Origin of the sequence: Absiella sp. AM29-15 (genome assembly GCF_003434225.1) — a bacterium.
Lineage (GTDB): Bacteria > Bacillota_I > Bacilli_A > Erysipelotrichales > Erysipelotrichaceae > Hoskinsella > Hoskinsella hominis.
This window is the reverse complement of sequence record NZ_QVFL01000005.1, coordinates 173015-227018: the sequence shown is the minus strand read 5'-3', so window position 1 is coordinate 227018 and position 54004 is coordinate 173015. Positions and strand designations below refer to the sequence as shown.

Annotated in this window: 62 protein-coding genes (1 of these 62 only partly in view); 26 read left to right on the top strand and 36 right to left on the bottom strand. The window is 34.4% G+C overall.

Annotated features, from left to right (window positions below):
* Positions 1-41 precede the first annotated feature (41 nt).
* Both DW761_RS07450 and DW761_RS07445 read right to left on the bottom strand, forming a co-directional pair.
* The gene (locus tag DW761_RS07450) at positions 42-1319 is read right to left on the bottom strand and encodes an EAL domain-containing protein (protein WP_117517231.1); all 1278 of its coding nucleotides are present in this window, start codon (positions 1317-1319) and stop codon (positions 42-44) included.
* 46 nt (positions 1320-1365) lie between these two features.
* A complete protein-coding gene (locus DW761_RS07445; RefSeq protein WP_117517229.1) occupies positions 1366-2244 on the bottom strand; it encodes an ROK family protein in 879 nt (292 codons plus the stop codon).
* A 411-nt stretch (positions 2245-2655) separates the two neighbouring features.
* Here DW761_RS07445 and DW761_RS07440 point away from each other — a divergent pair, with 411 nt between their 5' ends.
* From DW761_RS07440 to DW761_RS07430, 3 genes are all read left to right on the top strand, one after another.
* Entirely contained in the window at positions 2656-3942 is a 1287-nt protein-coding gene (locus DW761_RS07440) for an FtsX-like permease family protein (protein ID WP_117517227.1), read from the top strand.
* Entirely contained in the window at positions 3939-4700 is a 762-nt protein-coding gene (locus DW761_RS07435) for an ABC transporter ATP-binding protein (RefSeq protein ID WP_117517225.1), read from the top strand. Before DW761_RS07440 ends, DW761_RS07435 begins: the two co-directional genes overlap by 4 nt.
* A 155-nt stretch (positions 4701-4855) precedes the next feature.
* Positions 4856-5392 (top strand): DUF5662 family protein, encoded by a 537-nt coding sequence (locus tag DW761_RS07430; RefSeq protein ID WP_117517223.1) that lies wholly within the window; start codon positions 4856-4858, stop codon positions 5390-5392.
* 50 nt (positions 5393-5442) lie between these two features.
* On the opposite strand, the gene DW761_RS07425 is transcribed toward DW761_RS07430, so the two are convergent.
* From DW761_RS07425 to rsmG, 4 genes are read right to left on the bottom strand one after another with little or no spacing between them, the layout of a single operon-like run.
* Positions 5443-6330, bottom strand: coding sequence for a ParB/RepB/Spo0J family partition protein (locus DW761_RS07425; protein WP_117455785.1), 888 nt, complete (start codon positions 6328-6330; stop codon positions 5443-5445).
* A gap of 11 nt (positions 6331-6341) precedes the next feature.
* Complete coding sequence (locus DW761_RS07420) at positions 6342-7118, bottom strand: ParA family protein (protein WP_117455782.1); 777 nt, start codon at positions 7116-7118, stop codon at positions 6342-6344.
* A gap of 13 nt (positions 7119-7131) precedes the next feature.
* Complete coding sequence (locus DW761_RS07415) at positions 7132-7896, bottom strand: ParB/RepB/Spo0J family partition protein (protein WP_117517221.1); 765 nt, start codon at positions 7894-7896, stop codon at positions 7132-7134.
* Between the two features lie 11 nt (positions 7897-7907).
* Positions 7908-8618, bottom strand: coding sequence for a 16S rRNA (guanine(527)-N(7))-methyltransferase RsmG (gene rsmG / locus DW761_RS07410; protein WP_117517219.1), 711 nt, complete (start codon positions 8616-8618; stop codon positions 7908-7910).
* 1301 nt (positions 8619-9919) lie between these two features.
* Between rsmG and DW761_RS07405 the strand changes: the two genes are divergently transcribed.
* Positions 9920-10660: an ankyrin repeat domain-containing protein gene (locus DW761_RS07405; protein ID WP_117517216.1), complete on the top strand. Its 741-nt coding sequence runs from the start codon at positions 9920-9922 to the stop codon at positions 10658-10660.
* Positions 10661-10711: 51 nt separating this feature from the next.
* Here the strand turns inward: DW761_RS07405 and DW761_RS07400 are convergent, their stop codons facing one another.
* Positions 10712-11395 (bottom strand): LytR/AlgR family response regulator transcription factor, encoded by a 684-nt coding sequence (locus tag DW761_RS07400; RefSeq protein WP_117455772.1) that lies wholly within the window; start codon positions 11393-11395, stop codon positions 10712-10714.
* A 13-nt stretch (positions 11396-11408) separates the two neighbouring features.
* Positions 11409-12131: a chitin disaccharide deacetylase gene (chbG, locus tag DW761_RS07395; protein WP_117517214.1), complete on the bottom strand. Its 723-nt coding sequence runs from the start codon at positions 12129-12131 to the stop codon at positions 11409-11411.
* A 136-nt stretch (positions 12132-12267) separates the two neighbouring features.
* Between chbG and DW761_RS07390 the strand changes: the two genes are divergently transcribed.
* Positions 12268-12579 carry a hypothetical protein gene (locus DW761_RS07390; protein WP_117455768.1) on the top strand — a complete coding sequence of 104 codons (312 nt, stop codon included), beginning with the start codon at positions 12268-12270 and terminating at the stop codon, positions 12577-12579.
* Positions 12580-12603: 24 nt separating this feature from the next.
* On the opposite strand, the gene DW761_RS07385 is transcribed toward DW761_RS07390, so the two are convergent.
* The 6 genes from DW761_RS07385 to DW761_RS07360 form a co-directional block, all read right to left on the bottom strand.
* Positions 12604-13236, bottom strand: a complete 633-nt coding sequence (locus tag DW761_RS07385; RefSeq protein WP_117455766.1) for an AAA family ATPase — start codon at positions 13234-13236, stop codon at positions 12604-12606.
* Positions 13237-13238: 2 nt separating this feature from the next.
* Complete coding sequence (locus tag DW761_RS07380) at positions 13239-14645, bottom strand: glycoside hydrolase family 1 protein (protein ID WP_117517213.1); 1407 nt, start codon at positions 14643-14645, stop codon at positions 13239-13241.
* Between the two features lie 14 nt (positions 14646-14659).
* Positions 14660-16510, bottom strand: coding sequence for a beta-glucoside-specific PTS transporter subunit IIABC (locus tag DW761_RS07375; protein WP_117517211.1), 1851 nt, complete (start codon positions 16508-16510; stop codon positions 14660-14662).
* A gap of 160 nt (positions 16511-16670) precedes the next feature.
* The gene (locus DW761_RS07370; RefSeq protein ID WP_117517209.1) at positions 16671-17558 is read right to left on the bottom strand and encodes a MurR/RpiR family transcriptional regulator; all 888 of its coding nucleotides are present in this window, start codon (positions 17556-17558) and stop codon (positions 16671-16673) included.
* A 73-nt stretch (positions 17559-17631) separates the two neighbouring features.
* Entirely contained in the window at positions 17632-18867 is a 1236-nt protein-coding gene (locus tag DW761_RS07365; RefSeq protein WP_117517207.1) for a hypothetical protein, read from the bottom strand.
* Entirely contained in the window at positions 18864-19688 is an 825-nt protein-coding gene (locus DW761_RS07360) for a hypothetical protein (protein ID WP_117517205.1), read from the bottom strand. Before DW761_RS07360 ends, DW761_RS07365 begins: the two co-directional genes overlap by 4 nt.
* A gap of 389 nt (positions 19689-20077) precedes the next feature.
* Here DW761_RS07360 and DW761_RS07355 point away from each other — a divergent pair, with 389 nt between their 5' ends.
* The 7 genes from DW761_RS07355 to DW761_RS07325 all read left to right on the top strand — a co-directional run bounded on the left by DW761_RS07355 (position 20078) and on the right by DW761_RS07325 (position 23070).
* Positions 20078-20356: an FtsX-like permease family protein gene (locus DW761_RS07355; protein WP_233513049.1), complete on the top strand. Its 279-nt coding sequence runs from the start codon at positions 20078-20080 to the stop codon at positions 20354-20356.
* Between the two features lie 46 nt (positions 20357-20402).
* A complete protein-coding gene (locus DW761_RS07350; RefSeq protein ID WP_117455756.1) occupies positions 20403-20630 on the top strand; it encodes a hypothetical protein in 228 nt (75 codons plus the stop codon).
* Between the two features lie 5 nt (positions 20631-20635).
* On the top strand, positions 20636-21583 hold the full coding sequence (locus DW761_RS07345; RefSeq protein ID WP_117517201.1) for a HipA domain-containing protein: 948 nt from the start codon (positions 20636-20638) through the stop codon (positions 21581-21583).
* Between the two features lie 143 nt (positions 21584-21726).
* Entirely contained in the window at positions 21727-22059 is a 333-nt protein-coding gene (locus tag DW761_RS07340) for a DUF6442 family protein (RefSeq protein WP_117517199.1), read from the top strand.
* A gap of 10 nt (positions 22060-22069) precedes the next feature.
* A complete protein-coding gene (locus DW761_RS07335) occupies positions 22070-22372 on the top strand; it encodes a DUF6442 family protein (protein ID WP_117517197.1) in 303 nt (100 codons plus the stop codon).
* A gap of 1 nt (position 22373) precedes the next feature.
* Positions 22374-22583, top strand: a complete 210-nt coding sequence (locus tag DW761_RS07330) for a helix-turn-helix transcriptional regulator (protein WP_117455748.1) — start codon at positions 22374-22376, stop codon at positions 22581-22583.
* A gap of 112 nt (positions 22584-22695) precedes the next feature.
* On the top strand, positions 22696-23070 hold the full coding sequence (locus DW761_RS07325; RefSeq protein ID WP_199485608.1) for a GNAT family N-acetyltransferase: 375 nt from the start codon (positions 22696-22698) through the stop codon (positions 23068-23070).
* Between the two features lie 405 nt (positions 23071-23475).
* Here the strand turns inward: DW761_RS07325 and DW761_RS07320 are convergent, their stop codons facing one another.
* Complete coding sequence (locus tag DW761_RS07320; RefSeq protein ID WP_117455746.1) at positions 23476-24510, bottom strand: FUSC family protein; 1035 nt, start codon at positions 24508-24510, stop codon at positions 23476-23478.
* 163 nt (positions 24511-24673) lie between these two features.
* Between DW761_RS07320 and DW761_RS07315 the strand changes: the two genes are divergently transcribed.
* From DW761_RS07315 to DW761_RS21635, 11 genes are all read left to right on the top strand, one after another.
* On the top strand, positions 24674-25111 hold the full coding sequence (locus tag DW761_RS07315; protein WP_117517195.1) for a MarR family winged helix-turn-helix transcriptional regulator: 438 nt from the start codon (positions 24674-24676) through the stop codon (positions 25109-25111).
* A gap of 93 nt (positions 25112-25204) precedes the next feature.
* Positions 25205-25528 (top strand): helix-turn-helix domain-containing protein, encoded by a 324-nt coding sequence (locus DW761_RS07310; protein WP_117517193.1) that lies wholly within the window; start codon positions 25205-25207, stop codon positions 25526-25528.
* A gap of 12 nt (positions 25529-25540) precedes the next feature.
* Positions 25541-25738, top strand: a complete 198-nt coding sequence (locus DW761_RS07305) for a hypothetical protein (protein ID WP_117455268.1) — start codon at positions 25541-25543, stop codon at positions 25736-25738.
* A 275-nt stretch (positions 25739-26013) separates the two neighbouring features.
* Positions 26014-27018 carry a 3-dehydroquinate synthase gene (aroB, locus tag DW761_RS07300; protein WP_117517192.1) on the top strand — a complete coding sequence of 335 codons (1005 nt, stop codon included), beginning with the start codon at positions 26014-26016 and terminating at the stop codon, positions 27016-27018.
* Between the two features lie 4 nt (positions 27019-27022).
* On the top strand, positions 27023-28141 hold the full coding sequence (gene aroC, locus DW761_RS07295) for a chorismate synthase (RefSeq protein WP_117517190.1): 1119 nt from the start codon (positions 27023-27025) through the stop codon (positions 28139-28141).
* Between the two features lie 13 nt (positions 28142-28154).
* Entirely contained in the window at positions 28155-29171 is a 1017-nt protein-coding gene (aroF, locus tag DW761_RS07290) for a 3-deoxy-7-phosphoheptulonate synthase (RefSeq protein ID WP_117517188.1), read from the top strand.
* Entirely contained in the window at positions 29171-30433 is a 1263-nt protein-coding gene (aroA, locus tag DW761_RS07285) for a 3-phosphoshikimate 1-carboxyvinyltransferase (protein ID WP_117517186.1), read from the top strand. The genes aroF and aroA overlap by 1 nt, the downstream gene beginning before the upstream one ends.
* On the top strand, positions 30430-31278 hold the full coding sequence (locus DW761_RS07280) for a prephenate dehydrogenase (protein WP_117517184.1): 849 nt from the start codon (positions 30430-30432) through the stop codon (positions 31276-31278). The genes aroA and DW761_RS07280 overlap by 4 nt, the downstream gene beginning before the upstream one ends.
* 120 nt (positions 31279-31398) lie before the next feature.
* Positions 31399-31836, top strand: a complete 438-nt coding sequence (locus DW761_RS07275) for a LytTR family DNA-binding domain-containing protein (protein WP_117517182.1) — start codon at positions 31399-31401, stop codon at positions 31834-31836.
* 13 nt (positions 31837-31849) lie between these two features.
* Complete coding sequence (locus DW761_RS07270) at positions 31850-32263, top strand: hypothetical protein (RefSeq protein WP_117517180.1); 414 nt, start codon at positions 31850-31852, stop codon at positions 32261-32263.
* 79 nt (positions 32264-32342) lie between these two features.
* Complete coding sequence (locus DW761_RS21635) at positions 32343-32477, top strand: hypothetical protein (protein WP_255411930.1); 135 nt, start codon at positions 32343-32345, stop codon at positions 32475-32477.
* Positions 32478-32621: 144 nt separating this feature from the next.
* Here the strand turns inward: DW761_RS21635 and DW761_RS07265 are convergent, their stop codons facing one another.
* Entirely contained in the window at positions 32622-34175 is a 1554-nt protein-coding gene (locus DW761_RS07265) for an AAA family ATPase (protein ID WP_158553765.1), read from the bottom strand.
* A 100-nt stretch (positions 34176-34275) separates the two neighbouring features.
* Complete coding sequence (locus DW761_RS07260; protein WP_158553764.1) at positions 34276-35832, bottom strand: AAA family ATPase; 1557 nt, start codon at positions 35830-35832, stop codon at positions 34276-34278.
* A 262-nt stretch (positions 35833-36094) separates the two neighbouring features.
* Here DW761_RS07260 and DW761_RS07255 point away from each other — a divergent pair, with 262 nt between their 5' ends.
* The gene (locus tag DW761_RS07255; RefSeq protein ID WP_117517174.1) at positions 36095-36985 is read left to right on the top strand and encodes a CPBP family intramembrane glutamic endopeptidase; all 891 of its coding nucleotides are present in this window, start codon (positions 36095-36097) and stop codon (positions 36983-36985) included.
* A 68-nt stretch (positions 36986-37053) separates the two neighbouring features.
* Positions 37054-37797, top strand: a complete 744-nt coding sequence (locus DW761_RS07250; protein WP_117517172.1) for a YwaF family protein — start codon at positions 37054-37056, stop codon at positions 37795-37797.
* A 15-nt stretch (positions 37798-37812) separates the two neighbouring features.
* On the opposite strand, the gene DW761_RS07245 is transcribed toward DW761_RS07250, so the two are convergent.
* The 10 genes from DW761_RS07245 to DW761_RS07200 are packed head-to-tail and all read right to left on the bottom strand — an operon-like array spanning position 37813 to position 47836.
* Positions 37813-38730, bottom strand: a complete 918-nt coding sequence (locus DW761_RS07245; protein WP_117517170.1) for an ROK family protein — start codon at positions 38728-38730, stop codon at positions 37813-37815.
* Positions 38711-39193, bottom strand: coding sequence for a YhcH/YjgK/YiaL family protein (locus tag DW761_RS07240; protein WP_117517168.1), 483 nt, complete (start codon positions 39191-39193; stop codon positions 38711-38713). The genes DW761_RS07245 and DW761_RS07240 overlap by 20 nt, the downstream gene beginning before the upstream one ends.
* Before the next feature lie 42 nt (positions 39194-39235).
* Positions 39236-40165 (bottom strand): dihydrodipicolinate synthase family protein, encoded by a 930-nt coding sequence (locus tag DW761_RS07235; RefSeq protein WP_117455239.1) that lies wholly within the window; start codon positions 40163-40165, stop codon positions 39236-39238.
* A gap of 11 nt (positions 40166-40176) precedes the next feature.
* Positions 40177-41601 carry a hypothetical protein gene (locus DW761_RS07230; protein WP_117517166.1) on the bottom strand — a complete coding sequence of 475 codons (1425 nt, stop codon included), beginning with the start codon at positions 41599-41601 and terminating at the stop codon, positions 40177-40179.
* A complete protein-coding gene (locus DW761_RS07225; protein ID WP_117455235.1) occupies positions 41594-42604 on the bottom strand; it encodes an ABC transporter ATP-binding protein in 1011 nt (336 codons plus the stop codon). Before DW761_RS07225 ends, DW761_RS07230 begins: the two co-directional genes overlap by 8 nt.
* A 2-nt stretch (positions 42605-42606) precedes the next feature.
* Positions 42607-43614: an ABC transporter ATP-binding protein gene (locus DW761_RS07220; protein WP_117455233.1), complete on the bottom strand. Its 1008-nt coding sequence runs from the start codon at positions 43612-43614 to the stop codon at positions 42607-42609.
* A gap of 12 nt (positions 43615-43626) precedes the next feature.
* The gene (locus tag DW761_RS07215) at positions 43627-44493 is read right to left on the bottom strand and encodes an ABC transporter permease (RefSeq protein ID WP_117455231.1); all 867 of its coding nucleotides are present in this window, start codon (positions 44491-44493) and stop codon (positions 43627-43629) included.
* A 15-nt stretch (positions 44494-44508) separates the two neighbouring features.
* Positions 44509-45465 (bottom strand): ABC transporter permease, encoded by a 957-nt coding sequence (locus tag DW761_RS07210; protein WP_117455229.1) that lies wholly within the window; start codon positions 45463-45465, stop codon positions 44509-44511.
* Positions 45466-45524: 59 nt separating this feature from the next.
* The gene (locus DW761_RS07205) at positions 45525-47135 is read right to left on the bottom strand and encodes an ABC transporter substrate-binding protein (protein ID WP_117517164.1); all 1611 of its coding nucleotides are present in this window, start codon (positions 47133-47135) and stop codon (positions 45525-45527) included.
* Complete coding sequence (locus DW761_RS07200) at positions 47132-47836, bottom strand: N-acetylmannosamine-6-phosphate 2-epimerase (protein WP_117517162.1); 705 nt, start codon at positions 47834-47836, stop codon at positions 47132-47134. The genes DW761_RS07205 and DW761_RS07200 overlap by 4 nt, the downstream gene beginning before the upstream one ends.
* Positions 47837-48071: 235 nt before the next feature.
* Here DW761_RS07200 and DW761_RS07195 point away from each other — a divergent pair, with 235 nt between their 5' ends.
* Positions 48072-48926: an AraC family transcriptional regulator gene (locus DW761_RS07195; protein ID WP_117455223.1), complete on the top strand. Its 855-nt coding sequence runs from the start codon at positions 48072-48074 to the stop codon at positions 48924-48926.
* 24 nt (positions 48927-48950) lie between these two features.
* Here DW761_RS07195 and DW761_RS07190 read toward each other — a convergent pair whose 3' ends face one another.
* The 9 genes from DW761_RS07190 to DW761_RS07150 form a co-directional block, all read right to left on the bottom strand.
* Positions 48951-49763 (bottom strand): MurR/RpiR family transcriptional regulator, encoded by an 813-nt coding sequence (locus DW761_RS07190; RefSeq protein WP_117517160.1) that lies wholly within the window; start codon positions 49761-49763, stop codon positions 48951-48953.
* Positions 49764-49853: 90 nt separating this feature from the next.
* Complete coding sequence (locus DW761_RS07185; protein WP_117455219.1) at positions 49854-50270, bottom strand: DUF2871 domain-containing protein; 417 nt, start codon at positions 50268-50270, stop codon at positions 49854-49856.
* The gene (locus tag DW761_RS07180; protein ID WP_117455217.1) at positions 50270-50848 is read right to left on the bottom strand and encodes a TetR/AcrR family transcriptional regulator; all 579 of its coding nucleotides are present in this window, start codon (positions 50846-50848) and stop codon (positions 50270-50272) included. The genes DW761_RS07185 and DW761_RS07180 overlap by 1 nt, the downstream gene beginning before the upstream one ends.
* Positions 50849-50947: 99 nt before the next feature.
* A complete protein-coding gene (locus tag DW761_RS21165) occupies positions 50948-51547 on the bottom strand; it encodes a hypothetical protein (protein ID WP_199485607.1) in 600 nt (199 codons plus the stop codon).
* Between the two features lie 91 nt (positions 51548-51638).
* On the bottom strand, positions 51639-51875 hold the full coding sequence (locus DW761_RS07170) for a DUF4926 domain-containing protein (protein WP_158553763.1): 237 nt from the start codon (positions 51873-51875) through the stop codon (positions 51639-51641).
* A 23-nt stretch (positions 51876-51898) separates the two neighbouring features.
* Positions 51899-52123 (bottom strand): hypothetical protein, encoded by a 225-nt coding sequence (locus DW761_RS07165; RefSeq protein WP_117517156.1) that lies wholly within the window; start codon positions 52121-52123, stop codon positions 51899-51901.
* Positions 52104-52697 carry an SMI1/KNR4 family protein gene (locus DW761_RS07160; protein WP_158553762.1) on the bottom strand — a complete coding sequence of 198 codons (594 nt, stop codon included), beginning with the start codon at positions 52695-52697 and terminating at the stop codon, positions 52104-52106. Before DW761_RS07160 ends, DW761_RS07165 begins: the two co-directional genes overlap by 20 nt.
* 21 nt (positions 52698-52718) lie before the next feature.
* Positions 52719-53120, bottom strand: coding sequence for a DUF4279 domain-containing protein (locus DW761_RS07155; RefSeq protein ID WP_158553761.1), 402 nt, complete (start codon positions 53118-53120; stop codon positions 52719-52721).
* 25 nt (positions 53121-53145) lie between these two features.
* Positions 53146-54004: the 3' portion of an ADP-ribosylglycohydrolase family protein gene (locus DW761_RS07150; RefSeq protein ID WP_199485606.1), read on the bottom strand. Its footprint extends 176 nt past the window's final position; the window shows 859 of its 1035 coding nt (coding positions 177-1035); its start codon lies beyond the right edge, outside the window; it ends in the stop codon at positions 53146-53148.

Genomic DNA, 54004 nt, shown 5'->3' with positions numbered 1-54004 from the left:
TTCACTAGATATCACTTTTCATTGTTGTCAATACCCTTAACTTATTGGCATTGGATATTACTATATGATTTATTTTCATCTTCTTTATCTAACAAGGCAAAGAAATCTTCCATTGGCATTGGCCGATAATAATAAAATCCCTGTATTTCATCAACGCCTAGAGATTGTACAAGCTCTACATCTTCTTTTTCCTCCACGCCTTCTGCGACAATATGCATACCAAGTATCTTTAACATTTCCACAATTGCTGTTAAGATCTGAACCTTGTTGCCTCGTGGTGATTCTTCAAAGAAACAACGATCAATTTTCACTATATCAATATCTGCATATCGTAATACATTAAAGGAAGAACATCCATTTCCAAAATCATCCAGTGCACACTGGAAACCTTCTTCATGGAACTCTTTAATCAACTCGTTCATCTTTTTTTCATCAATAGATATACTTTCTAAAAATTCACACGTAATCATATTTCTTGGTACGTCATAACGTTCAGAGATATTTTTATAATCTGAAAATATTTCTGAATCATGGAAATGTGAATTAGATATATTAAAGCTCATATTTACGATTTTTTTATGCTCTTTTAATCTTTGATCCATGCGTTTTAAAACCTTTTCATATTCCCATAAATCCATCATACGAATGTAGCCATTCTCATTTAAAATCGGCAGGAATTCCTGAATTGGCACCATGTTTCCATCTTCATTAAACAAACGAAGCAGTGCTTCTCCACCGATGATTTCATTTGTTTTTGCGCTGACTTTAGGCTGGATATATACCTGATACATATCTTTTTCACGACCTAATCCTGTCCATTCTTCAATTTGACGAGAACGCATATATTTTTCAAAAAATTCTTGTTTATATACTTCATAGCTAAATACACGATAAGAAATCGTATCCGTATACTTTCTACATAATTCAGCCATATCATTCGCTTTTTCAAAACTACAAGTTTTATCATCTACATAATAAATGCCAAAAGATGTATAAAGATTATGAAAAAGGATTGGATTTGTACAATCAAACAGTACATCGACACAGGGTCTTAACCATTCAGCAACAAGTTGTTCATTTGAAGCACAATGTTTCAATATAATATAATTATCCGCATATTCGCGAATCATTGCATCATTTTCAGATAATGTGGTAGCCAACACGTTAAAAACATCCATCAATATTTGATTGCCTGCCGCTTGACCATGGCGTTCATTATAATAACGGAAATTCTTTATATTCATTCTAATTAAAGCAAAAGATTCGTTTTTTTCTATAAATTCTTTATACTTCTCAATTAACGATTCTTTATCATCCATATTCCCACTCCCTACCACGAAAGTATAACATATTTATAACCTTTTTTTATTTTTTATGCAAAAAATTATATAAAGACCCCAATAAATTCGAATCATTATGAAACTTACATGGCATAATTTCCGGTTTTGGTACATTTACAGGGATTCTAGCCCAGAATTCATCCATCGCTTTTTTCAATTCTGATATAAATAATGGCTGTAAAGAAATGCCTCCACCAATACAGATACGTTGAGGATCAAACATACATTGCATATTGTAGAATTGTTTTGCCAGTTCTCCACAATATTCTTTAAATATACGCCAAGCGTTTTCATCCTGATTTTCCAACATGGCAAATAATGCTTTTCCATCAATATCTTCCTTCAGCTGTTTTGCGTCTTTGACTTTTTTCAATAAGAATGGTACGCCGGCATCATGATGAAAGCTTGCGCCCCATCCCAATGTATCTATATCTTTTGTGATTAAACAGGATATCTCTCCTGAAAAGTTATGTGCACCTTTAAATACTTCTCCATTGATAGTCAAAGAACTGCCAATTCCTGTACCAAATACCACAACCATACCAATTGCGATATCTTTCAAATTACCCTGCCATACTTCCGCAAGTGCTGCACAACGTGCATCATTCTCTAAGGAACAAGGAATTCCATAACGTTTTTGCATTTCCTCAACAAATGCAAACTGTTTCATATATCGTAAAGAACCACCTTCGATGACAATACCACGTTGCGCATCTACAGGCCCTGGAAAAGATACCGCAATCCCTTCATGTTCCTTTTTTATTAACTGGTCCATCACACTCCAGAACTCATCAAATGATGTTAGTGGCGTCTTGATTTTATCTTGCGAAAGAATCTTTCCATCCACATCCATATCTGCATATTTGATAAATGTTCCACCAATATCCATTACACAATAGCTCATAAAAACACCCTCTCTTATATCTCTTTAAGTATAACACGAATGTTGCTTTTTTTACCTGTTTTTCCCTAAAATTAAGTCTTTCATCTGACATAATAAAAGGCTCTCTTGAGGGATTGAGAGCCTGGCATGAAGGTAGGTAATGGAAGCTTATGTTGTGTAAACATGATAGTTATTTTAGGGATGGGGAAACTATCTTCCATTACCAGTTTGATTCAAACAAGCAGGATTTCTGCCTGCGTATATACTATAGCGCATGAATGTGAAATGTGTGTGAACATTTTATGAAAAAATTTATTTTTTATCAAAACCGCCTACTACCGTTGATGTACAAAATAACACCTCTTATGAAAATTCTCTCCTGCTTTAAATGGTTTTACGTATAATGAAAGAGGTTTAAAGGAGGAGATGTTTATGAATATTGGTAATTTGGCCGTTACCTCTATGAAAAACGAGAAAAAGAAATATTCTTTTCTGATTGTGAATTTAACCTTCGCAGTCGCTGTTTCAATTATTTTTTCACACTTTGTATGTAATCCAACCCTTGGATTCTCGGGTGCATTTGCACAGGAAATGGTAGCGGATGGAACCCTGCCAATCGTTTATCTGTTTTTGATGGGTACATGTATTATCGTGGTAGCGGTTGCCCTTGTATTTTATGCAAATGAATCCTATCTTCAAAATCAAAAGAAAACCCTTAGTATTATGGCAATGTCAGGCGCAAACCTGGTATCAATCACCAAATACTTTGCGCTACAGCACCTCATCTGTATGTTGTTTGCGATGATCGCAGGTATACTTATTTCATTTATAGGATTGCCCATCGTCAATTTTATATTATCAACTGCGACATCTTTGATCATTCCTATCTTTGCTTATGATATTTCAGCATATGGAATAGGACTTTTGATCATTATGGTGATGTTATTCTTTTTATGGCTGTGTGATATAGGGTATGTATATCGCACTGATAAATTTGAACTGACCAAACCTGTGGCCACAAAACAGCCTGATGTAATGCCTGGCAAGAAAATATTTTCTTTATTAGGATATGGTATTCCTTTAATGATGATTATCATGATTCCACCTGTTTTACAACTATATCTTGTGTATATGATCATTGGCATGTTTGGCATCAGTGGTATTTTTCATAATATCCTGCCAGTCATATTTGAAAAACTACAGAAAAAGTATGTGTATAATGCTACAAAATCTATTTTATATTCTAATCTGATAGAAGCTGTAAAATCCAATGGATTCTTAACACGTATGATATCTATCTCCATGATGATTTTAAGTGTTTTATTATGCAGTAATGCACAACAGTCTTTGACGATTACATTTATCGCGATTTCCTTTGTGATTATGATCAGTATGATGCTCTTGTGTATCTACAATAATATGACAACTCTAGCCGCAAAACGTACGATACAATACAGCAACCTTGTTTTATTGGGATATGATGAAAAAATGATCAAATCAATCATCAAGAAGGAACAATACTGGTACTTCGCGTTATTATTCTTATTACCATTTGTCTATGTGATAATCAGTATCGTGAAGTTTATGATATATCAGGATATATCAATTATATTTACCATCAGTGTACTAGCTGTATTCATTGTTTTAATTATTCTATGTGAAAAATTATGTGAACTGCCACATGCTGCAGTATTAAGAAACAGGAGGTTTTCATCATGAGCGTATTAGAAGCAAAAGAAGTATCAAAAATATATTGTAAAGGTAAAGAAAATGAAGTTACCGCATTAAATCAAGTATCGTTAGCTGTAGAATCAGGTGAATTTATCAGTATTATGGGACCCAGTGGTTCTGGTAAATCAACATTACTACATGTATTAAGTGGTTTAGATACCATCTCTTTGGGTACTGTGGAGATTAATGACACTGATATTAGTAAGATGGGGGAAGCAGAAATGAGTCAATTCCGCCGAGGACATATCGGTTATGTTTTTCAGAATTTCAATCTGATTGATTCACTTTCTGTACATGACAATATCGCTTTGCCACTGGCTTTACAAAAGGGTGACAAACAGGCAATAGAATCAAAGATTCAAGAATATCTAACATCTTTGAACATTGCATCGGTAAAAGATAAACTGCCAAATGATTGTAGTGGCGGGCAGTGCCAGCGTACTGCGATAGCCAGAGCACTTGTACATGGTCCAAGTATTCTGTTTGCGGATGAACCAACTGGAAATCTTGACTCCGCAAATGCCCATGATGTATTAGAAATTCTTAAGAAGTTAAATTCAGAAAAAAATGTAACCATTATGATGGTAACGCATGATTCTATGGTAGCCAGTTATTCACAAAAGGTTTTATTCTTACGTGATGGCGTAATTGAACATGTCATAGAAAAAGGAGATAAACCACAGACAAAGTATTATGAAGAAATTGCTTCTTTCAATCTAAAAGATCGTATTCATATGATTAAGTAAGCACATAAAGACCAGATAACATATTTGGTCTTTTTTTCATAGATGAGCGCTTTATCTAAATCTTAATTCATATAATTTTGTATCTACAGGCAATTATACGTTGCACATTTTATGAACAGTGATAAAATATAGTAGACTTGGAAAGGACGAGGACTATGCATAATTTTTGGGGACATTTAAGTACCATCACAATTCATAAATGGCGTGTTATGAAACTTTGTTTTCGCTGTGGATTATATAAACAAGGATTAAAACATGATCTTTCTAAATATTCTCCTGTTGAATTTATTCCGGGTGTCCGCTATTTTCAAGGGAACCGCAGTCCGATTAATCGTGAAAAAGAATTACATGGTTACTCTATGGGCTGGCTGCATCACAAAGGCAGAAATCCTCATCATTGGGAATACTGGTTAGATAATGGTGATGAAGCACAGCATGGTGTAAAACCTGTGCATATGCCTGTAAACTATGTTGTGGAAATGTTTTGTGATCGTATTGCCGCAAGCCGGACATATATGAAGGAGAAGTATCATGATGCGAGTGCTTATGAATATTTTATGAATGGCTATGATCGTGTTATGATGCATCCAGAAACAAAAGATTTATTACAATCTTTACTGGAATATCATCGAGATCATGGATTAGATGAAACGATTGCTTATATTCGCAAGGATATTTTAAAAAACAAATAAAACAAAAGCAGAATCATGATCAGAGCACATGCATTCTGCTTTTCTATACCTTAAATTTCTTCTTCAATACCGCCAAGTAATTCCAGTAATCGATTTAAATCATCATTGCCTTCATATTTGATCACAATCTGTTTTTCATCTACTTTAACTTTTGTCTGGAATTTTGATTGTAATCTTGCCTCTACCTGACCTAAATGAATATCTTTTGGTTTTGGCTGAGGTTTTTCTTTTGGCTCGTTTAATTCTTTCACAAGTGCTTCTACAGCACGTACACTCATATGAGAGCTGATTGCCTTATGTGCTACATCATCCATAAGAGATGTATCTTTTAATCCAAGCAAAGCACGAACATGCCCCATGCTTAACTCTCCATCAACAACATAGTTCTGCACCTTTTTAGGAAGTTTTAACAATCGAAGCATATTGGCAACATGTTCTCTGGATTTTCCAATACGTTTCGCCAATTCTTCTTGGGTATAGCCAAGTTTCTTGATTAACTTTTCATACCCCTGTGCTTCTTCAATGGCATTTAAATCTTCACGCTGAATATTTTCCAACAATGCGATTTCCATCATCTGTTGATCATCCAACTCCATTAAAATGGCAGGGATTGTTTCAAGACCAGCTAATTTACTTGCACGTAAACGGCGTTCACCGGTAACTAATTCATAGCCTCTTACCGCTTTTTTTACGATGATAGGTGTGAATACCCCATGTTGTTTGATAGATTCACTTAATTCCTGTATCTTTTCATCATCGAATTTCTTACGTGGCTGATATGGATTTGGTTTTACCTCATCAACAGCGACCTCAAAGCGATCAGCTACATGCTCATCCAGATTTCCCTGTTGAATATTTTCCAGGACATCATCGACCTCTTCACCAAAAATGGCCGCAAGTCCTTTTCCCAGTCTTGGACTGCTCTCTTTTTTCGCCATGGTAAAACCTCCTACTTTTTCTTCTTGTTCATTTTTGAAACTTCATTTGCAAGTCCTGCATAAGCTTTTGCGCCTTCACAACGTACATCATATTCAAAGATAGACATACCTCTAGATGGTGCTTCACTTAGTTTTACATTTCTTGGTATGTAGTTTTTATACACACGATCTTTAAAGTGCTGACGTACTTCCTGTTGTACTTCTACACTCAGTTTTGTACGTGCATCATACATCGTTAAGACAACACCTTCAATTTTTAAATTCTTATTGAATAACTGCTGTACCAAACGAATCGTTAACAACAACTGCGTAACACCCTCCAATGCATAATATTCACATTGTACAGGGATAATCACAGAATCCGCAGCAGTTAATGCGTTGGTATTCAATAATCCTAAGCTAGGTGGACAATCAATGATAATATAATCATAATCATCTTTTACCTTAATTAATTTATTACGAAGCAGTTCTTCTTTTCCTACTTCAAATTTTACCATTTGTAAATCAGCACCGGCTAATGATATATTGGCTGGTACGATATCGATTGGTGGTGAGCTTAATTTTTCTCTTACATCTGATACTTCATAATCTTCCATAATCAGATTGTATACAGATGGTTTATCTTCACCAACCTGTGCGCCAACACCCTGTGTTGCATTGCCCTGCGGGTCAAAGTCAACCAGCAGAACTTTATGTCCTAAATATCCCAAACCAGCCGCAAGGTTGATAGACGTAGTGGTTTTCCCTACGCCGCCTTTCTGGTTGGAAACAGCTATGATTTTTCCCATAGTTTCCACCTTTCTACTTCGGCAGACGGATTGTGATGATGACATCATCTTCCGTTTCCTGTTCCTGTATTTCTGCAGTATTTCCTGCACGTTCTACCATTTTTACAGCCTGATGAATCGTATTAATTGCGATTTTCAGGTTTTTAGAGATACCTTTCAGCATCACTTTGCGTTTTTCTTCTTTTGGCAGAGCATCCTGTTTCAACATTTTTTCAGTCTGCGCTACCGTTAAACTTTTCTTAACAATTTTCTTTAATGCTTTTTTCTGTTTATCCTCATCCAGACCAAGCAATGCTCTGGCATGACGTTCTGTGATTTCTTTTGCGCTGACTGCATTTTGAACCTCTTCATTCAGATTCAATAAACGAATTTTGTTTGCGATACTGGACTGACTTTTTCCAACCCGCAAAGCAAGCTGTGACTGATTTAATCCAGCATACTTCATGATTTCTACGTAAGATTTCGCTTCTTCAATCGCACTCAGATTTTCTCTTTGAATGTTTTCCACCAATGCCATTTCAGCCATTTGTATTTCATTAGCATCCATCACAATGGCAGGTACTTCTACTGCGCCATTCAGTTTCATTGCACGAAAGCGACGTTCTCCCGCAACAATCTGATACTTGCCATCTACTTCTCTGACTGTTAATGGCTGTATCAGTCCATTTTCTCGAATTGACTGTGCCAAATCCATCAATGCATCATCATTAAATTCTAAACGTGGCTGATATGGATTTGGTTCCACAAGATCAATCGATATCATCTTTGATTCTTTCATTCTATTCCTCCTCATAAAGGATTCTTCTTGATTTTCGCAAATGCTCTGGGATATTTATTAGGTGTCGGTTTTACCTTCTGATAAACAAAGTTCACCCGCTTAGAACCATCACTCAGCGTTTTGAAGTTTCTCTGTACTTCTTTACAGCCCAGTGTTGTAATCGCTTTTTGCGCAAGGGAGGCTTCTTCTTCTCCATTCGCACCTTTCATAGCGATAAAATATCCATTCATTTTCACAAGAGGAATACACAATTCACTTAACACAGGCAAATTTGCCACTGCCCTTGCACTGACAAAATCAAAACTTTCCCTATGTTGTTTTGCATAATCTTCTGCACGTGCATGAACACAAGCTACATCATCCAGCTTCAACGCTTCACACAACGCCTTTAAAAAAGTAACACGTTTCCCCAGTGTTTCCACGATTGTAATCTTTAACTCTGGATATACAATCTTTAAGGGGATACTTGGGAATCCAGCTCCTGCACCTACATCACAGAAACTTCCCTTTATATTGATATCAAAAGAAGGCAGGATCGAATCAAGAAAATGTTTCTCATAGATTTCATCTTCATCAACAATCGCAGTCAGATTCATTTTCTGGTTCCATTCAACGAGCATATCCTTATATATAGAAAACTGTTGTTTCTGCCATTCACTTAGCGTGATACCCTGCTCTTGCATCACATGAAAAAAATCATCTTTATGAAATATTTCAGACATAAGATCCCTCCAGCACCTTCTATTATAACAAAATTCATGTACTAACAAAACTGTAACTTTGTGAAATTTCTATAATCGACAAATAACTACCTTATTTCCTGGGAAATGTATGGGCAATCATACAAAAAAGCCTTCGATATTAAGAATACCCAAGGCTTTTTATTATTCAATTTTCAATTACGAACTTCCATCTTTGTATTGGATATGAATCTTTTTCTTTCCTAATTCCTCCACTTACAATATGTTATTTCATTTTTTTAATGTACCTGAATTTAAATCTTGAACATAGCATCTATCTTTATTCGCCAATTTAATTGTTACAGGTTGCGATTTTACACGCTTAGATCCTGCGTCTTATAAATATCTATGTCCGTCGCTTTTATCATTTATCTGAGCATCACTTCCTTGATCTTTCGCTGAATGTTTCTTAATACTAAATTATTCAGTTAATATCACCTCCATGATATCAGATGCTATAACACCCAATATGTCATAATAGATTCTGTTTTTTTATGGCAACAATATACATTGTACCAGCTATGACAGTTTCTATTATTTGATACTGCTTTGAATTTTATAGGAATACCATTGGTATGATCTTTCATTATGATCTGTCATACTCTATTATTCTTATAAACATCCAAATGTTAACAGCTATATGGAAAGGATTTATATACACCATCTCTCGTTATAACCAAGCATTGTATGGATGATGTTCCTATAATTCCTTACCTGCTAAATTCATTTATACATGGAGTTTCCTGTTTTCACAGATGATAGAATTACTTCTATCTTTTCCTGATACCTTGTCTGCTGTCACCAGTTCTTCTTCAGGCTTTAACTTCCGATGATCCACACCGTATGTCCTATAATGTTAAATGATTATGATATTTAAATTAACTTTCTATCTGATGGAATCCCTATACAAAAGAAACTTTCACGCATCAGTTTTGACAAGTTCCTTAATCATTTAACCAGCTATCGTTCCCATTTTCTCACCGCTCTCTTTCTTTTCTTATTTCTTTTTACACCTTTATTATATGCGAGTTAGAAGAATTGTAAAGCGTTCTGGAATAATCGGTAAAATTTTGGAAAAATTGGTAAAATATCTTTAAAAGTATATTAAGCACATGGATAATTCATATTTTATTATATTTTAAATATCGTTATTATATAAATTTATTATTAATTTAAATTATATTAAGTATCATTTACTTTATGCATCATCTGTTTTCCACCCAATGAAAATCATGATAAAATATAATTCATAAAATAATAGAATATTTGAAAGGATGATTTGAATGAAAAAGCTGTTTAAAGATATAAGAAATAATAATATAGAAGCCATTCAAGCGGCCATTGCTAAAAATCCTGCCATCGTAAATGAATATTTCGATGGGAAAGCACCTAAAAAAGACATAGGACAATCCCCGCTTCAGGTAGCGATTAAATGTCGGCGTTTTGAGATCATTGACCTTTTGATTGCTCATGGGGCGGATATAAATTTCATGGAGGATCCTGCCACCGTACCACCACACAGCACTTGTATGCCCGTTCTTCATGATGTTATCATTGGTGTCATGGATTCTTTACTATATCATGAATATGAAGATTCTTTAAAGTATATGAAGCTATTAGAAACGATGCTTAGGATGGGTGCTGATCCCAACAAAGAAACATTTTGTTCAGATTCGCCATACCCTGCTTCAGCGATTGGCACATTGGTTGTACATGCGGAAAATAATTTAAATGAATATGTGGACTGTGATCCTAACGCATATAATATCTCAAAAAAATGCTTCTTTGATATCCTTGATCTGTTGAAAAAATATGGCGCAGATTTTGATCAATGGCTTGATCGTGATAACGGTGGAGATGAAAGCAATCGTGCCACATACCTTGATGAATTTATCCCAAAAGAAGATCAGCCTTATGAAATGAAATATCGTGGCAAAATCATGAAAGGTGTTCACAAAGGTGATATTGATCAAACCAAAGTGATCCGTGCAGCCCTGAGAGAATACTTTAAATTATCATCATAAAACAAAAGGCGGGAAAACTTTAAAAAGTTCCCGCCTCATTCATATATCTTTTTACTTTCCTACAAAGGCATGCATCTTATCAATCACAGATGCTTTCTTTGATCTTGAAATAGGTAGTTCTATATGATCCAGATAGACATGCTCCTGTTGAATCTTTGCGATATATTGCATGTTCACAAGATAACTCACATGTATCCAGAGGAAATCATAACCTTCAAAGAAAGCTGCTGCTTCTTTCATACTTTTACGTTCACGAAATTCTCCTCTGCGTGTATGATAAATCAAATACTTATCTTCTTTTTCGATGTAGAATATATCGTTGATACGTAGTGGAATCGATACGTTATTGTAGTGAAATAAGTATTCTTCTTCCTTCTTCAACATGCGATCAATCAAAGGACAGACTGCCTGCATTTCTTCTTTAAGCTTTGTCCGGTCAAGATATAGAATACGCTGAAATGGATATCGTTCTTTCATTTCATCCTTTAGGTGAGCGACAGTATATAACATAATCCGTCTTGGTTTAGATAAAACAAAAGCCTGTGTAATTCTTGGAATATCAAATTTTTCATGAAATAACACGATTTGAAAATCCTGTTTTTCATCACTTTTCGCAAAATCTGTAATTCTGGTGAAATATGAAAATGACCATTCCCGATCTTTTAAATTTCGCATTAATTCAAATAATACTTCTTTCGCAACTTCTTCTGTTTCTAAAATAGCCAGACGAATCATCCCCATCACTCTCCTATTGTATATCAGCGTAACTTACAAGTTTCACCTTTTCTTTCTCTAATAATGCTTTACATTCTTTATTACATATAATATCCAGTTCTTCAATACGTTTCATATAATAGGAAGTCATAGATGTTAAAACCTTATCAATATAAGCAGGATGACACATTAAGTCATATGTTTTATCATCTTCCATTCCTTTTATAATGTTTTCAAAGCTTTCCAAGGAAACACCTTCGTTATAAAACGCCATGATCAGCTCTGATTTTTTTACATCACTTTCATAAACAAATCCTCCACGGATTGGATATGGATATTTTTCCAGTAATCTTTTGATAACTGGTCTTAGTTTTTCTGTTGTATGAATATGGTGATGAGAATCTAAATGATCAATTTTGATACCAGCAGCCAGAACTTTTTCAATCTGCGCCTCCAGTTCTTGAGACATTTCTTCTTCATCGTACACATTAATGTCCAGTTGATTTCTGAAATAGCCAGTTTCAGTAATCAATGTCTTGTGTGTTTGTAAGAGTGGCTTGTAGCAAGTCAGATTCAGATGCACACCAATGTGCATTTCTGGATGCTGTTTTGCCATTTCTACAGCGTGATCAAATCCAGGCATATTTGCCATGATCGTTGTAGAAGTCAGGATGCCATCCTGAAATCCTTTCAGAATCCCGTAATTCACGGCCTCACTTAAGCCGAAATCATCAGCATTCATAATTAATTTCTTCATTTTTTCTTTTTCCTCCTTGTCAAGATGTTTCTTCTATATTATACTCTTAATTAAGCTCATATGAAAGCGGTTCAACCAATCGCATCATAATTTTTAAAAAATTGTAAATCCTAATATGTAAAAGGAGATGTATCACATGGAGAGCTTATGGATCGTTTACTGGATTGGTATTTTCGCTTCTTTCGTTTTCGCCTGTTACAACATCATAAAAAAAAGATTAGTTTCCGGCACGTTACATGCATTGATTACCATTGCTTTCACAGCTTTATCCGTTATCATTGGTATTAATAGTGGTTATACTGGCAAGGGACAGGATGAGTTCACTTATTTCGTGAATCGTCTGTTTTCTCTAAAGTTTGATTCTGTATTATTAGTGGTATTGTTTGTATTGATGCTTGGCTTTAATATTTATCATATCGCAGTATTCTATGAACAGTCAAATGTGTAAAAAACCTCTGAAAATTCAGAGGTTTTAAAATACTTTCGCAATTATTTTTTTACAAGTTTCCATATCTAATGAAACATCCTTTAGTGCTTCAATCAATATCTCTGCACATTTTTCTCTACTCAGCTTATCACTATCTAAACAGATATCATATGTTTTCTTATCGCCCCATCTGCTTGTGCAAACTGCATTATGATAATTTTTCCGTATTTCATCTTCTTGGTATAAAATCTTTAATTTATCTTCTTTTGTTGCATTGCTTACATCATATAAAGGATCCACATTAATTCTAGGTAGTTTATGTTCAATATTTGTATTATAAAGTAAAACATTTAAAAATTCTGTTTTATTTTTCACAACTTCTGCTGCAGCGCGTTCATGGATAATACATGGTCCTTGTTCAATGGCTATTAATATAGCTTTTGAAATAGCTTGATATACGCGTTGGAATTCTTCATCATCTTTCAATTCATCAGGATTTCTTCCAATTAAACTTAAATCAAAATTTCTTAGATATTCTTCAGTAAGCCATTCTTCATCCGCAAATTGTATGAGGTGCTTTGCTTCATAAAATTTCATATCCAGTGCATCTGCCACAATAGCAGAAATCCAACGCCCCATACTGCAGTATTCACTATCCATAAATAAACTTTTTTTCATATTTAACCCTCCTCGTGTATATATTCACCATTTGTTTGAATTACTTTTTGATACCAATAGAATGAATCCTTTTTATATCGTTGATATGTTCCATTTCCATAATCATCTACATCTACATAAATAAAGCCATATCTTTTCTTCATTTCACCTGTAGATGCCGCTATTAAATCTATTGGCCCCCACATGGTATATCCCATTACATCAACACCATCTAACATAATTGCTTTTTCAAGTTCTTTTAAATGAGCTTTTAAATATGATATACGATAGTCGTCATGAACTTCTCCTTTTTCCAATTGATCAATAGCCCCTAAACCGTTTTCTACAATCATAACTGGCAGCTGATAACGATCATATAATAGATTTAATGAATAACGTAAGCCTTGAGGGTCAATTGTCCATCCCCAGTCGCTTTTTGGTAGGAACTGATTTTTATATCCTGTATCTAATCCATTCATTCCTTTCATAATGCCTTTGGTTTTTTCACCTGTGACATGTGTACAATAATAACTGTAAGAAACAAAATCTACTGTGCCATTTTTTAAATCATCTAAATCCCCTTGCATAATAGGTAATTTTATATTTAATCTTTGCAATTCTTGCTTTTTATAAGCAGGATAATATCCTCTACATTGTACATCACAATAAAACAGCATTTTATGCATAAAGTCCATTGTTGCAATTACATCATTAGGATTACAACTATTGGGATATGCGAAATGTCCAGCATACATCATTCCTACTTTATTTTCTGAATCTATATGATGAGCCATTATAACTGCTTTGGCACTTGCCAATAATTGATGATATGCTGCTGTCATTCTAATTGATTCATCATCACTTTCAATCCCACCAGACACCCAAGGTTGGGTAGACATACAATTTATTTCATTAAAAGTCAGCCAATAATGAACCCTTCCTTTATAACGTTTAAATAGTATTTCTGCAAAGCGAAGATAATGTTTTACAACAATTCTATTTGCCCATGAACCATATTTTTGCAATGCCAATGGCGTTTCAAAATGTGAAATTGTAATCAATGGTTCTATATGATATTTTTCCAACTCATCTATAATGCGATCATAAAACGCTAAACCTTTTTCATTAGGCTGTTCCTCATCTCCGTTTGGAAATATTCTTGTCCAGTTGATTGACATTCGATAAACTCGAAATCCCATTTCCGCAAATAAAGCGATATCCTCTTTATAATGATGGTAAAAATCGATTGCTTTATGACTAGGATAATATTCGTTTTCTTCAATTTGCTTTGTTATCTTTCTTTTTACCCCATGTGCACCAAGACACATTACATCTGCGGTACTCAAACCTTTTCCATCTTCTTGATATGCACCTTCACACTGGTTTGCTGCTGTAGCACCACCCCACAAAAAATCTTTTGGAAATCCCATATATTTACCTCTTTCTAAATGGTCAATATCATTAACTCTTTATTTTTATCTGCTTCGTCAATTTTGACTGGCTGTACACTTGTGTATTGCTGACTATTGGTCACTATAATCATAGTAGTACAATCATAGCCTTCTTCTTTCATTTTGTTTAAATCAAATTCTAACAGAAGCTCACCTTTTTTCACTTGTTCATTTTGTTTTACTTTAGGATAAAAGTATTTACCCTTTAAATTAACTGTATCAATTCCGACATGTATCAAGATTTCAGCGCCATGCTTTGATGTCACACCAATAGCGTGACCTGTCTCAAAAAATGCAGAGATCGTACCATCTGCTGGAGCATAAATTTTACCTTCTGATGGAATAATTGCCATACCCTTTCCTAAAGAACCACTTGAGAATACTGAATCATTTACTTTATCTAAAGATATGACCTGCCCTTTCAATGGAGCAAAGATTTCTTCATCATCTAATTTAATTTCTTTTTGTTCATTAAGTTTTACATCTTCTTTGGGTTCATCAATCCCTAAGATAAAACTTATAATAAAGGAAACTATGAATGCAATTGCACAGCCTATAATTGCGTAAATAAGATTAGAAATACCTTTTTCGCCTAAAAAACTAGGCAACGCAAATAATCCCGGAGATACTTGTGCGTAACGCCCAACCCCCATAATACCTATAAATAAACCAGCTGCACCTCCTCCAATCATAGCAGCTATTAATGGTTTTTTAAAACGTAAACTAATACCGTACATTGCAGGCTCAGTAATACCACAGACTGCACTGATACCAGCAGAGGCTGCTAAAGATTTAATTTCTGTATTTTTACAACGGAAAGCAACAGCAAGGGAAGCTCCTCCCTGTGCAATATTAGAAACCATCATACCTGGACCAGCTACTGTATCAAATCCAGTGGTTGCTAATAAATTAATACCAATTGGAATCAATCCATAATGCATACCTGTCATAACCATCAATGGTGTAAATGTACCAACCAATAGAGGAACCAGCCAGCTTACATAATGATTTAACATACCAATTGCATCACCTAATAATTGACCACAAATGTTACCTAATGGTCCTATTGCTACTAAAGTCGCAATACCAACCACTAACATAGTGATTAATGGTGTCATAAATATTCTTATAGATTTTGGCATGTAGCGATCTGTAATTGGTTCCACATAAGACATAAACCATATCGCTAAAATAATCGGTATAACTGAAGATGAATAGCTTACCAGTGAAACTGGTAGTCCAAAAATTCCCAAACCAGTCTGTGATTCTTTTGCGACTGCAATCATATTCATAAAGGTCGGGTGCATTAGAATTGCACCTATTCCCATTGCCACAAATTGATTTACATGAAACTTTTTAGATGCACTTGCTGCAATAATGATTGGCATAAAATAAAATACCGAATCACCCATAAAATTTAAAAACTGATAAGTTTGTGAATCCGGCGCTACAACCTTTAACATTGTCAGCAACGCTAACAAAGCTTTTAACATACCTGCTCCAGCCAATGCAGGTACAATAGGTATAAAAATTCCAGAAATTGTATCTAAAATCTTATTCACAATTCCTTTTTTCTCGTCACTTATTTCATTATTTTGAAAATCACCTAATTTGATGAACTCTTTATATACATCTTTTACAGTATTTCCTATCACAATCTGATACTGCCCCCCTTTATCTACAACGCTAATAATACCTTGTATATTCAAAATTTTTTGTGTATCAGCTTGAGATGAATCTTTTAAATTGAATCTTAATCTTGTCATACAATGTTCTACTGCTACTATATTTTGTTTTCCTCCTACCAACATTAATAATGTTGAAGCAAGTTCTTTTTCAGTCATACTTTGACCTCCTCTTTTTTGTTAAAACAATCGATATCTTTTGTTTACACTTCACATTATAAGTAAAAAAAATAGACTTTCAATATTTTGAAAGCCTTTTCAAACACTGTTGCAACATTTATTTTTATCTAATATATTTTTTCGCAACACTGTTGCTAAATCATTTATCTGAATCCTTTAAAATAGGATTCTGTGTATTACGATTTATTTGAAATTCATGTGATATGATAACTTTATTTTCAAAATTTTGTTTATAATTCTCATTAAATACAGTAGCATACAGAATATCTAAAATATATAATACCGAGAGATTCATCCCAAAGTCACCAAGATTTTCATTAAGTTTTTCTCTGGTACAAACATAGACTGTTTCATTTGCCAATTTATGAAGGGTACTATCCCCGTAGGACGTCAATGCAATAAAAGGAATTTTACGCTCTTTCAATTTATGTGCAACACGCAACAATACTTCAGTTTCTCCAGAATACGAAATCATAAGAAATACGTTTTCATTGGAACTAAAAGAAGCCAAGTAATATGCCTGATCCATCTTTGATTCTACAATAACATTTTTTCCTATTCTTAACATCTTATCCTTAAAGGTTTTGGCTATATCAGCCTGTACTCCAGAAGAACATATATAGATATTTTTCGCAGCATTTAAAATTTTTGTTATTTTAGCGATGACATCTTTATCTAACAAAGTAGCAACATCTCCAAGTACATCATTATATAAATGTTTTATCTTATAAGCTATTTCTTTTCCCTGATCATGATAATTAAATGGATAATTAGGATTGACTTCATTAAAATGTGATTGAAGATAAGCTGTTTCCTCTAAATATGCTTTTTTAAAATCATTAAATCCTTGATATCCTATTTTTTGACATAAACGCACAACTGTTGATGGTGCTGTATATACTTGAGATGCGATAAATCTTGCACTTTGCTCTGCGATATTCTCTTTATTATCTAATAAATAATCTGCAATCAATATTTCAACATCAGAAAAGTCCTGTTTTTCCTTTAGTTTTTCTTGAATCAGCATGATAAAACCTCCTGTATTTATTAATTTGATTTTATCATATTTTTCATAACTTTACTTCATCATCTTATATGATTTATTCCCAATTTGTTCCATCTTTGCTTTTCGCAACTTTACCATTCTTTAATGGAATACAATAAGTGCCATCTTCATCATATGGAATTAATTGATAATTGATTTGTTGTGCAATGATTGGATTGATTTCTTTTAAACTGGTATATGTTTTGCCATGATCTTTACTGATTAAACAATCATCAAAACTGGTAACTAAAATCGTACCATCCTTCATCAATGCCATGGAATACATGGTAGAAGCTTTTTCTATATCATTTCCGGATGGTTTATCAAAAGTCCAATTGATGCCATCTGTACTTGTACCTGTAAACATCAAATAATCTCCTGACATCATCGCAATACGATACGTATGGTTTTTATCTTTTGCGATTGAAATTTGTGATATTCCCGCAGATTCGCAATCTATTCGTATATCCTTCCATGTCTTTCCCTGATCTTTTGACATAATGATGTGTGGCTGTTGATATTTTTCACAATAAGCAATCATAATCATATCCGCATCAATATAATAACTTTGATTTCCCATTCGATAGAAGGTCAGCCAATAATCCTGAAGGCGGCTGCCGTTTACTGGTACATTTCCCCAGTGTCCACCACCATCTAAAGTAACCATTACCTTGCCTGCCTCTATTTTCATATCATACAAGGCACCATCATCACCATGATTTACCTGAGCATTTTGTTCTTCTGTAATTGGTGCCTGTGGTTTGGCTGGTGTGCTAGCATATCCATTTTCAATATCACTATCCTTTGTAATGTCTTTTACCAATGCAATCGTTGGTGCTGGCATTTTTTCTATCTTTTTCATAGCTTCTTCTTTTGCTTTTTTCTCTTGCTCCTTCTGTAATTTCATCGTTTCTTCATATGAGATCAGAGGATCATTTTCACCATTACGGATTTCAATTTTATTACCATTAAACGTTACTGTAACATCATATAAATCCTGGTTTTTTCCAATAATCTTTACCCGTGCGCTCTGTGCATTTTTCCATTCAATATCGGCAGATAATTTCTTTTCATCAAAAATTGTAAAATCACGTTCTTTGGTTGTTTCTTTATTTTTTGCGGTAATTGTCACGGTTTCTTCATTTGATTTTGTTAAAACGATTGTATTTTCACCTTTTGATTCACTCGCTAGAATATTACTGTTTTTCTGTTTTGGCATCCATATAAATAAAGCCCCTAACAACAGCGCTTCCACCAAAAATACCACAAGGAAATGTTTTAATATTTTCATAATGACAGCCCTTCTTTATCTTCCAATGCTCTTAATTTTAGCTGAATCTTTTCAGCCATATAGGTTTTTCTGCCTAGAGCAATCACCTGATTTACCTCATCTCTGGCAAATCCTAATTGTTCCTGATCCATATATAATATCGCCAAACGATAATGCTGCTGGAGTTTTCCACGATTGGTTTTCTCTTGTTTCAGCATCTTTTTGAGATATACTTCATATTCTTTATCGGAAATTGCATGGTCTTTATATGCATAATACATTTCTAGCATTTTTAATCTGTTCTTCATTTTGAAAACACTACCCGCATATATTTTCTTTTTTTCTAACTTTTGCAGTTCTTCTTTTGCTGATGCCAGCTCTTGTTTACTCATGTCGATATCATCCTCAGCTTCATAAAATGCCGCAAGATTGATATGGAACATTGCTCGCTGGGCTGGCTTTTTTTCTGTCGCAAGGATATCCTGTATCATCATTTTGGCACTTGTCTGATCCCCAGCTAAATGATAATAAACAGCACAATTTGCTCTTGCCTCTGTAAATATCTGAAGCTTTTCATCCTTTTGATATTTTTCAATCAGCTTCTTAGGATCTACTTCATCATCCAAAATTGTATCCCATTCTTCATGATAATGATGAATAACCTCTTTGATTGCTTTCATCAAAATTGAACTGACCACTGCTATTTGTAATACAAATAATAAACATAATGTTAATGCATTTACGTTCATATAAATGGCATATACAAGCGCACACGCTGATGTAATCAATACAGCAATTGCGACTTTATATAATGTATGCTTTCTTATGTAATACTCTATCATAGAAATTTCCTCCTATTTACGTTATGTTAAACAGGTACATTATACTATATAGGAAGAAATCATAACGAAAAAAATTATGAAGAAATCATAAGGAATCATTATGATGATGATAAATTTTATCTTCAAAACGATTTTCGATACCATGATACAAACGATTCCACAAAAACCATGCAGTTTTTTGATACAAACATCCATACCATTACGCTTCAGATTCCCTATATTCACAATGATCAGTTTTTATATGATAATTTAAAACTGCCCATCACACCAGCAAATGATACATCACAGTTTCATGTGATTGATATATATCAAAATAATGCCATCTTTTGCCCTGAAATATATCTTTCTTTTCATAAGATGCAGGAAATTAGACGATCAATCAAATGCTCATGCGAAGAAAAGATAATGCCCTTATGTTATCCATTGGTATGGAAACTCGCCAAATTTATCGAATGTTATTTTATGAAAATATTTCTATGATTCTTCGTACCTACTTAATATCCATTGCCTTATCTTCTCTTTTTTATATCAACTTTTTAGATGCTTCTATATCATTTTCCTATTCTGTATCCATTATTATTTATACATTTATACTTTTACTCATCATGATGCTTATGATCTTATATATGGGATACCGCATCATGAAACAAAAAACTATAGATGTTTAAAATTGTAACGTGTTATAATACTATCAGTAAAAGGATGTGATCATATATGAAAAAAACGTATCACTGGGTAAATGACGATGTCAAAATAGATTTCAAATTACCGAATATGATTCAGGATCTTGTTGATGAGCTGGAGGAAATGGATCAAAATGAAGATTGGTCATATTTTGATCGATGTGACTTCATAGAAAATATCACTAAAGAATTTGTGATTAATAAAGAAATGACAAGCAAACAAAGAGATATACTTTGTGAGCGATATCGAGGAGGATAATGTTTATGTTCTTAATAGATTTTAATGAATGTATAGATAATAATAAAGCCTATGGCGGTATGGCAGGCAGTAAACTTGGTATCATCTATCAAAATGAAGATTGGATATTAAAGTTTCCAAAAACTACTAAGGGAATGCGCGAAACCGAAATTTCTTATACAACTTCTCCACTTTCTGAATATATAGGCAGCCATGTATATGAAATCCTTGGCTATCCTGTTCATGAAACAAGATTAGGCGTTAAGGATCATAAGCTTGTTGTGGCATGTAAAGATTTCACAAATGCAAATGAGAAGTTACAGGAATTTAGAGAAGTCAAAAACTATTATAATAAAGATCTTGAAGCATTCTTAGAAGAAACAATATCAGAAAGTAATAGTGTTGGTAGTACCAGTTTACATGCAGTAAAAGCACACCTAAAATATAACAAACTATTAAATATCGTTGAAGGGATGTCAAAACGTTTCTGGGATTGTGTAATCATAGATGGATTCATTAATAATAATGATCGTAATAGTGGTAATTGGGGCATTTTGCGTTATTTGGATGGTTCCGTATCATTAGCACCAATTTTCGATAATGGAGCTTCTTTTTCCACCAAAATATCCGATAATAGAATAAAGAGCCTGTTGGAAGATGAAACAAAATTAATGAATAGTGCTTTAAATACTGTAACTGGATATAATATTGATGGAAAAGTTCTTCAATTTCGTAAGCTTTTAAAGATGGAAGATGAGGATATAAAAAAAGCAATAAAGCGCGTTGTCCCCATAATACAAGAACAAATGGATCAAATAGCAAATATGATTTATGCAATACCAGAATCAGAAAATGGCATAGAAATCATCAGTAAGGCAAGAAAAGAATTTTATGTGAAAGGAATGGAAATACGTTTACAAGAATTATTAATTCCAGCATGGAAACATATACAAGAAATAAATAAAAAATCTTAATAAATTTATAAGAACAGGCTAATGAGTCTGTTTTTTTCATGGATACAAAATTATACTTATAGAATAAATGCACATAAAACTTGGCAATGCTATAGTATAGATGCCAATAAAACTTGGCACAAGATACAAAGGAGAAAATTGTTATGAATAAAGAAGAAATTTTAAACAAAAGTAGATTAGAAAATAAAAATGGAGATGAAAGAGAAAAAGCGTTAGAACAACGTGCCAGTCAGAATGCTTATATCGCAATTATGTTTGTCTTTTTAGGACTTGCCATTATATCCTTTATACAAGAGGCAATCACAGGAGCATCTTTTATTGATTATCAAATCTGTTCCCTAGCTTTTCTTGTTGGTTTTGCGGGTCGTCACATTACGTTTTATATCAATACGAAAGATAAACTAAATCTTTATATTTTTGTGGGTTCTGTTATTATATCCATAATGATTTTGACAAGATTAATACTAAAAGCATAGGAGGCCTATAATGAATAAAGAAGAAATTTTGATAAGAGCACAAAATGAACAAGATGAAATGGTTGTCCAGACACATGATAAAGCAATGAAATATACTTATATTGCCTTGGTGATCAGTGCCGCAATCTTTGCGTTCATCAGAGCGCAAAAAAATCAACCTATCATGGATTTATGTGCAACTGTATGTTTCTCTGTCTTTGCCGGTCGCATATATTGTTATGTGAAAACAAAAGATTCTACTAATCTGATAATGGCGCTTATTACTTTGCTTGTCGCACTATTTGCAACCATCAGATTCTTCATGGGGCACTAACATGAATGATACATTGATTTTAAAAAACCGCCTAAAAGAGGCAAGAACAGAAAAAGGATTATCACAATCCGCATTAGCTGAAATGGTTGGGGTATCAAGAAATACCATCAGTTCCATTGAAACTGGTCAGTTTAATCCTACAGCGAAGCTTGCTTTGATTCTCTGCATTGCTTTAGACAAGAAATTTGAAGATTTGTTCTACTTCGATTAAGGGGATTATGATGATGAGAAAAGTAAATGAAACAGATGATCTAAATAAGATTAGCTAAATCTATGAAGAAAGCTGGAAATCTGCCTATAAAGGAATCATTCCACAAGATTATTTGGATCATCTTCCAAAAGGTGAATGGGCTAAGAATTTATCATCTGAAGGAAGGCGTTCCCTTGTGATGATAGAAGATAATCAAATGATAGGTACCTCTAGTTATTGTTCATCAAGATTATCCAGATTACATGAATATGGTGAAATTATCTCTATTTATATGCTTCCAGACTATATGGGTAAAGGTTATGGCAAACAACTTCTTCATGAAACAATCATGTGTTTAAAAGAAGAAGGATATCATGATTTGTATCTTTGGGTGTTAAAGGAAAATCATCATGCCAGAAAGTTTTATAAAAACGCTGGTTTTATACAAAGTGACGATGTTCTATTTAACTCTTTTGGTAAAATGTCAAATCGATTTAAATTCACTTAACTCTTCTTTATTTTAGCTGATAGAGTTAAATCTACTTAAATCTTTTCATAACACATTCGTCATAGATAACCATATAATTTGTTCACGATATTGTTATTTTTGTAAGCCCTTGTATACCATTAATAAACTTTACAAAAACTTTACCATTTTCCGTTGACTTTCATTTTGTATGCGGTATAATTCCACTAAATAAAGCATAACTATACAATAGCTAAGCTCAGGAGGTACGCGAATGAACGCAACACAGGAAGAAGTAGAAGATGTGATTGAAGAAGATGATTTTGTAAGTTATTTAGCTCAAGAAATAGCTGATATCAAATCTGGCAAATCTACCTGCTATGATTAAGTTTTATTTATTTGTATAGAAGTTGCATACGAAAAGGATGAAAATACGTTACATATTTTTCATCCTTTTTTTGAGGTTGTATAAGGGAAATCATCAGCCAAAACATAATGCTGAATATCCTGTTGAAGCTTTTTTAATTTTTTCATCACAAAAGTCAACGCATAAATCACGATAACAATGACGATTCCTGCAACTAAACAAGCGATACGCTGTTCAATCGCTGTGACGCCATCTAGTAAGACAAGAGATGCATTTAATGCACTGACAGCATTAATTATCTGTTTATATTTATAATCCGGCAGGAAGAACCCGATATAGCCAAAGAACATGACTACATACATGGCGTATTGTTGCGGTATCAAAATCTGAAATAACAGAAAGAACAAAACCACACCTATCATGGTTCCGATAAACCGATATTTTATACGTTCCATGGTTTCTGAAAATTCTAATTGCGTCAATGACATTACCACAATACTAATCCATAATGGTTTTTGAAGGTGCAGCAGCATACCAGTTGTCATCGCAAAGGCAATACCGAAGGACATACGGAAAATATAACTGCGATTTTTAGCACACAGCTGTATCTGTTGTCGCATCGTTCTTCCATTTTTGCCATATCCATAACGATACCAGTTAATGAGTGTACCTACGCCAACAATCAAACCACCAAAGAAAACTGCATTCATCCTAGATGCCAGCAGATCAAATGGAAGTGGAGTCGCCTGTGAAAATACAAAACATAATAAAAACGAAATATTAGGCTTATATGCAACTGGCTCATTACTCAATAAAATAATCAATACTGTAAAAAGAAAGTACAAAGGAAATGCTAGTACAGGAGAAACAAGTGCTAATTCTCCTGCCAATCCTCCACCTGTATAAAGGAGCATGATGATGAAAAACATTGTCCATGGCCGAATAGGCAAATCCATCATTGGCAGCATCGTAAAACCTACGCCAATGGCGACACCAGGCAGGATATTTTCCACTCCAAATATAATCTGAAAGATAAACACAAAGCCTACATTGATCACAAAACGAAAAGCATTGTGCAGGATTAATCCCAAATATGACTTACTTTCTGTCTTCATCGATATCCCTCCATTTTCTATATAATAAACAACAAATAACCTTGCTTTTCTATTCATTTTACGCTATCCTTAATTTGATACAGTTTTGTGAATAGTAAAGTGTTATGTACTATATTGTATGCTTCTGCTTTTGTTATGTCAAGCAGAAAGAAAGGAACTAGTTATGAATGATCGTGATATTATAGACAACTTTATCAAATTATTGCCATTATGGCATTATAAAGTAGAACGCCCTATCAAACGTACCCAAAAGCATTCTCAAATCAGTTATGAAACACATTATTGTCTGATTGCCCTTGCGAAAAAAGGTCCAATGACAATGAGTGAATTATCTTCCTCTTTAAAATTATCCAAACAGCAGGCAACCCAAATTATTGATAAACTTTATCAACATCACTTAATCCAACGTTTTCATGATGAAAAAGATCGAAGAATGATTCGTATTGCCATTAGTGAAGAAGGTACACAGTTTCTAAAAGAGAATGTGATTGATCTTGCATCAGTAGAAGCATCGATGCCACTTACACTTGATGAAAAAGAAAAAGAAGAGCTAAGAAATGCCACAGACACGCTGATCAGATTACTAACAAAATTAGATTAATCCCTCCATGTTAAATATCTTTGACACTTTTCCAAAGGTATTTGATAGAATGATTTTATAAATTTTCGTACAATAAAATAGAAAGGAGAACATATGAATTTAGGAGATCATATACAACAAGCCAGAAAGAAAGCTCAATTATCACAAGAAAAGCTGGGAGATATGGTTGGTGTCACCAGACAAACCATCAGCAACTGGGAACTCAATATTACCACCCCTGATGCCAATCAGTTATTAGCACTGTCAAAGGCATTACAAGTCAGCATGGATGCCCTGATGGAAAATGATATCCAGCATCTTATAGAACAGAAAGTAAATGTTGTTGAAACACAGGTCAGTAAAAACAATACGCTGCTGCTTTGTATATTGATTGCCCTCATGGTTCTTTTTATATTGATGTTCATCATGAACGCTTAGAGGAGGAAATTTATGAATCAAACAAAGTCAAAAATGCATACTTTATATTTTCTGATTGCCCTTTACATTTCGATATATATTGGGAATATTGTTTTAGATATTACAGATAATTTCATACAGAATATATGGATACCAAGAATCCTTGGAACCATTACATGTGCAATCATGGGACTATTATTTCAGAAGTACTGGTTAAGCAAATATGCTTAATGCTTGTCATCATAACAGCATCATATTTTACATTTTGTTTCACGATTTGAAATTTTTTACATATTTTTGATGATTTTTCTTGTAATTCTCGTCAAAGTATCGTATCATATAGGCAAATGGGAGTGAGTGCTATGCATAACAAAGGATATTATTATTATCGATAGTTCGTTATAAAGCCATAACATATGCATGGTTCTTTTTCTCTTTATAACGATTACACAAAAGCATCTGTCGAATGATTGATGCTTTTTTTTCTTAATCAGGAGGATAAACAAATGAAAATTCATGTGGATTTAAAAGAAAATGGTTATGACATCATTATGGAACATGGTGTATTAGCCAATGTAAAAGATTATGTAGACCTCAATCGTAAAGTCATGGTCATCACGGATGAAGGCGTTCCTTTAGAATATGCGACCAGTGTAGTTGCACAATGTGCAGAAGGATATCTGCATGTTGTTCCACAAGGCGAAGATTCTAAAAGCCTGAGCGTATTTAAAGAAATCTGTGAAGATCTATTAGAACAGCAGTTCTCCAGAAAAGACTGTATTATCGCAATAGGCGGTGGTGTTGTCGGAGATTTAAGTGGATATGTAGCCGCTAGCTATATGCGTGGTATTGATTTTATTCAAATCCCTACCACAACCCTTTCTCAGATTGATTCCAGTATTGGTGGAAAAGTTGCGATTAATCTAGATGAAGTTAAAAACATCATTGGTGCTTTCTATCAGCCAAAGATAGTGATTATTGATCCAGATACGTTACAGACTTTACCAAAACGCCATTATATCAATGGGTTGATTGAAGCATTAAAAGAAGGCTTGATTTATGATGAAAGCCTGTTTAATTTATTTGAAGCTGGTGATATCTATAAAGATTTAGACCAGATTATTGAAAAGGCATTATATGTGAAAAAAGATGTTGTGGAAAAAGATGAAAAGGAACAGCATTTAAGAAAAATCTTAAACTTTGGACATACGATTGGACATGCGATTGAAAGTTATTATCACTTAAGTGAATATCTGCATGGAGAATGTGTTGCGTTTGGCATGTTGTATTTTATTGAAAATGAAGATATTAAAAAACGTGTTCTTGCGATTTATGATAAACTGGGCATCAAGGCATCTGCGCCTTATGATCCTGATACAGTATATGGCTTATTATGCAATGATAAAAAAGCAGCACATGGAAGTGTCAGTATCGTCAAGGTGAAAGAAATTGGCAAGGCAGAAATTCAGGATATGAAGCTTGAAGAAGTCAGAGCATTATTGAAAGGATAAGAATATGAAAAACAGTTTTGGAAATCATTTAAATGTTACATTGTTTGGGGAAAGTCATGGTGAAGAAATTGGTGTTGTGATGGATGGATTAGCACCCGGCATTCATCTGGATATGGACTTTATCAACGCAATGATGGATAAGCGTAAAGCAAAAGGAAGAATCAGTACACAACGGAAAGAAGGCGATGAAATTCATATCGTCAGTGGTTATTTTAATGGATATACCACAGGGACACCCCTTACCATATTGATTCATAATACCAATACAAGAAGTGGTGATTATGAAAAGACAAAAAACCGTTTACGCCCTTCTCACGCAGATTATACCGCAGAAGCAAAATATCTTGGCTATCAGGATTATCGTGGCGGTGGACATTTCAGCGGTCGTTTAACTGCACCTATCGTTGCGGCTGGGGCGATTGCCATGCAAGTATTGAATGAAAAGAAAGGCATTTTGATTGGTTCTCATATTGCGGAATGTCATGGTATCAAAGATACCTTATTCTCAAGTAATGAATCCACACTTGTAAGTGAAATTGAAAAAATGAATGCCAGTGATTTTGCGGTACTGGATAAAGATATCGCAGAACAAATGCATCGCCATATTGAAGAAGCCGCAAATATGGGCGATAGCGTTGGTGGTATTCTGGAAAGTGTCATCTTGCATATGCCAGTGGGTGTCGGCGAACCATTCTTTGATTCGATAGAAAGCAGATTAAGTCATTTATTATTTAGTGTACCTGCTGTAAAAGGTGTGGAATTTGGTTTAGGCTTTGATTTTGCGAATCATTATGGCAGTGAAGTCAATGATGCGATTATTTATGATCAAAAGGAACACAGAGTAAAAACCGCTACCAATCATAATGGAGGCATCAATGGAGGCATCAGTAATGGTATGCCGATTTGTATTCGTACAGTAATTAAACCAACCCCTTCTATATATAAGGAACAGGATACGATAGATAAGGAAACACATGAAGCCGTAAAGCTTCAGATTGAAGGAAGACATGATCCAGCAATTATTCATCGCGCAAGAATCGTGGTAGATGCTGTATTAGCACTTGGTATTTTAGATTTATTGATGGAACGTGACGCAACACTTTCCATGTTTAACAGAACGTAGGAGGAAATTGATTATGATTATCACAATGAAGAAAGATGCGACAAAACAAGATATTGAAAATGTCATGCGACAGTTGAAAAACAAAGGACTACAGATTCATGAAAGTATTGGAGAAAACTACAATGTCTTTGGGGTAGTTGGGGATACTTCTCAAATCGACCCAAAACGTATTGAGGCAAATCCACATGTGGAAAGCGTTGTACGTGTATCTAGTCCTTATAAGAAAGCGAGCCGTATGTTTCATCCAGAAGATACCATCATTAACGTAAATGGTATTAAAATCGGTGGAAAAGAAAAAATCGTTGTCATTGGCGGACCATGTTCTGTGGAAGGAAAAGACATGATTTGTCATTTGGCACAGGAAGTAAAAAACAGTGGCGGTGTCATGCTGAGAGGTGGCGCATATAAGCCAAGAACCAGTCCATACGCTTTCCAGGGTATGGGTACAGAAGGTATTTTGGCAATGGTGGAAGCTCGTAAAAAAACCGGCTTGCCAATTGTCACAGAATTAATGAGTGCAGATAAATTGGATGAATTTATTGAATATGTGGATGTTATCCAGATTGGCGCAAGAAATATGCAAAACTTTGATTTATTGAAGGCTGTTGGAAAAACCAACAAACCAGTTCTTTTAAAACGAGGACTTGCCAATACAATTGAAGAATGGATCATGAGTGCAGAATATATTATGTCAGAAGGCAACGAAAATGTTATGCTGTGTGAACGTGGTATCCGTACATTTGAACCATATACAAGAAACACTTTAGATTTAAGCGTTGTACCAATTATCAAAAAGAAAACACACCTTCCTATCATTATTGATCCAAGTCATGCGACTGGAGATTGGGAGCTTGTGGAAAGTGCTTCGTTAGCTGCCATTGCCGCAGGTGCGGATGGATTGATCATTGAAGTACATGACTGTCCAGAATGCGCTTGGAGTGATGGTGTACAATCATTAAAACCACAGCGTTTTGCGGAAGTCATTCGTAAAGGTAAAAAGATCGCCGAGGTTATCGGGAGGGATATGTAATGCAGGCAACGATTACCCCTTCCAAGGTATCCGGTGCTATCTGTATACCCCCAAGTAAAAGCATGGCACATCGTGCTATCATCTGTGCATCCTTGGCAAAAGGCCGCAGTATCATTGAACATGTGGAATATTCAAAAGATATTTTAGCAACCATGGAAGGTATGCGAAATCTTGGCGCAGTAATTACACAGGAAAATGATCGACTAATCATTGATGGAATAGAAAACTTCCATTGTGAAAAAGAAGAAGTATTCTGTAACGAATCCGGTTCTACCTTGCGGTTTTTTATCCCAATCTTCTCATTATGTCATCAAATCTTAACCTTTACCGGTGCTGGTCGTTTACTACAGCGCCCACAAAAGGTATATGAAGATATCTTCCATGAACAGGGATTATACTTTTCTCAAAACGACAAAGGAATCACCATCAAAGAATCATTAAAACCCGGTGAATATCATATCAAAGGAGATATCTCCTCTCAGTTTATCAGTGGCCTGTTATTCACATTGCCCCTGTTGTCCAAGGATAGTATCCTGCATATCGAACCACCATTTGAATCTAGATCTTATGTTGATCTAACAATAGAAATGTTAGCCCTGTTTGGTGTACATGTATCCTATCAGGATGATCACACCTTATCTATTCCAGGTAATCAAAGCTATCAGCCACACGATTATCGTATTGAAGGTGACTTCTCACAGCTTGCTTTTTTTGCGGTACTAGCAGCGATATCAGCGGATTTAGATGTCACAGGTATTCGTCATAGTTCTGCACAAGGAGATAAAGCCATTATTTCTATTCTAAAAGATTTCGGTGCACACATTGAGGAAATAGAAGACGGTTATCATATATCCAAAAGTCCATTACATGGCTGTGTGATTGATTTGGCGAATTGCCCGGATTTAGGCCCTATTTTATGTGTTCTTGCCATGTATGCACAAGGTGAAACCAACATCATCAATGCCCAGCGCTTACGTATCAAAGAAAGTGATCGTATTGCCGCAATGGAAGAAGAATTAAGAAAATTTGGTGTCGATATTCATTCTAATGAAGATACCATCTTTATCAAAGAGTGTACACAACCAATATGTAAAGAAACGTTATCAGGACACAATGATCATCGTATCGTCATGGCATTAACAGTTGCCTTGTTATGCAGTAAACAAAAAGGTATGATAGAAGGTGCACAAGCAATTTCTAAAAGTTATCCAACCTTCTTTGAAGATGTAAAACGAATACAGGGAAAGGTGGAATGTTTATGATCACAAAGGATACTCGCTTTCTAATTATCGGACTTGGTTTAATTGGTGGCAGTTATGCCATGGGATTAAAGAAAAACGGTTATCATGTAGAAGCCATCGAAATCAATCAATTAAGTATTGATTACGCCTTAAAGAATGGCATTATCGATAAAGGCTCTACCTTCGATCTGGATATGATATCTCAAGCAGATGTTATTATTGTTTCCCTGTATCCAAACATGAGTGTTGATTGGATTGCCACTTATCAAAAATACTTTAAACCGGGTGCTTTAATATCAGATGTAGCCAGTGTAAAAACCGGTGTAGTCAAACCCATTCAGGATATCATACGTGATGATGTAGAATTTTTAAGTTCCCATCCAATGGCTGGTAAAGAAGTGAGTGGTGTAAAATTTGCGGATGATACGATCTTTCATTCTGCGAACTTTATCATCTTGCCAACTGAGAAAAACACACAGGAGGCAATCGAGTCTTTACGTCAGATGGCTCAGATTTTAGGGTTTCATAATATCAGTGAATTAAGTGTGGAAGATCATGACGCCATGATTGGCTTTGTATCCCATCTAACACATGCCATTGCGGTTTCTTTGATGAATACCAATGACAATACGCACTTGGTGGAATACACCGGAGACTCTTTCCGTGATCTGACGCGCATAGCGAAGATCAATGAAAATCTTTGGAGCGAAGTTTTCTTCTTAAATAAAGATAATCTGATTAAAGAAATCGATGACTTTACCGCAGAAGTGGAAAATCTGAAATCAAAGCTCATTGATAATGATGTAGAAGGATTGAAAGAATTATTTATCCAATCCACGGCAAGACGAAAATTATTTGATAAATAGGAATCATCGTTGTATGATTTCTTTTTTTATGGCAGGTTGTACCTTCCTTTGGGTATTTGATGTTTACAGGGATTGTATCACTTGTGGAATTATATATAATGTTGGTAAGGAGGTTTCTATATGAAAATACGCATTGAACAGGATGCAGCTTACAAAGAAGAAGAAATCATCATCCATTGTGCGATGATACATCCCCGCTTACAAAAGCTCATCCATATGATGGAACAATATGCCATCTCTTTTGAAGTATATGATCACAATAAAACTTCATTTATTCCTATTGATGAAATATACTACTTGGAATCTGTGGACGGTAAAACCATCGTTTATACAAGTCATCACATTTATGAAATGAAGCAATCCCTTCAACAATTAGAAGAACGTTTAAAGAATACGACATTTTGTCGTATCAGCAAACATACGATTGTGAACATTTTATGGATTGATGCATTAGAACCATATGCCAATCACCGCTTGTTGCTGCACATGGAAAACAACGACAAGCTCATAGTGAATCGCATGTATTTGGAAACATTAAAGGCTGCCATTAGCCAGTAAGGAGGAATACTTTATGTATCGTTTTTTTCACAAATATCTACCCTATGGATGTATCTGCAGTGTTCTATGTATGATTGTGGAAAGCATCAATGCCATCCGTTTTTCCACAGCCATAGAAGGTACTGTTATTTTATCAGATATCGCCATGATTATGATTTTGACCATCGCATGTTATGTTATTGATTTCTATGATTTTAAAAGTTATCGTAGTTATTTTTTCACTCGATACGTGATATTATTTATCATCTTTATGATTGCGTATCAACTCTTTTTCACAATTCCATTCAGCTTTCATGGAGTTTTTAATTTATGGTTGATATACACAGTGAATATCCTTTTGATACAAGCTTATGTAAATCATACCGTTGTAAAAGAAACTGCCCAGATGAATGCCTTGTTACAAAAGAAAAAAGCAGAAAAAAATTAAAAAGGCTTTACAGCAAAACATTGTTACGTTATAATATCATTGTAACAAAACATTGTTCTATTGAAAGGAGGTATAACTTATGTTCCTACATCACACAAAAAAAGAAAAAGGATTTTACTATCATGCCGAAGAATTACGTTATGAAGAAAAAATGCAGTTCATGAAAAGCGCAGCATTTCAAAATAGTGCTCTCTTAGAAATCAAAATGAAATAATAACATTTTAATAACATTTTAATAACATTTCTAATCAAGCACCCCATCATTCCTGAATCATCTTATATTAATAAGACCATAAGAATGCTGCGTAAAAGAAAACATCAGACTTGTTTCTATTTCAATCTGATGTTTTTTTATATTTTAATATTTTTCAATGATACAATCATGATGTTTATGATTATCTGCTTCTGTAGAATAATTGATACCAACCAACAATATTTCATCAAAATTGCTTACTCGATCAACATATTTTTTCCTTTTGATCTGATCGATTGCTTCTTCTGCACTCTTATTATACTTAAGTTCTAAGATGATTGCTGGATACCCCTTTTTCTTCGGAGTGAATAGATAATCTACAAAACCTTTACCTGACTTATCTTCTCTTGTGACTTCATAATAATTTCTTGCATATAGATAACACAATGTAATCACACATGATAAGCTATTCTCATCGTTATATTTCAAAAATGGTATTTCTCGATCATGTGCTTCTTCTATATATTGTGCAACTTTTTCTCCATCCATCGCAATTGTCGCATCTAATACATTTTTAGAATTGCTAACGATATCTGCGACACCACCCATACTCTTTCTTTTTAGCACTCTTTGAAATTTTTCCATCAATTCATAATTTGGTATCCTCAAGAAACCATCATGATATGACAAGAATCCAAAGACAACCATCGCAGATAATATCTCATCTCGACTATCTAAGTGTAACTGTTCTGCGCCATATCCTTCCAATTCCACTTCTACAGGAATGCCTGCCACCATTTTCACAATGTCCTCTCTTACTGCATCTACATTATGTTCTATATATTCAGCTATTTCATCCATTGGTCCTGTTTCTGTCCAGTAGTTAAGACAGACACCATCCGTTATCGCAGATGAAACAGATCGTGGATTAAATAAACTTGAACCATTTGATTTGTAATATCCATCATACCATTTTTTTAATGTTTCAAATGATGGCTTCGTGTATTTCTTAGTTAATTCAACTATTTCCTCTTCATCAAACCCAAAATAATCTTCATAAATCCTATCATTCATAAAATTATATTCTTTAAACATATTCAACTCAGATCCGCTAGAGTATTTTGCGATTGGTAACACTCCTGTCATATAAGCCAATTCTACGTAAGATTGATCTTTTAATAATCCTTTTAAAAATTCCAGGTAAGCCTTTTTATCTTTTTCTTGCATAAAGTCCTTATAAAAGATACTATCCCATTCATCCATAATAAAGATGAATTTTTCATTTGTCCTCTTTAATAAGCTTTTTATTGGTTCTCCATGAACTTTCTCTATGCCATATACTTCTTTCAAATCTTCCTGAATACAATATTTTATCCAACTGATATATTCTTCATAGGTTGTGCATGGATCAGGCAATGTACTAAAATCAATATAGACTACATGATGTTTATTGATATGTTCTTCATAGGTTGATGTTTGTGCTATTTTTAAATTTTTAAACAAATCATGTGTATCATATCCTTTTGTATAATATGCGCCTAGCATATTTGCATTCATCGTTTTTCCAAATCTTCTAGGCCGTGTAATACAAATAAAACGATTTCTTGTTCTTATGAAGGAATTTAATTTATTAATCAGCAAACTTTTATCCACATATGGATCACTTGTGCTATCCATTTTAAATTGTTCCAAAGGATTATTCGTATCCAAATAATACATATCCATCACCTCATCTCTTTTTATATTATAGACTATTTTTTCCTCTTTTACTATGAAAAAAGCACTATCTATTGTTTTCATTAGACAATGCTTATCGTTCCTATTTATATTTTTCAATAATACAATCATGATGTTTATGATTATCTGCTTCCGTTGAATAATTGATACCAACCAACAATATTTCATCAAAATTGCTTACTCGATCAACATATTTTTTCCTTTTGATCTGATCGATTGCTTCTTGGGCTGTCTTATTATATTTCAGTTCTAAGATGATTGCTGGATACCCCTTTTTCTTCGGAGTGAAAAGATAATCTACAAATCCTTTGCCTGACTTATCTTCTCTTGTGACTTCATAATAATTTCTCGCATACAGATAACACAATGTAATCACACATGACAGACTATTTTCGTTATTATATTGTAAGAATGGTATTTCTCGATCATGTGCTTCTTCAATATATTGTGCGACTTTTTGTCCATCCATCGCAATTGTCGCATCTAATACATTTTTAGAATTATTGACGATATCTGCGACACCACCCATACTCTTTCTATTTAACACTCTTTGAAATTTTTCCATCAATTCATGATTTGGTATCCTCAAGAAACCATCATGATAAGACAAGAAACCAAAGACCACCATGGCGGATAATATTTCATCACGACTATCTAATTGTAATTGAGATGCAGCATACCCTTCCAATTCAACTTCTACAGGAATACCTGCCACCATTTTCACAATATCTTCTCTTACCTCATCTACATTATGTTCAATGTATTCCGCTATTTCATTTATTGGACCTGTTTCTGTCCAGTAGTTAAGACAGACACCATCGATTAACGCAGATGAAACAGAACGTGGATTAAATAAGCTAGTACCATCAGATTTATAATAACCATCGTACCATTTTTTTAATGTTTCAAATGATAGTTTTGGATATTGTTGTGTTAATTCTTTCACTTCTTTTTCATCAAAACCAAAATAATCTTCATAAATAGTGTCATTCATGAAATTATATTCTCTAAACATATTCAATTCAGAACCGGTAGAATATTTTGCAATCGGTAATACACCTGTCATATATGCTAATTCTACATATGTCTGCGTTTTAAATAGTCCCTTCAAAAATTCTAAAAAAGCCTTTTTATCCTTTTCTTGCATAAAATCTTTATAAAAGATGCTATCCCATTCATCCATAATAAAGATGAATTTTTCTTTTGTCCTCTTTAATAAGCTTTTTATTGGTTCTCCAGGAACTTTCTCTATGCCATATATTTCTTTCAAGTCTTCCTGAATACAATATTTTATCCAACTGATATATTCTTCATAGGATGTGCATGGATCAGGCAACGTACTAAAATCAATATAAATAACATGGTGTTTATTGATATGTTCTTCATAAGATGCAGTATGCGTTATTTTTAGATTTTTAAATAAATCATGTGTATCATATCCTTTTGTATAATATGCACCTAGCATATTTGCATTGATTGTTTTCCCAAATCTTCTTGGGCGGGTTATACAAAAATAACAACCTTCACTCCCTATGAAATCATTTAATTTATCAATCAACATGCTTTTATCCACATAAATTTTATTACTTAATACTTGTTGAAAAAATTTAATAGGCTCATCTGTATCTAGATAATACATATCCATCACCTCATCTCTTTTTATATTATAGACTATTTTCTCCTCTTTTACTATGAAAAAAGCACTGTCTACCTAATTCATTAGACAATCCTTATTCTTTTCTATTTCTGTTTTAGCTACTTTTTTCTCTGCATAATTTTCTACTCTCTCTTTGACGCATTATAAGCGTATCATTACATTTTTTATTTCTGATTTATTTTCCTGTTACTTGTTATTCTTAATTAATTTTTGTATAATGTAACTTAACAAATGGAGGTATTTTATGGAAGATCAAGAAAAATTCAAGCAAGATGCAACATCTGTATGCAAAATGCTGTTACTATATCTATTAATTCCATCTCTCATGGTGATTTTTGTAGGTGCATTACTCCTTGCTAGTGGATATAATGAATATGATTCTACTATGATGGCATCTGTGTTATGTCTAAGTGCGATGTCTATTTACATCATTCAACATTATCCGAAGCGAATGGATGTAACGTTGCCTTACCAAAAACCTGTAAAAAGCTTTACACGTCAGATATTTACTAGATATATCATGATTACCATTGGAATCACCTATCTTATTTCACTTTGTTTTAATTTATTTACATTGCTTGTACAAAATCAGATAGAATTTCATACCATTGATATGTCTATGGGAAATCAGCTTCTAATCAATATCTTTAATATTGTGTACAGTATCTTGTTGGCACCTTTATTTGAAGAATTGATTTTTAGAGGACTCATATTAGAGAAATTAAAACCTTATGGTACTCGTTTTGCGATATTGACTGTATCTATCCTGTTTGCATTATTTCATGGCAATCTGCCACAAACAGTTCCACTTTTCTTCTTTTCTATCGTGCTATGTAAGATGACTTTACGAAGTGAATCCATATATCCAGCTATTATCACACATATCATTTTTAATACCATTGGTACTGTGACATCCTTTATATCTAATATTTATATCGCCGCATTGATTGGATGGGTCATGATTATTTTCATGGGATATGCATTGATAAAAGTGATAAAGTATTTACGGAAACATCCTTTTAAAAACAGAGAAAAAGAAGCTTGGAGAGTACGTGACTTTTTCCATAACTGGGCTGGTATTATATTTTTGATTTTGATTATATTAAACATACTAACATCTATTGAATTATTATAAGACAGATTCATCTGTCTTTTTTTGTATATTACCAAATATTTGGATTATAATGTTCATAGGTGATCTTTATGGATACGTTACTATCTTATACAGCATGGATGATGAATGAACCAGAACCCTGGGGTATTTTTCATATACTTATGTTGTTAGTAGGGGTTCCTGTCACAATCTTTCTGGGATGGAAAACCCGACATATATCCCAAGCAATGCATCAGCGCTTGTTATTCATTCTTGGTATGATCCTTATCTTATTAGAGTTATATAAACAATTATTTTCTTATGCCATTGTAAATCATCATACTTATGACTGGTGGATTTTCCCCTTTCAATTATGTTCGCTGCCTATGTATTTGTGTGTTCTTTTGCCTTTCTTGAAAAAGCATTCGACTTCTATCATAGAAACCTTCTTGATGGATTTTACTATTCTAGGGGCTTCTATGGCACTTTTGTTTCCTGATGATATGATGCATTCCTATATTACATTAACGGCGCATGCTTTTTTATGGCACTTTATTTTATTGTTTATAGGATTCCATATTGCCTGGTATCGTAAGACTTTTGCTAAATATCATCTGGTCATACTGTTATTCATTTTTACCGCTGTATTGGCAACATGTTTTAATATGATATTTCATATTTATGGTGATATAGATATGTTTTATATCAGTCCTTATATGCCTTTTTCACAACCTGTTTTTGATATGCTAGAGCCAATTATTGGGCGCATACCAACCATTTTGATTTATTTAGTATGTGCCTGTGGTGGTGGACTGCTTATTCAAAAAATCATCGCATATAAAAAGCATCCGTAGATGCTTTCCTTTTACTTATTGGTGTATGAAATGATATACAGCACCAACCATTCCAGCCGTATTTCCTAGCTTTGCCTGTGTAATTTCCAGATCTTTCGCAAACATAGGCATGGCTTTTTCTTTGATTTTTTTACGTAATGGTGCTATCAAATATTCAGTTTCATTGCTTACACCACCGCCAATCACGATGATTTCTGGATTAAAGATATGCACAAGGGATACACAGCCTGCGACAATATCCTCTATCCATTCATTCACAACTTCCTGTATTTCCTGATCCCCTTTCTTCAGGCATTGAAATACTTCCATGCCATTCATGACTGGTCTTGATGGACAGCGTGCCTGTATTCTTCGTATTAAAGCTGATGTCGATGCATAACGCTCAAAGCAACCTTGATTTCCACATCCACATGGTTCTCCCTGCTCATGAAGTATCATATGTCCGATTTCTCCAGCAATGCCATTTCTTCCTGTCAACAGTGTTCCATTCACAATCATACCTCCGCCAATGCCAGTACCAATCGTAAATGCCACAACATTTTGATAACCTTTCGCAGCTCCCATCCATGCCTCGGCTAATACCATACAATCCGCATCATTCAATACGGTACAAGGCAAATGCAGCGTTTCTTCTATGCGCTCTTTGATATGACTGCCACAATATCCTGGCACAGAACCACCGGAGCCAATCACAACACCACTATGATCATCAATCTGACCAGTCGCAGAAACACCTACTCCTTTGATTTGTGCCAGATCAATTTCTTTTTCTGAAAGAAACATCAAAATCCCCTGCATCACTGCATCCATAAAGGGTATTTTATAATGATCAATATTTACAGGATATTTCGCAGATATGAGTACTTCTCCTGACGCATCCACAATACCTACTTTTACATCTGTACCACCAATATCAATTCCCAGATAGTCCATATGTTTCACCTTCTTCTATCATGAATTTGATAACGGCTTTTTCTACTCTTGTGCTTACATGCGTAATATCTGGTTTATGTAAATCTTCTGGGAAACAAATCGCAAAGCTGTCTTCTTCCAAAAGGAAAGAACCAAGAGCCGTTCCCTGATATTCTTGAAAATCATCCTCTTTCTGGTATTCATTTAATGCCTTTGTATGTAATAAGTCTGTGTATTCTACTATTTCATTGCCTTTTACCAATAACTGAATATCCCCATAAACCTGATGTCCTTCAAATGGTTTTTCTTCTGATGAAACCGTCTTACAATCAAATCTTCTTAATAAAACACGCTGTCCATCAATCGGTGTTTCACCCATTGAAGCATTACGCCATTCTTCTTTTTGAATATATGCAATTGCGATATCCAGATTTTTATTGATTCCGATATATCTGTTTAAATCTTTTAGTTTACCTGTAATCATAATGTTCTCCTTATTTTAAAAAGAAACTTCACAAGGAAGTTTCTAGTCACATGCATTTAATACTTCAATATCATTTACCTGATAATGAGCTTTAATTTCCTTAAATGACTGTTTTACTTTTTTTATTTCTTCTTCACTCAGGTTCATAAATGGCGCTCTGACATAACCGGCATCTACGCCCATCCAGCGAAGGCTTTCTTTGATGACTGCATAATAATCATATTTTAATGATGCTTCTATGATATCTACTGCGATTTTCTGTTTTTTCTGTGCACCAGCGATATCTCCACTTTTTACTTTTTGATAAATATCCTTGAATACATCCGGCATCATGGAATAGAAAGAACCGATGATTCCATCTGCTTCGTTGATAATACCACTGACTGCCATTTCATCTGCGCCAGAGTATACCATGAAATCCTGCGAAATCTTATCTTTACATTTGTAAATATCCTGATGTGTACATGCTGTATATTTGACACCTTTCACATTTGGAATGTTTGCTAGACGACAGATAAAATCAAAGCCTAATAGTCCAGCAAGTGGTACGTTGTATACAATCATAGGAAGTGGTGTTGACATAGACACGGCTTCATAGTATTTATAGATGTTTTCTTCTTTAAATTTCCAGTAGAATGGTGGCACGCTACTAATGGCATCTGCGCCTGTGGCATAGGCATGTTTTGCCAGATCGATACTAATCTTTGTGGAAATAGCACCAACATGAACGATGACAGGAATTCTTCCATGTACTTCATCAATTACAACTTCTACTACTTTTTTTCTTTCTTCTGGTGTCATTAAGAAGCCTTCACCCGTACTGCCTGTTAAATATAATCCATCCATTCCCCGCTCAATCAAATGATTGACCAGTTTACGCATTCTGTTTTCATCAAATTCTTCATGTTCATCAAAGGGTGTAATCAATGCTGGAATTACGCCTTTGATATTTTTTAATTCAAAGTTAGCCATTTCGATTCCTCCTAATATTTTCTTTTTATTTTACTTAAATCACCTTGTATGGCGAATAGCTTTATGTTTTGGAAGGTAAAGCGTAAATATATTTCTTTGCCTTTTAATTCACTCAGGGTATGTCCATTATAGGTGATATCACGATATCCATCCTCATCAGGTTCTGATACCTGCATAGATGCTGCCTCAAAGCCTTCAAAAGGAATGCCTTTACGATTGGTGATTTCCACTTTAAACTGTGCGTTTGTTTCTTCTTTCATAAGTACCTTTAAGTTATCGCCATATACATCAAATGCTGTGGTTTGTAGTATTGCATTTGTTTCTGTACGTTTATTTGTATAATAAGCGAATTGATCTTTTTCTACATAGCCGCGCATGAAACTTGTTTCTCTGAAATTGGTATGTTGTCCATTGCCTCCCATATAGTAGAAATACATCCTTCCATCTATTTCTACAGGGGCGGAAGCATAGATACATCCACAATCTGGTGCTCCAGTTGGATAATGTCCAGCACCTCTTGGGATAAAGGGTTCTTCATCATTGATACTGTCCCATGCATCTAAATTGGTTGTAAACTTCAGGAAACAATCTACTGTATCATAGTTTTCATCAATCTGATCGCCTTCATGGTATACAGAAGCAAGCCCTAAATACAGATTCGCATATTGAAATACCGGCATTGAGTAAACCTGATTCTGGAATCCATTTCCACGGTATACTTCCTGTGGTTCACTCCAATTAATGAAATCCGTACTTTCACTTTTTGCGACAATACGCAATCCATTTCGCCAGATTCTTGTCATTAAGATATAATGACCCGTTTTCTGATCACGAAAGACAAAGTTATGGGTATCTGCCTGGGGGTTGTATTTGGCCCATTCTCTTGGCTCTGTAAAATGGATACCATCCCTGGAAAAGGCAACTGCCATGAAATTGTTATGGCCGGCATAATCAATTTTTGTCATAAGTTTATATCGTTTATCTTTATCTTGTTCCTCTGTATCCAGAAAAACACTTGTGCCATGTGCATAAGGCAGAATGACATTGTTGCGTTTACTGCCATTGATTTCATGCAGATATAAATCTGGTTTTTCCCAATGAATACTATCTTTTGACTCCGCATAACATAAGGAAACAATGCGATCCTCTGTTGGTTTGTAACGTTTGTTTACACGTTCATTTAATGGTGTACGTGCCGCATCTTTATCATATGTAAAGACGGAATAATACAAACGATAGCGTTCTATTTGGGGATCATAAATCAGATTGGGATAAGAATTGTCGTAACGTACTTCCCATAGTCTGGGTGGTTCACTAAAGTAATCTTCATGAAACAATACTTTATTTTCTTTATGAATGGGATTTACATGTATTGCCGCATTCGACATAAGAAAGCCATCGACTAATCCACTATCCAGTAATAAAAATTTATTCATTGACTGCCTCCTTGCCATCATACAAATGACAATATACAAGATGGTTGTTTCCTACATCTTTTAAAACAGGTTCTTCATTCCTGCATATCTCCATACATTTTCTACAACGGTTGTGGAAAGGACATCCAGAAGGCTTATGAATTGGACTTGGGACATCTCCTTCCAATACAATACGTTTTCTTTTTTCACCGATTTTTGGAATAGGTACAGCGGATAATAATGCTTCGGTATATGGATGTAATGGTCGTTTTGAAAGTTCATCGCTGGTTGCGATTTCCATAACTTTTCCCAAATACATAACCACGATACGATCACTCATATATTCCACAACACTTAAATCATGCGCAATAAATACATAACTTAAATTCATTTTATGCTGGATTTCTTTCATCAGATTCAATACCTGTGCCTGAATGGATACATCTAATGCAGATACCGGCTCATCACAAATCACAACAGATGGATTGATACATAAAGCACGTGCTATACAAATTCTTTGACGCTGACCGCCGGAGAATTCATGTGGATAACGATAAATATAATCTGGTTGAAGATTTACCATCTCCATCATTTTTTTCATGATTTCTTCGCGTTCTTCCCGTTTATGAAAGCCATGTGCTTTTAATGGTTCTTCAAATGCATTATAAATCTTTTTCACAGGATTTAATGAACTGTAAGGATCTTGAAACACCATCTGTACCTGTTTTCTAAATTGAAACAGATCTTCTTTGTTCATCTTCGTAATATCTTTTAATACACCCTGATCATTATAAAGAATTTCTCCATCGCTTGGTTTTTCCAACATCAACAGGTTTTTACCCAACGTTGTTTTTCCACACCCGGATTCTCCTACAATACCTAATGTTTCACCTTTACGAATGCTTAAGGATACATCATCTAATGCTTTTACAGAAGCTATTTCCTTTTTGAAAAAGCCTCCATATACGGGAAAATACTTTTTCAGATGATTGACCTGAAATACGATTTCATGTTGTTCTTCCATAATTAGACCTCCTTATTGCCTTCAAATAATAAACACCTTACGATATGTCCGGGTTCTACTTCATAATTTTTGATTGTTTCTTTGAAACAGCGTTCACATGCCTGAGGGCATCGATTCGCAAATTCACAGCCTTCTTTACAATCTTTTGGATCAGGTGTCTGTCCTTCAATTGTTTCCAGCTTTTTGTTTTTATCCATACCAGGTACGGGTACACTTCTTAATAAAGCTTTGGTATATGGATGAGAAGGACGATTAAATATCTGTTTTGTGGAAGCATACTCCACAATACGTCCCATATACATAACTGCCGCATCATCCGCATTCTCCGCTACAAGTCCCATATTATGTGTAATCAACACAATAGATTTATTCTCTTTTTCCTGCAGCTCTTTCATTAGATCCATAATCTGGGCCTGAATTGTAACATCTAACGCTGTGGTAGGTTCATCCGCAATCAGAATATCAGGATTACATACCATAGCAATCGCAATCATAACACGCTGCTTCATACCACCGGAAAACTGGTGGGGATAATCTTTTACACGACTTCTTGGATCTGGAATACCCAGCTTTGCCAGCATATAAACAGCTTCCTCCAATGCTTCACTTTTCTTCATTTTTTTATTGTGCTGTAAAAGATTCTCCATGATTTGGGAACCAATGGTATACACAGGATTTAAAGAAGTCATGGGATCTTGAAAGATCATACCAATATGTTTTCCACGTATATCACGCATTTCTTTTCCATACTGTGGAAGCTTATTTAACATGACAGGCTTTCCATCACGATAATATGTTACACTGCCTTTTTCAATCTTTCCTGCTTTAGGAAGCAGGTTCATGACACTATGTACGGTAACACTTTTTCCACAACCGGATTCTCCAACGATTGCCAGTGTTTTTCCTTTATATACAGTGAAAGACGCATCTTTCACAATATCAACTTTTTCTCCGCCATTGTAGAAGCTTGTATGTAAATGTTCTACTTTCAGAATAATATCTTCACTCATAATTACGCCCTCCTACAACTGCTTTGGATCAAGAACATCTCGCAATCCATCCCCGAAGAAATTTACCGCAAGTACAAATAATGAAATCGTAATACCAGGAATCACCCATAACCACCAGTTATTCGCAATTACATCTAATGATTTTGCGGCATTCATAATATTGCCCCATGTAGCTACGGTATTGGGAACACCCAGTCCTAAGTAGCTTAGCCCTGCTTCACTTAAAATAAAGCCGGCACTGTTGATGGTTGTGGATACAATGATAGGGCTTAATGTATTTGGCAGGATCTGTTTAAACATAATCGTTAAATCACTGATACCAAATGCCTTATTTACCTCTACATATGTTTCTTCACGTAATACCATAAATTCATTTCGGATCATACGGAAGGTTGTCATCCATCCTGTAATGGAAAATATAATAATCAGATTCTGTACACCTTGGCTTAAAATCGCAACCATGATTAATATCAAAATCATTTGAGGGAACGTCTGCAGGATTTCAGACAAACGTATGAACAACATATCTATTTTTCCGCCAAAGTATCCGGCAACACATCCAAATACAACACCAACGAAGGAACCGCTTAATGCACTCAGGACACCAACGGTGATGGAGGTTCTTCCTCCATATAAAATTCTTGCGAATACATCTCTGCCCAGTTTATCCGTACCGAATATATGGGTGGATGATGGCGCAGCACCTACAGCCTTTAAATCAATAGCATTAGGATCGAAGGATGTAAATAAAGGCGCAAATACAGCGAGTATCAGAAACAACAAGATAATGATGATTCCCATAATTGCCAGTTTGTTTTTTAATAGACGTTTCATATTGCGATACAGCAATGATGATTGATTGATACTTAATTTCTTCATTATGCTCCTCCTTTTCTATTGATCTATACGAATTCTTGGATCTAGTAATGCATTGACCAGATCCACAAGGAAACTTGCGAATAATACAGCTGCCGCTATCATTAATGTCGTAATCATGATTACCGGATAATCGCCTGCTGTTACACCATTTAGGATTGTTGTGCCGATGCCAGGCCATGAGAAGATGGTTTCAATAATGACTGAACCACCTATCAGAATTGGCAGACGAAACATTAGAATAACCAGAATTGGTCCCAGTGCATTTCTAAACGCATGTTTCAAATATACCTTCCATTCAGGAATACCTTTACTTCTTGCCGTTTTTACATACTCTTTATTCATAACATCCAGCATAGAATTTCGTGTATAACGAAGCAATGCTGATATCATGGAGATACCCATTGTAATTGCGGGTAGAATCAGACTATTTAATTTCATAAAGAAACTGTCATCGCCATATTGTAGACGCCCTGCCGCTGGAAACCATCCAAGCTTAATCGCAAACAGCTGAATTACCAGAATACCAAAGAAGAAATGTGGAATAGATGTACCAATGACCGCAATAATTCTTCCTACATAATCGATGATGCCATTCTGGCGAATAGCAGATAATAAACCAATGCCAATCCCCAATACAGCTGAGATGACCAAAGCCACCATAGATAGTTCAATCGTTGCAGGTAACTTCATCGCAATAAGTTTTGCGATTGGTACACCATTGACGATACTATAGCCAAAATCACCATGCAGCAGATCAATCAGCCAGCGAAAATATCGGATAATGACTGGATCGTTTAATCCCAGCTGTTGTCTTAATGCCTCTATATTCGCCGTATTTGCGGCCATATCCGGAGATACCATATAATTGATAGGATCTACCGGTACAATTTGTAATGCCAAAAATACGATTAAGGATATGATAAACAGCATGGGTATGATTGCAAGAAATTTTTTAACAAAATATTTCAGCATATGCTACCTCCCGTTTTTATATATGAGGGAGTGTTGCCACTCCCTGTAAAATGAACAGTTTATTTAACATCCCATTTTTCAAACTGTTTGTCATAAGAATACCAAGGATTACCAAATGTAATACCATCTGGCAATACAATGTGATTTGTATTGACGAAAATCTTATTCTTTAACGTATACATAGGAAGCTTGAATAAATCTTTTTGTTCCTGTACCTGTAGTTTCTTTAAGATTTCAGCACGTTTTGCCTGATCTGTTTCCGCAACTAATTGATTATATAAATCATCAAAGTCGCCTGTTTTACCAAAGATGTTCTTGAAGTTTGCGTTCTGTGAAGTATATTCACCATAATATTCTTCAAAACCAAATGCAGATAATCCTTTTAATGCGATATCATAGTTCTTTACACTGAATAATGCAGTAGTAGAGTCACCTGTAATCTTTACAGCATCGACTTTCATGCCAACTTCTGTTAAATACTGGGTAACCGCATTGATAAAGTCAATAGAAGTCTGATCTCCATAATAGTAGATAATCTTCAATGGTTCATTAAAGTCCCATCCAGCTTCCTTCAACAGTTTCTTAGCTTTATCTGGATTATATTCGTACTGATTCAAGTCTTTATCATAGCCATTATAGCCTTCTGGTACACCAGCATTGCTGACAACACCTAAATCTGGATATAATTTATCAATTAATTCTTTTCGATTAATTGCATACATGATTGCTTCACGCACACGTGGATCTGCCATCTTTTCATTCTTCTTACCATTAGCATCTTCATAATTTACAATGAAATAACGATAGAATAATGTATCTACACTAAATGATTTATAACCATCAATTTTATTAAGTTCTTCAATCATACCAGGTGAATTGCTCTTCATGAAGTCAGATTTTCCACTCTGTGCAGCCGTTAATGCATCACCTACAATATTGACGATAACTTTATCAATCTTTGGTTTTTCACCATTGTAATTATCATCACGTATTAATTCAATGTAGTTACCTGGTTGGAAATCACCAATCTTATACATACCATCTGTGACTGGTTTTTCCCAATATGGATCATTATGTAACTGTAATGGATCAGATTTCTCTAAACAATGCTTTGGCAAAATCACAAACTGTGCTAGTACATTCATGATATTACCTACTTTATGATCAAATTTAATGGTAAGTGTACTACCATCCACAGTGATACCTTTCAAAGAATCCGCCTTGCCTGATTTCCAGTCATCAGCACCCTGAATATTAGAGAATGCGGATGTATAGATACCATTAGCAAGTGCTGCTTTCAAAATCGTTTCCATTGACCACTTCACATCATCCGCTGTAAGTGGCTCGCCATCAGACCATTTCAAGCCATCATTCATTTCAATAGTCAACGTTAAGCCATCATCACTTAACTTATAACTTTTTGCCAAGTCAGGGCTAACCTTAGTCAGTGTTGAATCAGCCTTAAACAAGTGACGGAATACTAATTCTTTATATAACTCGCCATTGTTTACCCAGACATAATCAAATTTTGTATCCAGGTTTCCACCTTTTTCAGCTGCGATATTAATTACTTTTTCTTTACCTTTATCTGCTTCTTTATTACTTGAACAGCCAGCTAATGTTGTCACACATAAGAAAGCTGCCAAAACGCCTGTAAATAATTTTTTCATAAATTCTCCTTTCTTTTCAGTTCCTCTACGAACTGCTTTGCTATTTCATATGGGCGGGTAATTGCACTACCGACAACGACACATAATGCTCCAGCTTTTAGCACCTTGACGGCTTTGTCTGGTGTATCTACATGTCCTTCACCAATCACTGGTATTCCTAACGCTGATAATTTTGAAATCAGTGTGTAATCAGGAACAGGTGCATCTTTACTCTCTTGTGTATATCCACATAATGTTGTCCCAACAAAATCCACACCAAGTTCATATGCCCGCTTACCTTCTTCGTAAGTAGCGATATCTGCCATCAATACCATATTCGGATATTTTTCTTTAATATCGTGAATAAATGCTTCCAGTGTACGATGATCTGCACGAACACGATTCGTACAATCGAAGGCAACAATATCACATTGACATTTTGCTAAAGCATCAATTTCTGCCATTGTCGCCGTGATATATTGTGGTGAATCCGGATAGTCTTTTTTGATGATTCCAATGATTGGCAAGTCTACAACCGCCTTGATTTCTTGAATATCACGTACAGTGTTTGCCCTTATGCCAACAGCCCCTGCCTGATAAGCTGCTTTCGCAAATAACGGCATCACACCACCCTTATCGCTGTACATAGGTTCTTGTTCTAATGCCTGGCAGGACACAATCAACCCACCTTTTATTTTCTCTATTAATTCTGTTTTTTCCATGTTTCTTTACATCGTTCCTTTCCTCTATACATCGTAAGCGCTTACTTCAATACTCAAAAAAAATGGTACCATCCTGTATAAATCTCATGCTATAATCTAATCAACAAGTAACTCTGTTTTGCATCTCCTTTCTGGTTTATTCCTCCTACATCTATTATTCTAATGAAGTAACACTTCAAAATAAATGCATAAATTGCTAAGTACATTGTAAAAATTGACATGTGAGGTGACATAAATGGCTAAGTTCGATAAAAATGGTAAAGATACAGACAATTTCTTTTGCGCACAGGTATTCAATAAAGACACGGATTTATTCTCTCCGGATATGCATAGATTCTATGAAATCCTTTTCTTCCTTAGTGGAAATATCACGTATTATATCGAAGATCAGGCTTGCGATATAGAATCCGGGGATATTTTGATTATTGATATGGATACACTCCATTACCCTCAAAAAAAGAAGAATGCCCGATTAAATCGTATAGCATTAGACCTTGATCCTAAATATGTGGAACTGTTAAGCACAAGTGATACAGACCTTACCTATTGTTTTAAACAACCCAGAACCATGATCCATCGAGCAAAGTGCAACCCTGAAGAATATCGCCAGCTGATTACACTTTTTGAAAGTCTGTTAAATGTACAAACTAAAAAATTCTTTGGTTCTGATGTACTGGGAGATGCGTTTGTGATTCAATTATTGGTTTTAATTAATAAAATGTTTTATAATCTTGATGGTAAACTTATTGAAAGTGTGCCCGTACAGGAATCCATCGTCAATCAAATCGAATATTATATTTCCCAAAAATTCAATGAAGATATTAGACTTGATCAATTTGAAGAACAGTTCTTCTTAAGCAAATATCATATTTGCAGGAAATTCAAAGAAGCAAAAGGTATTTCCATCCATGCCTTTCTTACAGAAAAACGCCTGGAGCATGCCTTATCTCTTTTGAAACTTGGTATGCCAGTACATGAGGTTTATTTACAATGTGGATTCAATGATTATTCCAGTTTCTATCGAGCTTTTGTGAAGAAACATGGTATCAGTCCTAAAGAATTTATCAAAGATTATCAAACGATGAAATAGAAAAAAAAACAGGCAAATCGCCTGTTATTCAATGCTTTTATGTAAGATTGAAGAAGCTGTTCTGGTTTTCATTTCCTTGGTTTTTTCAATATCCAATAAAGAATACCCGGTACAGAGTAAATCTGTCACATACAGTTGAGATATCTTTGCCACTAAAGAGCCGCCTTCAATATACGACTCTTTTTTTGCGGTCAGCAGCACATAATCTGAGATGGCTGCTAAAGGAGAAAGTGGAAAATTTGTAATACTGATAATTTTCGCACCCGCCTGTTTCGCAAAAGATACAGAATCCACGATATCTTTGGTTCTTCCAGAAAGTGAAAACGCTATGACCACATCATCTTTATTCAATATGGATGCAGTCATATTCTGAAAGTGTGGATCACTCACTGTTTTGATCAATACACCAATCCTTAAAAATCTTATTTCTAATTCTTTCGCTGCTTCAGCAGAACTGCCCACGCCAAACGCCACAATGCGATTTGCCTCTTTTATCACATGAATCGCCTTATTTAGCTCTTGTATAGATAACATGTCCTTAGTAGAAGAAACGACTCTTTGAAAATTCATCTGTATCTTTTCCACATAGGTTTCACCACTTGTTTCATCAACATCACCATGTTGCGCAATTGATAATTTCAAATTCTGAAAACCATCATAGCCAATTTTCCTGCAAAAGCGCACAATACTGGCATCACCAACACAAATTGCATTCGCAAGCTCTGATAGCGAAAGATACATCACTTTACTTTTTTCTTTTAAGATATAATCTGCGATAATTTTTTCTGTCTTTGTAAGTGTAGGATACAATGATTCTATCGTATTATAACAATTCATTTCTATATCACCCCTTTGTTTTTGGGATGTAAAGCAAAGTTCTTGTTTACGATTATAGCTATTTCATTATATCACGATTTATGTATTTGACTATGCTTCTTTCACACATTCCTTCAATATAAGTAAAAATAAGATAATGCCAACTCCTGTCAAAATATGCCCGACACCAGCAATACCGGAAATCATTCCATTCATACCACTGCTTACCACTGTTTGATTCACCTGAAGAATACCTCTCACAAACAACATGATGGTTGTGATCAATACTCCTGGATGATATATTCTAAGAAACAATTTATATTTTTTAGATTCATCAATAGCGAATAATTTAATACAGAATGTCACAATCAAAAACATGACCATCCCTAGCAAAAATAAATGTGTATGAACAAACGCTAAATCCGTTCTTCCACTAAAACCCTGAAACTTTGTAAATTCTCGATAAAATACACCACCAATCATTGCTAATATTGCATATATCATTGCATAATTCACTGTTTTCTTCATCATCTTTCCTCCTGTTTTTCATACAACAATCGTTCTAGTATTTCCTTTGTAAAACGACAATCCATACGCTGATGCGTTAAATCATTGATCATCATTTCCAATAGGAAACAAACAAAATCCTCTTTGGTAAACACCTCATTCCAGATAGAGGGATGAATGCGTTCATCCTGTTGTAAAGCATAAAGAAAACCATTTTGAATATGTATCATATACTTTTGTTCCATCTGTTTTCCTTTTTCTTTATCATTATCTTTTAAAATATTCAACTGCCCTAACAATACGGAAAAGAAAGCTTCACTATGTTTTACCAACCTTTGATACACTATTTCATAGAACTCGGTGAATGGCAGCTGACTGCTCATTTCACAGATATCTTGATGAAATACCTGTTTCCAGAAATTCTCAATAATCGCTAACACCAATTCTGACTTAGATGGAAAGTAATTATAGACCGCACCAACTGAGATATCATGCTTCTTTGCTAATGCACGAATACTCAATTTATCCATTCCATCCTGAAACACAATTTCCTGTGCTGTGTGTAATAATTCTTCTCTTGTCGTCACTACTTTATTCATATGGCACCTCCATCCTGAACAATGTTCATTATACTGGTACTACATCACTTATGCAAGCAGATTGCACAAAAAAAGCTATGCATTTTTCATAGCCTTTCCTCAATATGATATATCCAAAAAATATAATTCCTTTTCTTTTAAAATCGCTGTTACATCCAGCCATAATTGTTCACAAATCAGCTGATTCTTTTTCCAATAAGGCAGGTTTGTATTCATCAACATCCATTCCTTCAGGACAATTTCCTGTAGCATTTTTATATTATCTTGTCGCAATTTATCTAAAAAAATCACTTGTTCCTGCAGATCTAATTCTTTCATATCCTGTATAGTAACAGGCATAAGTCCCTGATAGTCTTTACCATAAAATGCATTGATTATCTTAATCTTTCCATCAATCATTGAATTAAATGTTGGTAATTCTTCGGCTGGTATCCAATATTCCTGATGTACCTGAGAACCAACGCACTGTACCTGATAGTTTTTGATATATTCATCCTGAATAGTAAATGCTGTCACAAACCCTGCATAACCTGAAATGCTGTCTTTAGTATTCCAATCCCTTGCAATTGTTGCTGCGTATTCTTCATTTAATACTGGATAGAATATTGGCTGTTCTTTTCTTCTTGGTGGATATCCATGACATCCATCTTTTAATATTTTTTCCATTTCAGATAATCCTACTGGCCGAAATAATTTCATATTTTCCACTTCTTTCTATTATCATTTTTAGTCTACATATAAGATATCATCTTTTGTCACTGTTATCAATTCTATCGTATTATATTCGCCATCAAAAAAATTCAACTTCATATGCAAGTTTTGGGTTTTCATATACATAAACGATTGTTCCAATGCACCCTTTTTTCACCTTTTTTGATAAATCTTTACAAGCAGTCACTACATCCAGCTCTTTCATCACTTTCCTTTTCATCAGTTTTGATAGCATTTTTCCTAATATTCTACATTCTTCCCATTGCTGATTTTCTTTCAACGCATCTTCTGTCCAGAGAAATGTATCTTTTGACATTTCATCGAATATCCCAGCAATTTTCAATATAAGGTTATAACATTCTTGATTAACCCAATTGTTTCCCCCAAAATTTCTATATAACATTTTGCACTTTCACAAAAATCCAATGCTATCTCATCAGTTACAGCAGTATCCTTTAATTGTTGTATTTGTTGTTCAGCATTCATAGAAAGTTGGTCAATGATTTCCATAGCATTCGTATAAAGCTGCATTAATTCCTTGTATTTATATATTTTTTTCTCCATGTTCTTTCTTCCATCTTTCAGCTGCTTCATCTAGTTCAGATGTCGTTTCAATTTTTATTTTGTCTAATTTCTCTTTATCAAAATAACGATTATCTTCTTGATATATTGCTTCTAAAAGCTCTTTTAAGCAATCTTGAATTTTAAACACACCTTCACAATGATCATGTAAATGTACACATATTTCACCAAATCGTTTATCAAATACAAGATAGTTTTGATTATCGATAATACCAATTGGAAGTTTATTCTTTGGTATACGGTATAACAGATGCTGCCATGCACTCCAGATATTATCTTTATCTTCCATATTGATACTAAGGATTTCCAAATGACTGAAATCATTTGCGTAAAAAGGTATTTCTTCCATAAACTTTATACTATATTGCTCAGATTTTAAAGAAGCTCCACCAAATAGATATAAAAATCGTTTATAATTAGAATTGAATTGATAGCCTAATTTCTTTTCCAATTCTGCAAATTTTTTATCAAAATCTTCAACAGGCTTTTTTAAATCAAAATACTTTGCAAACTTTGTGACATCATATGGTTTTCTATCCTTAGAAAATGTAAACACGATAACTACCTCCCTATTTTATTACATATCTTCTACTAATTCAAATGAAAGAATATCAAATGATATATCCATATCTAATTGTTGTAGTTTTTCTATAAATTCTTTTTTTAATGAATACCCAATTTGTCCATATTCAGAGCATAAATATATGATGATACATACTTCCTCATAGCATACTTTTAACTCTTTCATTATCTCTTTACGAGAATTTAGCAAATCTATAAAAGCATATAGTACTTTATCAAAATCATTTTCACTATAATATTTTTCTTTATATAGCCAAATATTATATTTTGATGTTCTATTGCCATGAAGCTGTTGATTTTTAAATATCATCCTTGAATTATGAATGCCTAGTTTATCATCTATTTTTGACAAATCTAATTCTTGATCTGAAATTCTCAAAAATATTGAACCTTGCATACAATTCCTCCTCGTACAATTACTTTTACATGTCATCGGATAGTGCTTCTTCAAACTTCTGAATCATTATCATGATCTCTTCTTTTTTCAATAAATATTGCAGCCAATTTTCTGGTATGGATTCATATCCGTAATAAATACCTGCAATTCCTCCAGCTAAAGCCCCAATTGTATCCGTGTCATCCCCTAGGTTAATTGCTGTAAGTAATGCTTGTGTATAATCATCAGTTATCATAAATGACCATAACACTGCTTCTAGTGTATCTACAATATAGCCAGATGATTTAATATCTTTATTTTCCAACTTCAACAAATCGTTTGTTAATATCCTTTTAAAATAATGAAATTCCTCGCCATAATCATTTTCACAATGGCATTTTATAAAATTTATCATTTCACAATATGCTTCATTTTTATTTTTTCCTTCCAATAACTGAATTGCATATTCAATATAGATAATACAGCCTAAAACTGATCTTTTGTGTTGATGAGTTAGCGAAGATACTTCCTTTATCATTTTAATTAATTCTATTGGCCCCGCATCTTTTAAATAGAAAACCAGAGGCAATATTCTCATAAGTGATCCATTACCATTATCATATTCACTCTTTCCTCCACATAACTCTGGAGGTATACCTAATTTAAATTTCTCAATAGCTTTTCTGGTAGATATCCCTATATCAAATACTTCATTCATTGGAGTAAGATAGCTTTCATCAAGATATCTCACAAAAAGTGTTGCAAGTTCTTTTAAAGAATATTCTTCAGTTAGATTTTGTATTAAACATAACATTAAAGAAGTATCATCAGACCATGCACCAAAATGTTGATGATGCGTTCCATAAGCTCTCATTTCCTTCACTGGATCATTTTCACGTTCTGCT

What these genes read in the sequence shown, in the direction of transcription:
- DW761_RS07190 (WP_117517160.1), bottom strand. Translation starts at nt 49,763, where the DNA reads ATGAATTGTTATAATACGATAGAATCATTGTATCCTACACTTACAAAG.
- DW761_RS07430 (WP_117517223.1), top strand. Translation starts at nt 4,856, where the DNA reads ATGCATAATTTTTGGGGACATTTAAGTACCATCACAATTCATAAATGG.
- DW761_RS07370 (WP_117517209.1), bottom strand. Translation starts at nt 17,558, where the DNA reads ATGCTGATTCAAGAAAAACTAAAGGAAAAACAGGACTTTTCTGATGTT.
- DW761_RS07435 (WP_117517225.1), top strand. Translation starts at nt 3,939, where the DNA reads ATGAGCGTATTAGAAGCAAAAGAAGTATCAAAAATATATTGTAAAGGT.
- DW761_RS07240 (WP_117517168.1), bottom strand. Translation starts at nt 39,193, where the DNA reads ATGATTACAGGTAAACTAAAAGATTTAAACAGATATATCGGAATCAAT.
- DW761_RS07445 (WP_117517229.1), bottom strand. Translation starts at nt 2,244, where the DNA reads ATGAGCTATTGTGTAATGGATATTGGTGGAACATTTATCAAATATGCA.
- DW761_RS07365 (WP_117517207.1), bottom strand. Translation starts at nt 18,867, where the DNA reads ATGAAAATATTAAAACATTTCCTTGTGGTATTTTTGGTGGAAGCGCTG.
- DW761_RS07305 (WP_117455268.1), top strand. Translation starts at nt 25,541, where the DNA reads ATGAATCAAACAAAGTCAAAAATGCATACTTTATATTTTCTGATTGCC.
- DW761_RS07200 (WP_117517162.1), bottom strand. Translation starts at nt 47,836, where the DNA reads ATGGAAAAAACAGAATTAATAGAGAAAATAAAAGGTGGGTTGATTGTG.
- DW761_RS07420 (WP_117455782.1), bottom strand. Translation starts at nt 7,118, where the DNA reads ATGGGAAAAATCATAGCTGTTTCCAACCAGAAAGGCGGCGTAGGGAAA.
- DW761_RS07220 (WP_117455233.1), bottom strand. Translation starts at nt 43,614, where the DNA reads ATGAGTGAAGATATTATTCTGAAAGTAGAACATTTACATACAAGCTTC.
- DW761_RS07195 (WP_117455223.1), top strand. Translation starts at nt 48,072, where the DNA reads ATGGCTAAGTTCGATAAAAATGGTAAAGATACAGACAATTTCTTTTGC.
- DW761_RS07405 (WP_117517216.1), top strand. Translation starts at nt 9,920, where the DNA reads ATGAAAAAGCTGTTTAAAGATATAAGAAATAATAATATAGAAGCCATT.
- DW761_RS07375 (WP_117517211.1), bottom strand. Translation starts at nt 16,510, where the DNA reads ATGACTGAAAAAGAACTTGCTTCAACATTATTAATGTTGGTAGGAGGA.
- DW761_RS07385 (WP_117455766.1), bottom strand. Translation starts at nt 13,236, where the DNA reads ATGAAAAAAAGTTTATTTATGGATAGTGAATACTGCAGTATGGGGCGT.
- DW761_RS07215 (WP_117455231.1), bottom strand. Translation starts at nt 44,493, where the DNA reads ATGAAGAAATTAAGTATCAATCAATCATCATTGCTGTATCGCAATATG.
- aroA (WP_117517186.1), top strand. Translation starts at nt 29,171, where the DNA reads ATGCAGGCAACGATTACCCCTTCCAAGGTATCCGGTGCTATCTGTATA.
- aroC (WP_117517190.1), top strand. Translation starts at nt 27,023, where the DNA reads ATGAAAAACAGTTTTGGAAATCATTTAAATGTTACATTGTTTGGGGAA.
- DW761_RS07235 (WP_117455239.1), bottom strand. Translation starts at nt 40,165, where the DNA reads ATGGCTAACTTTGAATTAAAAAATATCAAAGGCGTAATTCCAGCATTG.
- aroB (WP_117517192.1), top strand. Translation starts at nt 26,014, where the DNA reads ATGAAAATTCATGTGGATTTAAAAGAAAATGGTTATGACATCATTATG.
- DW761_RS07180 (WP_117455217.1), bottom strand. Translation starts at nt 50,848, where the DNA reads ATGAATAAAGTAGTGACGACAAGAGAAGAATTATTACACACAGCACAG.
- DW761_RS07350 (WP_117455756.1), top strand. Translation starts at nt 20,403, where the DNA reads ATGAAAAAAACGTATCACTGGGTAAATGACGATGTCAAAATAGATTTC.
- DW761_RS07330 (WP_117455748.1), top strand. Translation starts at nt 22,374, where the DNA reads ATGAATGATACATTGATTTTAAAAAACCGCCTAAAAGAGGCAAGAACA.
- aroF (WP_117517188.1), top strand. Translation starts at nt 28,155, where the DNA reads ATGATTATCACAATGAAGAAAGATGCGACAAAACAAGATATTGAAAAT.
- DW761_RS07320 (WP_117455746.1), bottom strand. Translation starts at nt 24,510, where the DNA reads ATGAAGACAGAAAGTAAGTCATATTTGGGATTAATCCTGCACAATGCT.
- DW761_RS07390 (WP_117455768.1), top strand. Translation starts at nt 12,268, where the DNA reads ATGGAGAGCTTATGGATCGTTTACTGGATTGGTATTTTCGCTTCTTTC.
- DW761_RS07270 (WP_117517180.1), top strand. Translation starts at nt 31,850, where the DNA reads ATGTATCGTTTTTTTCACAAATATCTACCCTATGGATGTATCTGCAGT.
- DW761_RS07165 (WP_117517156.1), bottom strand. Translation starts at nt 52,123, where the DNA reads ATGGAGAAAAAAATATATAAATACAAGGAATTAATGCAGCTTTATACG.
- DW761_RS07335 (WP_117517197.1), top strand. Translation starts at nt 22,070, where the DNA reads ATGAATAAAGAAGAAATTTTGATAAGAGCACAAAATGAACAAGATGAA.
- DW761_RS07425 (WP_117455785.1), bottom strand. Translation starts at nt 6,330, where the DNA reads ATGGCGAAAAAAGAGAGCAGTCCAAGACTGGGAAAAGGACTTGCGGCC.
- DW761_RS07245 (WP_117517170.1), bottom strand. Translation starts at nt 38,730, where the DNA reads ATGGACTATCTGGGAATTGATATTGGTGGTACAGATGTAAAAGTAGGT.
- DW761_RS07280 (WP_117517184.1), top strand. Translation starts at nt 30,430, where the DNA reads ATGATCACAAAGGATACTCGCTTTCTAATTATCGGACTTGGTTTAATT.
- DW761_RS07225 (WP_117455235.1), bottom strand. Translation starts at nt 42,604, where the DNA reads ATGGAAGAACAACATGAAATCGTATTTCAGGTCAATCATCTGAAAAAG.
- DW761_RS07255 (WP_117517174.1), top strand. Translation starts at nt 36,095, where the DNA reads ATGGAAGATCAAGAAAAATTCAAGCAAGATGCAACATCTGTATGCAAA.
- DW761_RS07440 (WP_117517227.1), top strand. Translation starts at nt 2,656, where the DNA reads ATGAATATTGGTAATTTGGCCGTTACCTCTATGAAAAACGAGAAAAAG.
- DW761_RS07170 (WP_158553763.1), bottom strand. Translation starts at nt 51,875, where the DNA reads ATGTCAAAAGATACATTTCTCTGGACAGAAGATGCGTTGAAAGAAAAT.
- chbG (WP_117517214.1), bottom strand. Translation starts at nt 12,131, where the DNA reads ATGAAGAAATTAATTATGAATGCTGATGATTTCGGCTTAAGTGAGGCC.
- DW761_RS07315 (WP_117517195.1), top strand. Translation starts at nt 24,674, where the DNA reads ATGAATGATCGTGATATTATAGACAACTTTATCAAATTATTGCCATTA.
- DW761_RS07250 (WP_117517172.1), top strand. Translation starts at nt 37,054, where the DNA reads ATGGATACGTTACTATCTTATACAGCATGGATGATGAATGAACCAGAA.
- DW761_RS07415 (WP_117517221.1), bottom strand. Translation starts at nt 7,896, where the DNA reads ATGAAAGAATCAAAGATGATATCGATTGATCTTGTGGAACCAAATCCA.
- DW761_RS07230 (WP_117517166.1), bottom strand. Translation starts at nt 41,601, where the DNA reads ATGAATAAATTTTTATTACTGGATAGTGGATTAGTCGATGGCTTTCTT.
- DW761_RS21635 (WP_255411930.1), top strand. Translation starts at nt 32,343, where the DNA reads ATGTTCCTACATCACACAAAAAAAGAAAAAGGATTTTACTATCATGCC.
- DW761_RS21165 (WP_199485607.1), bottom strand. Translation starts at nt 51,547, where the DNA reads ATGAAATTATTTCGGCCAGTAGGATTATCTGAAATGGAAAAAATATTA.
- DW761_RS07260 (WP_158553764.1), bottom strand. Translation starts at nt 35,832, where the DNA reads ATGTATTATCTAGATACAGATGAGCCTATTAAATTTTTTCAACAAGTA.
- DW761_RS07355 (WP_233513049.1), top strand. Translation starts at nt 20,078, where the DNA reads ATGCGAAGAAAAGATAATGCCCTTATGTTATCCATTGGTATGGAAACT.
- DW761_RS07310 (WP_117517193.1), top strand. Translation starts at nt 25,205, where the DNA reads ATGAATTTAGGAGATCATATACAACAAGCCAGAAAGAAAGCTCAATTA.
- DW761_RS07275 (WP_117517182.1), top strand. Translation starts at nt 31,399, where the DNA reads ATGAAAATACGCATTGAACAGGATGCAGCTTACAAAGAAGAAGAAATC.
- DW761_RS07155 (WP_158553761.1), bottom strand. Translation starts at nt 53,120, where the DNA reads ATGCAAGGTTCAATATTTTTGAGAATTTCAGATCAAGAATTAGATTTG.
- DW761_RS07205 (WP_117517164.1), bottom strand. Translation starts at nt 47,135, where the DNA reads ATGAAAAAATTATTTACAGGCGTTTTGGCAGCTTTCTTATGTGTGACA.
- DW761_RS07265 (WP_158553765.1), bottom strand. Translation starts at nt 34,175, where the DNA reads ATGTATTATTTGGATACGAATAATCCTTTGGAACAATTTAAAATGGAT.
- DW761_RS07345 (WP_117517201.1), top strand. Translation starts at nt 20,636, where the DNA reads ATGTTCTTAATAGATTTTAATGAATGTATAGATAATAATAAAGCCTAT.
- DW761_RS07340 (WP_117517199.1), top strand. Translation starts at nt 21,727, where the DNA reads ATGAATAAAGAAGAAATTTTAAACAAAAGTAGATTAGAAAATAAAAAT.
- DW761_RS07360 (WP_117517205.1), bottom strand. Translation starts at nt 19,688, where the DNA reads ATGATAGAGTATTACATAAGAAAGCATACATTATATAAAGTCGCAATT.
- DW761_RS07380 (WP_117517213.1), bottom strand. Translation starts at nt 14,645, where the DNA reads ATGGGATTTCCAAAAGATTTTTTGTGGGGTGGTGCTACAGCAGCAAAC.
- rsmG (WP_117517219.1), bottom strand. Translation starts at nt 8,618, where the DNA reads ATGTCTGAAATATTTCATAAAGATGATTTTTTTCATGTGATGCAAGAG.
- DW761_RS07400 (WP_117455772.1), bottom strand. Translation starts at nt 11,395, where the DNA reads ATGATTCGTCTGGCTATTTTAGAAACAGAAGAAGTTGCGAAAGAAGTA.
- DW761_RS07450 (WP_117517231.1), bottom strand. Translation starts at nt 1,319, where the DNA reads ATGGATGATAAAGAATCGTTAATTGAGAAGTATAAAGAATTTATAGAA.
- DW761_RS07210 (WP_117455229.1), bottom strand. Translation starts at nt 45,465, where the DNA reads ATGCTGAAATATTTTGTTAAAAAATTTCTTGCAATCATACCCATGCTG.
- DW761_RS07185 (WP_117455219.1), bottom strand. Translation starts at nt 50,270, where the DNA reads ATGAAGAAAACAGTGAATTATGCAATGATATATGCAATATTAGCAATG.